This window comes from Actinomycetospora succinea (genome assembly GCF_004363095.1).
In the GTDB taxonomy this organism is placed as follows: Bacteria; Actinomycetota; Actinomycetes; order Mycobacteriales; family Pseudonocardiaceae; genus Actinomycetospora; species Actinomycetospora succinea.
Genome location: NZ_SNYO01000002.1, coordinates 841090 through 898543, shown reverse-complemented (window position 1 = coordinate 898543; position 57454 = coordinate 841090). Strand labels below are relative to the sequence as shown.

At 75.1% G+C, this 57454-nt stretch carries 50 protein-coding genes and 1 pseudogene (2 of these 51 running past the window's edge); 26 read left to right on the top strand and 25 right to left on the bottom strand.

From position 1 onward, the window contains the following. Window positions 1–9, top strand: the end of a protein-coding gene (locus tag EV188_RS10710; protein WP_133826177.1) for a FadR/GntR family transcriptional regulator. Its footprint begins 669 nt before the window's first position; only the last 9 of its 678 coding nucleotides appear in the window; its start codon lies off the left edge, out of view; it ends in the stop codon at window positions 7–9. A gap of 31 nt (window positions 10–40) precedes the next feature. After that, window positions 41–1693, top strand: a complete 1653-nt coding sequence (locus tag EV188_RS10705) for a phytoene desaturase family protein (protein WP_243741593.1) — start codon at window positions 41–43, stop codon at window positions 1691–1693. Here EV188_RS10705 and EV188_RS10700 read toward each other — a convergent pair. Continuing rightward, a complete protein-coding gene (locus EV188_RS10700) occupies window positions 1648–3087 on the bottom strand; it encodes a lipase maturation factor family protein (protein WP_133826176.1) in 1440 nt (479 codons plus the stop codon). The genes EV188_RS10705 and EV188_RS10700 overlap by 46 nt on opposite strands. A 16-nt stretch (window positions 3088–3103) precedes the next feature. After that, on the bottom strand, window positions 3104–5440 hold the full coding sequence (locus EV188_RS10695; protein WP_133826175.1) for a transketolase-like TK C-terminal-containing protein: 2337 nt from the start codon (window positions 5438–5440) through the stop codon (window positions 3104–3106). Window positions 5441–5567: 127 nt separating this feature from the next. Here EV188_RS10695 and EV188_RS10690 point away from each other — a divergent pair, with 127 nt between their 5' ends. Next, on the top strand, window positions 5568–6041 hold the full coding sequence (locus EV188_RS10690) for an Lrp/AsnC family transcriptional regulator (RefSeq protein WP_133826174.1): 474 nt from the start codon (window positions 5568–5570) through the stop codon (window positions 6039–6041). A gap of 46 nt (window positions 6042–6087) precedes the next feature. Here EV188_RS10690 and EV188_RS10685 read toward each other — a convergent pair whose 3' ends face one another. From EV188_RS10685 to EV188_RS10675, 3 genes are read right to left on the bottom strand one after another with little or no spacing between them, the layout of a single operon-like run. Continuing rightward, entirely contained in the window at window positions 6088–7536 is a 1449-nt protein-coding gene (locus EV188_RS10685; RefSeq protein ID WP_133826371.1) for an aldehyde dehydrogenase, read from the bottom strand. Between the two features lie 41 nt (window positions 7537–7577). Further along, window positions 7578–8465 carry a hydroxymethylglutaryl-CoA lyase gene (locus EV188_RS10680; RefSeq protein WP_133826173.1) on the bottom strand — a complete coding sequence of 296 codons (888 nt, stop codon included), beginning with the start codon at window positions 8463–8465 and terminating at the stop codon, window positions 7578–7580. A gap of 17 nt (window positions 8466–8482) precedes the next feature. Beyond that, window positions 8483–9544 carry a hypothetical protein gene (locus tag EV188_RS10675; protein WP_133826172.1) on the bottom strand — a complete coding sequence of 354 codons (1062 nt, stop codon included), beginning with the start codon at window positions 9542–9544 and terminating at the stop codon, window positions 8483–8485. Window positions 9545–9739: 195 nt separating this feature from the next. Between EV188_RS10675 and EV188_RS10670 the strand changes: the two genes are divergently transcribed. The 6 genes from EV188_RS10670 (at window position 9740) to EV188_RS32225 (ending at window position 19454) form a co-directional block, all read left to right on the top strand. Next, window positions 9740–10885 (top strand): lysylphosphatidylglycerol synthase transmembrane domain-containing protein, encoded by a 1146-nt coding sequence (locus tag EV188_RS10670; protein ID WP_166659813.1) that lies wholly within the window; start codon window positions 9740–9742, stop codon window positions 10883–10885. A gap of 231 nt (window positions 10886–11116) precedes the next feature. Then, window positions 11117–12769 (top strand): hypothetical protein, encoded by a 1653-nt coding sequence (locus tag EV188_RS32950; protein WP_279536713.1) that lies wholly within the window; start codon window positions 11117–11119, stop codon window positions 12767–12769. 177 nt (window positions 12770–12946) lie between these two features. Beyond that, on the top strand, window positions 12947–14851 hold the full coding sequence (locus EV188_RS10660; protein WP_133826170.1) for a dynamin family protein: 1905 nt from the start codon (window positions 12947–12949) through the stop codon (window positions 14849–14851). A gap of 218 nt (window positions 14852–15069) precedes the next feature. Then, window positions 15070–16524 (top strand): dynamin family protein, encoded by a 1455-nt coding sequence (locus tag EV188_RS10650; protein ID WP_243741592.1) that lies wholly within the window; start codon window positions 15070–15072, stop codon window positions 16522–16524. Between the two features lie 93 nt (window positions 16525–16617). After that, window positions 16618–17583 carry a hypothetical protein gene (locus EV188_RS10645; RefSeq protein WP_133826169.1) on the top strand — a complete coding sequence of 322 codons (966 nt, stop codon included), beginning with the start codon at window positions 16618–16620 and terminating at the stop codon, window positions 17581–17583. Between the two features lie 59 nt (window positions 17584–17642). After that, window positions 17643–19454, top strand: a complete 1812-nt coding sequence (locus EV188_RS32225) for an Hsp70 family protein (RefSeq protein ID WP_208114101.1) — start codon at window positions 17643–17645, stop codon at window positions 19452–19454. A 13-nt stretch (window positions 19455–19467) separates the two neighbouring features. On the opposite strand, the gene EV188_RS10635 is transcribed toward EV188_RS32225, so the two are convergent. Then, window positions 19468–22155 (bottom strand): helix-turn-helix transcriptional regulator, encoded by a 2688-nt coding sequence (locus EV188_RS10635; RefSeq protein WP_133826168.1) that lies wholly within the window; start codon window positions 22153–22155, stop codon window positions 19468–19470. A 308-nt stretch (window positions 22156–22463) separates the two neighbouring features. Between EV188_RS10635 and EV188_RS10630 the strand changes: the two genes are divergently transcribed. The 4 genes from EV188_RS10630 (at window position 22464) to EV188_RS10615 (ending at window position 27554) form a co-directional block, all read left to right on the top strand. Beyond that, window positions 22464–24647 (top strand): protein kinase domain-containing protein, encoded by a 2184-nt coding sequence (locus tag EV188_RS10630; RefSeq protein WP_133826167.1) that lies wholly within the window; start codon window positions 22464–22466, stop codon window positions 24645–24647. Window positions 24648–24713: 66 nt separating this feature from the next. Next, window positions 24714–25460 carry a (Fe-S)-binding protein gene (locus tag EV188_RS10625; protein WP_133826166.1) on the top strand — a complete coding sequence of 249 codons (747 nt, stop codon included), beginning with the start codon at window positions 24714–24716 and terminating at the stop codon, window positions 25458–25460. Between the two features lie 14 nt (window positions 25461–25474). After that, entirely contained in the window at window positions 25475–26926 is a 1452-nt protein-coding gene (locus EV188_RS10620; RefSeq protein WP_133826369.1) for a LutB/LldF family L-lactate oxidation iron-sulfur protein, read from the top strand. Next, a complete protein-coding gene (locus EV188_RS10615) occupies window positions 26913–27554 on the top strand; it encodes a LutC/YkgG family protein (protein ID WP_133826165.1) in 642 nt (213 codons plus the stop codon). The genes EV188_RS10620 and EV188_RS10615 overlap by 14 nt, the downstream gene beginning before the upstream one ends. Before the next feature lie 37 nt (window positions 27555–27591). On the opposite strand, the gene EV188_RS10610 is transcribed toward EV188_RS10615, so the two are convergent. Beyond that, window positions 27592–29112, bottom strand: coding sequence for a class I adenylate-forming enzyme family protein (locus tag EV188_RS10610; RefSeq protein WP_208114100.1), 1521 nt, complete (start codon window positions 29110–29112; stop codon window positions 27592–27594). Next, entirely contained in the window at window positions 29109–30080 is a 972-nt protein-coding gene (locus tag EV188_RS10605; RefSeq protein WP_133826164.1) for a phosphotriesterase family protein, read from the bottom strand. The genes EV188_RS10610 and EV188_RS10605 overlap by 4 nt, the downstream gene beginning before the upstream one ends. Before the next feature lie 81 nt (window positions 30081–30161). On the opposite strand from EV188_RS10605, the gene EV188_RS10600 reads away from it, so the two are divergent. Continuing rightward, on the top strand, window positions 30162–30674 hold the full coding sequence (locus EV188_RS10600; protein ID WP_166659812.1) for a class I SAM-dependent methyltransferase: 513 nt from the start codon (window positions 30162–30164) through the stop codon (window positions 30672–30674). On the opposite strand, the gene EV188_RS10595 is transcribed toward EV188_RS10600, so the two are convergent. Further along, on the bottom strand, window positions 30665–30880 hold the full coding sequence (locus tag EV188_RS10595) for a hypothetical protein (RefSeq protein ID WP_133826162.1): 216 nt from the start codon (window positions 30878–30880) through the stop codon (window positions 30665–30667). The two genes, EV188_RS10600 and EV188_RS10595, sit on opposite strands and share 10 nt — an antisense overlap. A gap of 144 nt (window positions 30881–31024) precedes the next feature. On the opposite strand from EV188_RS10595, the gene EV188_RS10590 reads away from it, so the two are divergent. Then, complete coding sequence (locus tag EV188_RS10590; protein WP_133826161.1) at window positions 31025–32122, top strand: SPL family radical SAM protein; 1098 nt, start codon at window positions 31025–31027, stop codon at window positions 32120–32122. 71 nt (window positions 32123–32193) lie between these two features. On the opposite strand, the gene EV188_RS10585 is transcribed toward EV188_RS10590, so the two are convergent. Together EV188_RS10585 and EV188_RS10580 are read right to left on the bottom strand one after the other, a co-directional pair. Next, window positions 32194–32997 carry a thioesterase family protein gene (locus EV188_RS10585; protein ID WP_133826160.1) on the bottom strand — a complete coding sequence of 268 codons (804 nt, stop codon included), beginning with the start codon at window positions 32995–32997 and terminating at the stop codon, window positions 32194–32196. Window positions 32998–33014: 17 nt separating this feature from the next. Then, complete coding sequence (locus EV188_RS10580) at window positions 33015–33494, bottom strand: Lrp/AsnC family transcriptional regulator (protein ID WP_133826159.1); 480 nt, start codon at window positions 33492–33494, stop codon at window positions 33015–33017. A 187-nt stretch (window positions 33495–33681) separates the two neighbouring features. On the opposite strand from EV188_RS10580, the gene EV188_RS10575 reads away from it, so the two are divergent. After that, on the top strand, window positions 33682–37236 hold the full coding sequence (locus EV188_RS10575) for an indolepyruvate ferredoxin oxidoreductase family protein (protein ID WP_133826158.1): 3555 nt from the start codon (window positions 33682–33684) through the stop codon (window positions 37234–37236). Between the two features lie 45 nt (window positions 37237–37281). Here EV188_RS10575 and EV188_RS10570 read toward each other — a convergent pair whose 3' ends face one another. The 9 genes from EV188_RS10570 to EV188_RS10530 form a co-directional block, all read right to left on the bottom strand. Next, window positions 37282–37764, bottom strand: coding sequence for an OsmC family protein (locus EV188_RS10570; RefSeq protein WP_133826157.1), 483 nt, complete (start codon window positions 37762–37764; stop codon window positions 37282–37284). Continuing rightward, window positions 37764–38156, bottom strand: a complete 393-nt coding sequence (locus EV188_RS10565; RefSeq protein WP_166659811.1) for a DUF3224 domain-containing protein — start codon at window positions 38154–38156, stop codon at window positions 37764–37766. The genes EV188_RS10570 and EV188_RS10565 overlap by 1 nt, the downstream gene beginning before the upstream one ends. A 36-nt stretch (window positions 38157–38192) precedes the next feature. Next, on the bottom strand, window positions 38193–39026 hold the full coding sequence (locus EV188_RS10560) for an SDR family NAD(P)-dependent oxidoreductase (RefSeq protein ID WP_133826155.1): 834 nt from the start codon (window positions 39024–39026) through the stop codon (window positions 38193–38195). Window positions 39027–39112: 86 nt separating this feature from the next. Further along, entirely contained in the window at window positions 39113–39394 is a 282-nt protein-coding gene (locus tag EV188_RS10555) for an antitoxin (RefSeq protein WP_133826154.1), read from the bottom strand. A gap of 26 nt (window positions 39395–39420) precedes the next feature. Continuing rightward, the gene (locus tag EV188_RS10550) at window positions 39421–40830 is read right to left on the bottom strand and encodes a carboxylesterase/lipase family protein (protein ID WP_133826153.1); all 1410 of its coding nucleotides are present in this window, start codon (window positions 40828–40830) and stop codon (window positions 39421–39423) included. Then, complete coding sequence (locus EV188_RS10545) at window positions 40827–41936, bottom strand: DUF3500 domain-containing protein (protein WP_133826152.1); 1110 nt, start codon at window positions 41934–41936, stop codon at window positions 40827–40829. The genes EV188_RS10550 and EV188_RS10545 overlap by 4 nt, the downstream gene beginning before the upstream one ends. A gap of 40 nt (window positions 41937–41976) precedes the next feature. Continuing rightward, entirely contained in the window at window positions 41977–42309 is a 333-nt protein-coding gene (locus tag EV188_RS10540) for a putative quinol monooxygenase (protein WP_243741591.1), read from the bottom strand. Window positions 42310–42370: 61 nt separating this feature from the next. Next, window positions 42371–42907 carry a hypothetical protein gene (locus EV188_RS10535; RefSeq protein ID WP_133826151.1) on the bottom strand — a complete coding sequence of 179 codons (537 nt, stop codon included), beginning with the start codon at window positions 42905–42907 and terminating at the stop codon, window positions 42371–42373. A gap of 16 nt (window positions 42908–42923) precedes the next feature. Next, window positions 42924–43418 carry an inorganic diphosphatase gene (locus EV188_RS10530; RefSeq protein WP_133826150.1) on the bottom strand — a complete coding sequence of 165 codons (495 nt, stop codon included), beginning with the start codon at window positions 43416–43418 and terminating at the stop codon, window positions 42924–42926. Window positions 43419–43553: 135 nt separating this feature from the next. On the opposite strand from EV188_RS10530, the pseudogene EV188_RS10525 reads away from it, so the two are divergent. Next, a pseudogene (locus EV188_RS10525) lies at window positions 43554–44372 on the top strand (YihY/virulence factor BrkB family protein); the annotation flags it as partial. Between the two features lie 133 nt (window positions 44373–44505). Here the strand turns inward: EV188_RS10525 and EV188_RS32520 are convergent. Next, window positions 44506–45249 carry a hypothetical protein gene (locus EV188_RS32520; RefSeq protein ID WP_243741590.1) on the bottom strand — a complete coding sequence of 248 codons (744 nt, stop codon included), beginning with the start codon at window positions 45247–45249 and terminating at the stop codon, window positions 44506–44508. Window positions 45250–45384: 135 nt separating this feature from the next. On the opposite strand from EV188_RS32520, the gene EV188_RS31500 reads away from it, so the two are divergent. Continuing rightward, window positions 45385–46623 (top strand): protein kinase family protein, encoded by a 1239-nt coding sequence (locus EV188_RS31500; protein WP_166659810.1) that lies wholly within the window; start codon window positions 45385–45387, stop codon window positions 46621–46623. A gap of 90 nt (window positions 46624–46713) precedes the next feature. Here the strand turns inward: EV188_RS31500 and EV188_RS10510 are convergent, their stop codons facing one another. Together EV188_RS10510 and EV188_RS10505 are read right to left on the bottom strand one after the other, a co-directional pair. After that, window positions 46714–47268 carry a YceI family protein gene (locus EV188_RS10510; protein ID WP_133826148.1) on the bottom strand — a complete coding sequence of 185 codons (555 nt, stop codon included), beginning with the start codon at window positions 47266–47268 and terminating at the stop codon, window positions 46714–46716. A 112-nt stretch (window positions 47269–47380) separates the two neighbouring features. After that, window positions 47381–47812 (bottom strand): hypothetical protein, encoded by a 432-nt coding sequence (locus EV188_RS10505; protein ID WP_133826147.1) that lies wholly within the window; start codon window positions 47810–47812, stop codon window positions 47381–47383. A gap of 199 nt (window positions 47813–48011) precedes the next feature. On the opposite strand from EV188_RS10505, the gene ilvD reads away from it, so the two are divergent. From ilvD to EV188_RS10490, 3 genes are all read left to right on the top strand, one after another. After that, a complete protein-coding gene (gene ilvD, locus EV188_RS10500; RefSeq protein WP_133826146.1) occupies window positions 48012–49706 on the top strand; it encodes a dihydroxy-acid dehydratase in 1695 nt (564 codons plus the stop codon). Beyond that, the gene (locus tag EV188_RS10495; RefSeq protein ID WP_133826145.1) at window positions 49699–50163 is read left to right on the top strand and encodes a GNAT family N-acetyltransferase; all 465 of its coding nucleotides are present in this window, start codon (window positions 49699–49701) and stop codon (window positions 50161–50163) included. Before ilvD ends, EV188_RS10495 begins: the two co-directional genes overlap by 8 nt. Before the next feature lie 194 nt (window positions 50164–50357). Further along, window positions 50358–51101 carry a hypothetical protein gene (locus EV188_RS10490; protein WP_133826144.1) on the top strand — a complete coding sequence of 248 codons (744 nt, stop codon included), beginning with the start codon at window positions 50358–50360 and terminating at the stop codon, window positions 51099–51101. A gap of 4 nt (window positions 51102–51105) precedes the next feature. Here the strand turns inward: EV188_RS10490 and EV188_RS10485 are convergent, their stop codons facing one another. Next, complete coding sequence (locus tag EV188_RS10485) at window positions 51106–51705, bottom strand: SMI1/KNR4 family protein (RefSeq protein ID WP_133826143.1); 600 nt, start codon at window positions 51703–51705, stop codon at window positions 51106–51108. Between the two features lie 283 nt (window positions 51706–51988). On the opposite strand from EV188_RS10485, the gene EV188_RS10480 reads away from it, so the two are divergent. The 5 genes from EV188_RS10480 to EV188_RS32945 all read left to right on the top strand — a co-directional run bounded on the left by EV188_RS10480 (window position 51989) and on the right by EV188_RS32945 (window position 56443). Further along, a complete protein-coding gene (locus EV188_RS10480; protein ID WP_243741589.1) occupies window positions 51989–53482 on the top strand; it encodes a DEAD/DEAH box helicase in 1494 nt (497 codons plus the stop codon). Window positions 53483–53616: 134 nt separating this feature from the next. Further along, the gene (locus EV188_RS10475) at window positions 53617–54537 is read left to right on the top strand and encodes a TIGR04222 domain-containing membrane protein (protein WP_133826141.1); all 921 of its coding nucleotides are present in this window, start codon (window positions 53617–53619) and stop codon (window positions 54535–54537) included. Next, a complete protein-coding gene (locus tag EV188_RS10470) occupies window positions 54534–55358 on the top strand; it encodes an MbnB/TglH/ChrH family RiPP precursor modification enzyme (RefSeq protein ID WP_133826140.1) in 825 nt (274 codons plus the stop codon). The genes EV188_RS10475 and EV188_RS10470 overlap by 4 nt, the downstream gene beginning before the upstream one ends. After that, on the top strand, window positions 55355–55708 hold the full coding sequence (locus tag EV188_RS10465) for an SCO6045 C-terminal-like domain-containing protein (RefSeq protein ID WP_133826139.1): 354 nt from the start codon (window positions 55355–55357) through the stop codon (window positions 55706–55708). Before EV188_RS10470 ends, EV188_RS10465 begins: the two co-directional genes overlap by 4 nt. A 231-nt stretch (window positions 55709–55939) precedes the next feature. Next, entirely contained in the window at window positions 55940–56443 is a 504-nt protein-coding gene (locus EV188_RS32945; RefSeq protein ID WP_133826138.1) for an Hsp20/alpha crystallin family protein, read from the top strand. A gap of 246 nt (window positions 56444–56689) precedes the next feature. Here the strand turns inward: EV188_RS32945 and xylB are convergent, their stop codons facing one another. After that, a protein-coding gene (gene xylB, locus EV188_RS10455) for a xylulokinase (protein ID WP_133826137.1) crosses the window boundary here: on the bottom strand, window positions 56690–57454 show its 3' portion. 633 nt of this gene lie beyond the right edge of the window; only the last 765 of its 1398 coding nucleotides appear in the window; its start codon lies off the right edge, out of view; the stop codon is at window positions 56690–56692.

Sequence of the window (57454 nt, the reverse complement as noted above, 5' to 3'; positions counted from 1 at the left end):
CCGCCCTGAGGGGTCGGCGCTGACCGGGCACCCTGTGCGTGTGACCGGAGCCGATCGCCTGACCACCGACGCCGAGACCGTCGACGCCGTCGTCGTCGGCGCCGGGCACAACGGGCTCGTGGCGGCGAACCTGCTCGCCGACCGCGGCTGGTCGGTCCGTGTGCTCGAGGCGTCCGACGCGCCGGGCGGGGCCGTGCGCACCGAGGAGATCACCGCGCCGGGCTTCCGCAGCGACCTCGGCAGCGCGTTCCACCCGATGGGCTTCGTGTCCCCGGTGCTGCAGGGCCTCGGGCTCGACGCGTACGGCCTCGCGTGGCGCCACGCCCCGGCCGCGCTCGCCCACGTGCTGCCCGACGACCGCGGCGTCCTGATCTCCCGCGACATCGACGTCACGGCCGCCTCGCTCGACCGCTTCGCCCCGGGTGACGGCGACGCCTGGCGCCGGCTCGCCGAGGAGTGGCGGCGGCTGCGCGACCCGCTGATGGCCGCGTTCCTCGGGCCGTTCCCGCCGGTGCGCGACGCGACGAAGGTGATCCGGACCCTCGGCGGCCCGGACACGCTGCGGCTCGCGCGGCGGATGCTGCTGCCCGCGACGCGGTTCGGCGAGGAGGAGTTCCGCGGCGAGGGCGCGCGCGTGCTCGTCGCCGGCAACGCCCTGCACACCGACCTCGCCGTCACCCAGACCGCGAGCACGGCGTTCGGCTGGCTGCTCTCGATGCTCGCCCAGGACGTCGGGTTCCCGGTGCCGTCGGGCGGGGCGCGGTCGATCACCGACGCGCTGGTGGCGCGCCTCGCCGACGGCGGCGGGGCCGTCGACTGCCACCGCCCCGTCGCCCGCGTGCTCGTCGAGGGCGGGCGCGCGGTGGGGGTGGTCGACGCGGCCGGCGGGCTGGTGCGGGCGCGGCGGGCGGTGCTCGCCGACGTGCCGGCGCCGGTGCTGTTCTCCGACCTCGTCGGGCACGAGCACCTGCCCGCGCGGCTGGTCGACGACCTCGCGCGCTTCCAGTTCGACGACGCGATCCTCAAGGTCGACTGGGCGCTGTCCTCGCCGATCCCGTGGACCGCGCCGGAGCCCCGCGAGGCCGGCACGGTGCACCTCGGCGGCGACACCGCGGGCCTGATCGACTTCGGGGCCGACCTCGCCGCCGGTCGCGTGCCCCGCGACCCGTTCATGCTGCTCGGGCAGATGACCCTGTCCGACCCCCTGCGCTCGCCGCCGGGCACCGAGTCGGTCTGGGCGTACACGCACCTGCCGCACGCCCGGTCGCTCACCGAGGCCGAGCTCGACGAGCAGGTGCGGCGCATGACCGCGGTGATCGAGCGGCACGCGCCGGGGTTCTCCGAGCGGGTCGTCGCGCGCGTCGTCTCGCGGCCCGGCGACCTCGAGGCCCGCAACCCGTCGCTCGTGCGCGGCGCGCTCATGGCCGGCACGGCCCAGGTGCACCAGATGCTGGTGTTCCGCCCGACGCCCGGGCTCGGGCGCCCCGACACCCCCGTCGACGGGCTCTTCCTCGCCGGCGCCACCGCGCACCCGGCCGGGGCGGTGCACGGCGCGCCGGGGGCGAACGCGGCGCGGGCGGCGCTCGCCCGCGGTGGGCGTCTCGGCCCGGCGTACCGCACGGGGATCCGGGCGGCGCAGCGTCTGGTCTACGGGGCCGCCGACGACCGGGGCAGCGTCCGCGCCGGCAGGTAGTCGCCGATCAGCTCGCGGTGCCACCACGCGCCGGTCGCGCGGCGCTCGTCGCGGGTGGTGAAGCGGTAGCGGTAGAGCCGCGCGCGGACCCAGGCCGGGCGCTCGCCGTCGAACGGGTCGCGGCGCAGCAGGCGCAGGGTCGGCGCGTCGGCCTCGAGCAGGCGGTCGAGCAGCGCCGGCAGCCAGCTGCGCGCCATCCGCGGCGCGATCGGCGCGAACCACATCAGCCAGTCCAGCCTCCGGTGGTACGGCGCGGTCTGGGGCGGGCGGCGGTAGGGGTCGCCGGGCTTGGAGCGGAAGTCGTACTCGCGCCAGACGGCGGTGTCGGCGCCGTCGGGGTCGTCGGTGCCCTCGAGGACGACCTCCTCGCGCTCGCGGGTCACCGACCCGAACGCGCCGTAGCTGTTGCCCAGGTGCACGGGCGTGATCCCGGCGTTCATCAGCTGGCGGCCGCTGGCCATGTTGAGGACCGGCCACACCGACAGCCCGATCATCAGGGCGGTGACGGCGAGGACGAGGACGGCGAACCAGGTCGGGATCGCTCCGGGCGCGGGCAGGGACACGGGCAGCCAGCCCAGGAACCGGTCGCTGACGGCGGCGAAGGCCAGCGCGATCGTCAGGAGGTTCAGCCAGGCGAAGTTGCCGCTGCTCACCAGCCAGCCCTGGGTGACGACGACGACCGCGGCGGCGATCGACGCGACCGGCTGGGGCAGGAACAGCAGGAACGGGACGGCGAGCTGCGTGACGTGGTTGGCGAGGACCTCGACGCGGTGCAGCGGGCGCGGCAGGTGGTGGAACAGGCGGCTCGTCGGCCCGGGCAGCGGCTGGGTCTCGTGGTGGTACTCGAGGCAGGTGAGGTCGCGCCAGCAGGGGTCGCCGCGCATCTTGATCAGGCCGGCGCCGAACTCGACGCGGAAGAGCAGCCAGACCAGCAGCAGGAGGATCGGCGCGGGCGGGGCGACGTCGGCGGGCCCGAGGAACGTCACGAGGAACCCGGCCTCGAGCAGCAGCGACTCCCAGCCGAACCCGTACCAGACCTGGCCCACGGTGACGATCGACAGGTAGAGCACCCAGAGCAGGCCCCACAGCGCGATGCCGGCGCCGAGCGGCAGGACGTCGGTGGCGCCGGCGAGGGCGGCCAGCGCGAGGACGAGCCCGGTGCCGGCGACGACGCGGAAGAGCGTGTCGGAGTAGCGCAGGTGGAACAGGCTGGGATGGCGCCGGAACGTGGTGCGCGCGAGGAAGCGGGGGATCGGCGTCAGGCCGCGCTCGCCGATCAGCGGGCGGAACTGGGCGAGCGCGACCGTGAACGCGATGACGTACACCAGCGCGACGAGGTGCTGGACCACCCAGCGGGCGGTCGCGCCGTCGGGCGCCGCGAGCCAGTCGAGCATCGCGGCGGGGTACCCCTCAGGCGAGGGCGGCAGCCACGATCGCGTCGGTGTCGAGGTGGTGCAGCGCCCACGAGTCGGCGAGGTCGGAGGACCGGCCGAAGTCGGTGACGCCCAGGTGCGCCGCGCGCGACCCGTGGACCGACGCCAGGAACGCGAGCGTGTGCGGGTGGCCGTCGAGCACGGTCACGAGCTTCGCCGCGCGGTCGGCGGGGAAGGCGGCGTCGAGGATCCAGGTCGGCGCCTCGGTGTGGGCCCCGGTCGCCGCGGTGCGGGCCCGGAGCGCACGGAAGAGCCGGTCGGGGCTGGTCACCACGACGACGTCGGCGCCGACGCCCTGCTCGCCGAGCCGCTCGGCGGCCGCGAGGGCCTGGCCGACCAGCGGGCCCATCACCGCGATCGTCACCTGCGGGGTGCCCGGGGCGCGGCGCAGCAGGTAGGCGCCGGCGACGACCTCGCGGCGCCGCTGGGCCCGGGCGGCGGGGTCGGACGGGACGGCGGCGAGGCTCTGGTCGACGGGCACGGTCGACAGGCGCAGGTAGGTCGACGAGCCGCCGGGGCGGCCGAGCCGGCCGAGCCCGTCGAGCAGGCACCAGCCGACCTCGACGCCGAACGCCGGCTCGAACGCGACGCAGCCGGGCTGCTCCAGGCCGATCGAGGGCGTGGTGATCGACTGGTGGGCGCCGCCCTCCGGCGCCAGCGACACCCCCGACGGCGTGCCGACGAGGATCGACTGGCCGCCCGCGTACATGCCGAACGCCCACGGCTCGAGCGCGCGCGAGACGAACGGGTCGTAGAGCACCCCGATGGGCAGCAGCGGCTCGCCCCAGCGCGACCAGGTGGCGCCGAGCTCGCCGAGCAGCCCGACGAGGTTCGTCTCGGCGATCCCGAGCTCGATGTGCTGGCCGCTGGGCAGCTCGTGCCAGTGCAGGATCGTCTCGGCGTCGTCGGCGAACCAGTCGCGGCGCTCGTGCGCCGACCACGACCCGACCTTGTTCAGCCAGCCGCCGAGGTTGGTCGACGACGTCACGTCCGGGCTGACCGTGACGACGCGGCGCGCGGCCTCCGGCGCCGTGCGCGTCAGGTCGAGCAGCGCGCGCCCGAGCGCCTGCTGGGTGTGGCCGGTGCCCGTGGGGGTGCGCTCGAGGTCGTCGGGGACCGCCGGCGGCGCGGTCGGCGTGACGGGGGCGCGGTGCAGGCGCTGGGCGACGCTCCGGCACAGGTCGGCCGCGGGGCCGGCGGGCAGCGGCGCCCAGGGGTCGTCGAGGTCGGTGCCCAGGCCCGTGGCGAGCGCGCGCATCTGGGTCTCGGTGAGCAGGCTGGAGTGGTTCTGCGGGTGGCCCTGGGTCGCGAGGCCGTAGCCCTTCACGGTGTAGGCGAAGATCACCGTGGGGCGGCTGTCGTCGATGGCGTCGTAGGCGTCGGCCAGCGCGCCGAGGTCGTGGCCGCCGAGGTTGCGGATCGCGGCGTGCACCGCGCCGTCGTCGACGTCCTTGAGCAGCGCCGCGACCGCCTCGCCCTCGGGCCCGTCGCCGGGCAGGCGCTCGCGCAGCTGCAGGGGGGTGCAGCGCAGCAGCCGCTGGTACTCGGGGTTGGTCATCTCGTCGATGCGCCGGCGCAGCGCGTCGCCGCCGGGGCGGGCGTAGAGCTCGGCGAGCAGGCGCCCGTACTTGACGGTGATGACCTGCCACCCGGCGGCGCTGAACAGCCCGTGCAGGCGGGTGGCGGAGATGTCGGGGACGACGCGGTCGAGGCTCTGGCGGTTGAAGTCGACGATCCAGCAGACCTCGCCGAGCTCGCGCACCATCGGGTCGAGCACGGCCTCCCAGACCGCGCCCTCGTCGAGCTCCGCGTCGCCGACCAGCGAGAACTGCCGCCCCGAACCCGCGGCACCACCCAGGCCGTCGGCGTAGCGCCGCGCGATCGTGCCCCAGATCGGGGCGGTCGCGCCGATGCCGACCGAGCCGGTCGAGTAGTCGACGGGGTCGGGGTCCTTCGAGCGCGAGGGGTAGGACTGCAGGCCGCCCGCGGCGCGCAAGGTCGTCAGGTACGACGCGTCGAGCTCGCCGAGCAGGTGGTTGATCGCGTGCAGCACCGGCGAGGCGTGCGGCTTGACCGACACCCGGTCCTCGGGGCGCAGCGTGTGGAACCACAGCGCGGTCATGATCGAGACGATCGACGACGACGACGCCTGGTGGCCGCCGACCTTGAGCCCGCTCGGGTTGGGCCGGACGCGGTTGGCGTGGTCGACGATCGCGGTGGCGAGCCAGAGCACCCGGTCCTCGACCGCGCGCAGCGCCTCCCGTTCCGGCTCCTCGCCGGTGAGCGGTGCCGGTGCGGGACGGGTGGATGTCATCGATGGCCTCCGGGTCCAGAACGGTGCCGAAAGCGTTCGTCATGGGGTGGAAGTGCGCAAGCGGGGCGGGCGGACATGAGCACTATGGTCAGCGCGTCGGTGCCGTCGGCCGTGGGGAGTGAGCAGGATGGAACCCGTCGACGCCGTCGACGCACGCCTGCTGCAGGCCCTCGGCGAGGAACCGCGCGCCACGGTCGTCGCGCTCGCCGAACGCCTCGGGCTCGCGCGCAACACCGTGCAGGCGCGTCTGACCCGCCTGGAGAGCCGGGGCGTGCTCGGCGACTTCGCCCGGCGCATCGACCCCGCCGCGCTCGGGCACCCGCTGCGCGCCTACGTCACCACGCGCGTCGACCAGCGTCGCCTCGCCGAGGTGACCGAGGCGCTCGCCCGCATCCCCGAGGTGGTCGAGGTCGTGGGGCTCGCCGGCGACGACGACCTGCTCGTCCAGGTCGTCGCCCAGAACGCCGACGCGCTGTACACGATCGCCGGGAGCCTGCTCGCCGTCCCGGGCGTGGAGCGGACGTCCACCGCGCTCGTCATGCGCCAGCTCGTCCCGTTCCGCCTCGACCCGCTGCTGGAGCGATGCGCTGCGCGCACGTGAGTGATCTGGGTCGTCATGACGACCCAGATCACTCACGTGCGAAGCATCAGCCCAGCGTGAACGGGTCGCGGGTGCCGCCGGTGAGCTCCACCCAGACGGCCTTGGTCTCGAGGTAGGCGTCGATGCCGTGGACGCCGTTCTCGCGGCCGATGCCCGAGTCGCCGAAGCCGCCGAACGGCACGCTCGGCGCGACGACGCGGTAGGCGTTGATCCACACCGACCCCGCCTTGATCTTCGCCGCCACGCGGTGCGCGCGGTGCACGTCCTTCGTCCACACCGCACCCGCGAGGCCGTACGGGGTGTCGTTGGCGAGCTTGACCGCGTCGTCCTCGTCGGTGAACGTCACCGCGGCGAGCACGGGCCCGAAGACCTCCTCGCGGAACACCGTGTCGGTCGGCTTCACCGAGAGCACGGTCGGCTGGACGAAGTAGCCCCCGAGGCCCTCGTCGGCGACCCCGCCGTACGCCACGGTCGCGCCCTCGTCGCGCGCGGTGGACAGGTAGCCGACGACCTTCTCGTACTGCATCTTGTTGGCGACCGGGCCCATCTCGGTGTCCGCGCCGAACGGGTCGCCGAGCTTGATCTGCGAGGCGCGCTCGGCCACCAGCCGCACGAGCTCGTCGTGGACGTCCTCGTGCACCACCAGCCGCGAGCCCGCCATGCACGTCTGCCCGGTCGCGGCGAACACGCCGGCCACGAGCCCGTTCGCCGCCGCCTGCAGGTCGGCGTCCGGGAACACGACCTGCGGCGACTTCCCGCCGAGCTCGAGCGTGGCGGGGTGCAGCTTCTCGGCGGCCGCCGCGGCCACCTTGCGCCCGGTCGCCGTCGAGCCGGTGAACGCGACCTTGTCGACACCCTCGTGCGCGGCGAGGTGAGCGCCGGCGGCACCGGTGGAGGACGTCACGACGTTGACCACGCCGTCGGGGATGCCGGCTTCCTTGATCAGCTCGGCGAACCCGAGCGTCGAGCCGGGCGCGTGCTCCGAGGGCTTGATGACCACGGTGCAGCCGGCGGCCAGGGCCGGCGCGACCTTCCAGCTCATCAGCAGCAGCGGCGAGTTCCAGGGCGTGATCGCCGCGACGACCCCGACCGGCTCGCGGCGCGTGTAGACGAGGTAGTTCGGGTTCGGCGAGGGGATCTGCGCGCCCTCGATCTTGTCCGCGAGCCCCGCGTAGTAGTGGTACCAGCCGCCCAGGCCCTGGAGCTGCCCGAGCATCTCGCGGTAGAGCTTGCCGGAGTCGTTGACCTCGAGGCGCGCGAGCCGCTCGGCGTTCTCGCCGATCAGCTCCGCCAGCCTGCGCAGCCGCGCCGCGCGGGCGAAGCCCGTCATCCGGCCCCACTCGCCGTCCAGCGCGGCGCGGGCGGCGCCCACGGCGGCGTCGACGTCCTCCGTGCCGCCGTCGGGGATGTCGGCCCACGGCTGACCGGTGTAGGGGTTCTCGGAGGTGAACGTCCTCCCCGAGATCGCACCGGTCGGCTTCCCGCCGATCAGCATGGACAGCTGCTCGAGCTCGCTCACGAATGCTCCTTGGGGTGTCAGCCGGGGAACGTGCCGGCGCGCGGCAGCAGGGCGGGGACGGTGTAGCCGAGCTGGTCGGACAGGAAGCCCGCGATCGGCAGCAGCGCGTCGAGGTCGAGACCGGTCGGGTGGCCCATCCGGTCGAGGAGGTAGACGAGGTCCTCGGTGGCGATGTTGCCGGTGGCCGCCGGGGCGAACGGGCAGCCGCCGATGCCGCCGTTGGACGAGTCGAGCCAGTCGACGCCCCACTCGAGCGCGGCGACGGCGTTGGCGAAGCCGGTGTTGCGGGTGTTGTGGAAGTGCGCGCGCATGAGCGCGTCCGGGGCGACCGCCCGCACCCCGTCGAGCAGGGTGCGGACGTGGGTGGGGACGCCGACGCCGATGGTGTCGGCGATGGCGATCTCCTTCGCCCCGGCCGCGGCGCCGCGGCGGGCCACCTCGACCACACGGTCCGGGTCGACCTCGCCGTCGAACGGGCACCCGAACGACGTCGCGATCGTCAGCGACGCGAACAGGTCGCGCCCGGCCGCCTCGGCGAGCACCTCCTCGGCGACCTCGGTGAGCGCGTCTGTCGTCGAGTTCTGGTTGGCCTTGGCGAACCCGTCGGAGGCCGGCACGACGACGTTGACCTCGTCGACGCCGGCCTGCACCGCCCGGTCCCAGCCGCGCCGGTTGAGCACCAGCCCGATGTACGAGACGCCCTCGGCCCGGTGCAGGCCCTCCATCACCGCCTCGGCGTCGGCCATCGCCGGCACCAGCTTCGGGTGCACGAACGACACCGCCTCGATGCGCCGCGCGCCGGCCGCCGTGGCCCGCTCGATCAGCTCGATCTTCGCGCCCGTCTCCAGCAGCGCCCGTTCGTTCTGGAGCCCGTCGCGCGGGCTCACCTCCACGATGCCGACCACGGGCCCGATCCTGCCCCTCACCCGCGGACGGCGGCCACCACCGCGGCGTGCTCGCGCAGCGTCGCGGCGGGATCCTCGCCACGCTGACGACCCATCCCGCAGTACTGCGCGACGCCGAAGTCGCCGAGGTGCCGCGAGGCCGTGGTCTGGCGCCGGCGCAGCCCGTCCTCGCCGTCGATCGGCAGCACGATCCCGAGGAAGATCCGCGAGTCCGGGGTGTCGAGGTCGGCGAGCGGGGCGAAGAAGCGGTCGTCCTCGCTGCGCAGGTAGCGCGGGCCCGCGAGGTGCACCCAGTCGACCGGGCGCCCGGCGTGCGCGACGGCGTGGTTGGCCATCCGCACGATCAGGCCCATGTCGCGGGCCTCGAACATCGGCCACTCGGGGAACGTGCCGTAGCAGAGGTGCAGGCCCAGGAGGACCTCCTCGGGCACCTGCGGGGCCAGGCGCGACCAGGGACCGGCGAAGCGCTCCCACGCGTCCCCCTCGGTCCACCCGACGACGCCCTCGATGTCGATCACCTCGTAGGCGAGGTCCCACTGCAGCGCGAGGTCGGCGGGCGGGATCACCGCGAGCAGCTCGCGGATCGCGCGCGCCCAGAGGTCCTCGAGCGCCGGCCCGACGAGGGCCCAGTCCCGGGCGTAGGCGTCCTTGAACGCCCCGGTGAACACGCTCGACGGGAACGGCAGGCCCACCTGGAAGCGCAGGTGGGACGGGATCACGCCCTCGGCGCGCAGGGCGGCGAAGCGCTCGTAGGACGCGAGGGTCTCGGCGACGCGCGGCCAGGCGTCGAAGCGCAGCTGCTCGACGCCGTCGCGGACGGTCAGCCGCGCGGTGTCGTAGGCGTGCCGGGCGCGGCCCGTCGGCGAGCCGGTCGGGGCGAGCACGGTGATGTCGGGGTGCGGCTCGAGCAGCGTCGTGCGGTCGTACCCGACCCAGGCGCCGCGCGGACCGGACTCCCCGTCGGGCAGGGCGGCGACGCGGTCGCCGAACAGCTCCGCGCCCCGGCGGAACCCCTCGTCGGTCGAGTCGACCGGCAGGCTCCCGACCAGCAACAGGTCGCTGTCCACGCGGCGGCTCATGGCGGCTCCTCCTCGACTCCGACGGGGGCGCGGTGGGTGCGCCGAGGTCATCGGGCAGCATGTCACCGCTGCACCCGCGGGACCGCTCGTCGCCGGCCGATCACCGGTCGGGTGATCTCCGGGGGACATCACGCGTGTGGCCGGACGTGATCGGTCACCCATCGGTGAACGTCCGTGCAGGAGGACACTGGAGGGGTGAGTGCGACCGTGACCACCGCGTCGGCGGGACTGTCGGGCGCCTCCCCGCGCACCCGGAGGCTGCTGCGGATCGCCACCGGGATCGTGGTGGCGGCGGCCATCACGACCGGCATCGTCATCGTGTGGCCCACCGTGAAGGACGCGGGAGCGGCCCTGGTCGGTGCCGACCCGATGTGGGTCGCGGTCGCCGTCGCCTGCGAGGCCGGCGCGCTGATCGCCTTCTCGATCCTGCACCACCGCCTGCTCGTCGCGGCCGCGGTCCGGGTGTCGCTGGGCGCGGTCACGATGGCCACGCTCGCCGCCAACGCGCTGCACCTCACCGTGCCCGGCGGCGCCGCGCTGTCGACGGCCTACACCTACAAGCGGCGCCGGGCCTGGGGCGCCACGGGACCCGCCACCACCTGGACGATGGTCGCCGGCGGCGTCGCGGCCAGCCTGGCCCTCGCCGCGATCGCCCTGGGGTCCGCGCTCGTGGTCGGCGGCCGCCCGACCTCGCTGCCCTGGCTGATCCTGCAGATCGTCGGCGTCGCCGCGCTGGGTGCCGGCGTCATCGTCGTCGCCAAGCGGCCCGGCCTGCTCGTCACGGCGGGGTCGTGGGGGCTGCGCGCGGTCAATCGCGTGCGCCGCAAGCCCCGCGAGAGCGGTGTCCCCGAGCTCGCCGAGCAGATCGCCGCGCTCCAGCTCATCGAGCTCAAGGGACGCGGCCGCCTCGTCGTCGGCACCTCCGCGCTCGCCAACTGGATCCTCGACATCGCCTGCCTCGCGGCCTGCTGTGCCGCCGTCGGCGCGCGGGGCATGACGCTCGCGCTGGTGCTCGTCGCCTACGCCGCCGCCACCGCCGCCTCGAGCGCGGCGTTCCTGCCGGGCGGCCTCGGGCTCGTCGACGGCGCGCTGCTGGCCGCGCTGGTCGCGGGCGGCGTCCCGTCGCGGCCCGCCCTCGCGGCGGTGCTGCTCTACCGCCTCGTCAGCTTCGTCGGCGTCGCGATCGCGGGCTGGATCGCCTGGTTCGTCATCCACGCGAAGGAGACGCCGTCGGCGATCGCCGACGACGAGCCCGAGGCCGACGTCGCGTCGGACGACGTCGCGCCGACGCGCGGCGAGCAGGACGCCTCCGCCGGCCGCCTGCGCCGCGGCCCGGGCTGACTTCCCGGGCCCGTCGTGAGTAGCGATCGCGGCCGTTCCCGCCCGCTACTCACGTCCCCGGACCGGGTCGCCGGGCGTTCGTCGCCCGGGACCGAGTAATCCCCGAGCAACCGCGGTGGTCATCGAGTAGTGCGCTGCTCATGACGGGGGGTCCCGGCGCCCGCAGTCTTGTGCCCAGACCGAGACAGCGGGCCGGCACACCGGTCCTCCCCGGAACGGAACGAGACCGTCATGACCATCCCCGTGAGCCCCGCGAACCTCCCGACCCAGCCGGCCGGCGACCCCGCGAGCGACGTCGACCCCACCGTGCCCCCGGCCGGCGGCGACACGCCCGCCCCGATCCCTCCGGACGACGGGACGACCCCTCCGGACGACGGCACCACCCCTCCGGACGACGGGACGACCCCTCCGGACGACGGGACGACCCCGCCGGACGACGGCACGACCCCTCCGGACGACAGCACGGACCCGGACGACACCGACCCCGGGTGGCCCACCTACCCGTACCCGTCGGGCGAGGGCGACATCAAGCCCGAGTGCCCGCCCTACGACAGCTGCGCCACGTACGTCGAGCAGGGCTGCCTGCCCCGTGACTACAACTGCCCGATGCACGCGACGTACTGCCCGCCCGACTGCGGGTACCTGTACGACAACCTCGAGCCCTCGGGTCACTACTGCGACCCGTACGAGTACGACCCGGTGTGGAACCCGCACTGCTACCACGAGGTCCACAACCAGTGGGGCTTCCACCCGATCCACAACCCGTACTGCTGGCACCCGCACTACAACCCGGAGTGCTACCACCCGGTGCACTGCCCCGAGGGCTACAACCCGGACTACTGCCCGGACGCGCCGCGGCCGGAGGGGTGCCCGGACCCGGACGACTGGTACCAGACCCACCCGCACCCGACCCCGCCGCCGCACGTCCCGCCGATGCCGCCGATCGACGACGAGGGCATGCCCACGCCCACGCCGGGCGCGCCCGAGCCCGAGCCGTGGCCGGGCACCGGTGGCGAGACGACCCCGCCGGACACGGGTGAGACGACCCCGCCGGACACGGGCGAGACGACCCCGCCGGACACGGGCGAGACGACCCCGCCGGACACGGGCGAGACGACCCCGCCGGACACGGGCGAGACGACCCCGCCCGACACGGGCGAGACGACCCCGCCGGACACGGGCGAGACGACCCCGCCCGACACGGGCGAGACGACCCCGCCCGACACGGGCGAGACGACCCCGCCCGACACCGGGGAGACGACCCCGCCCGACACGGGCGAGACGACCCCGCCCGACACCGGGGAGACGACGCCGACCGACCCCACGGGTGGCATCGACGAGCCGCAGCCCGACCCGACGGGCGGGATCGACGAGCCCCAGCCCGACCCCACGGGCGGCATCGACGAGCCCGACCCGACGGGTGGCATCGACGAGCCCCAGCCCGACCCCACGGGCGGGATCGACGAGCCCGACCCGACGGGCGGCATCGACGAGCCGGTGCAGACCAGCCCGTTCCCCGACGACGACCCCTTTGGCGGAGCGGGCGGCGTCGACCAGGCGCCCGAGTCCGAGTCGAACGAGGACGGCGGCCTGGTCTTCCACGGCAGCGGCAACGGTGGCGACACCGGCACGTCGACCCCGGAGCCGATCGACGACTCGCCGTCGTCGGGTGGCTTCGAGGAGCAGCAGCAGGAGGAGCCCGTCCTCGAGTCGGTGGGCTCCGGCGGCAGCAGCCACTCGGGCGGCTCCGACGACGGTGGGTTCGAGCACGGCGGCGGCGGCTTCGAGTCGAGCGGCGGCGGTCACGACGGCGGCTCGAGCGGCGGCGGTCACGACGGCGGCGGCTCGGACGGCGGCGGCGGGTCGGACTCGGCCGACGGCTGACCCACGCCGGGGCGCCCGGCACGAACGGTCCGGCACGGTCCTCGCGACCGTGCCGGACCGTCGTGCGCCCGGGGCCCGGTGCGCCGGCAGGAACCATCGACAGACATGAGTAGTCGCTACTCATGACGATCACGCCCGGGCGGCGGAGGCTGGTGCCCGACGGGGAGAGGAGAGGGCATGGCGGTCCAGCAGCAGCAACAGCAGAAGCAGAGCGCCGCTGCGCGCCACGCCACCGAGACGATCGACATGGCGATCAAGGGCGCGCAGGCCTACGAGCGCGACGACCTGGTCGCGCGGCTCAAAGGCGCCAAGCAGATCCTGAGCGACGCCTCGATCACGGTGCACGTCGTCGGCGAGTTCAAGCAGGGCAAGAGCTCCCTGATCAACGCCATGCTGAGCGCGCCCATCTGCCCGGTGGACGACGACGTGGCGACCGCGGTCCTCACCGAGGTGCGCTACGCCAAGAGCCTGTCCGCGAGCGCGGTCTTCGAACCCGCCTCGGGCGCCTCGGGCGCCGGCTGGAACGAGACGATCGCGCCGTCGGACGTCCCCCAGTACGCCTCCGAGTTCGGCAACCCCGGCAACAGCCGCAACCTGCGCCGCGTCACCGTCGGGCTCGACCGCCCGATCCTCTCCAACGGCCTCGTCCTGGTGGACACGCCCGGCGTGGGCGGCATCGGGTCCGGGTCGAACGCGTCGACGATCAGCTCGCTGCCCCGGTCCCACGCCGTGCTCTTCGTCAGCGACTGCTCCCAGGAGCTGACCGACAGCGAGATGTCGTTCCTGCGGACCGTGAAGGAGCTGTGCCCGACCGTCCTGTTCGTGCTGACCAAGACCGACCTGTACCCGCACTCGGACCGCATGCTCGAGCGCGACCGGCAGCACCTGCAGCGGGCGGGGATCGAGATCGAGTCGCTCGCGGTGTCGTCGGAGATCCGCTCGCTGGCGGCCAGCACGATGAGCAAGGACCTCAACAACGAGTCCGGCTTCCCCGCGCTGATCTCGAACATCAACGAGATCGTCGCCGGCGGCGAGAAGCTCGCCCTCGACGCGGCGATCACGCACGTGCGCTCCGCCGTCGAGCAGATGGAGGTCGTGGCGCGCGCCCGGCTGGCCGCCCTGGCCGACCCGAAGCGGTCCGCGGCGCTCGTCGGTGAGCTCACGCGCGCCAAGGAGCAGGCCGACGCGCTGCGCGAGCGCTCGTCCAAGTGGCAGTCGGTGCTCCAGGACGGGTTCGCCGACATCTCGTCCGACATCGACTTCGACCTCCGCCAGCGCACGCGGATCGTGGTCCACGAGGCCGAGCAGTCGATCGACAACGGCGACCCCGGGAAGAACTGGGAGGAGTTCGAGGCGTGGCTCCGGCAGCGGCTGGCCGGGGAGGCGCTGGAGAACTACGCCATGTTCGTGAACCGGGCTAAGGAGGTCGCCATCGCGGTCGGCCAGCACTTCGACATCGCCGAGTCGCAGGTGGTGCGCGCCCGCGAGGTGGCGGCGCCCGTCGAGCTGCTCGACGGCCTCAAGGCCGACGCCACCTTCGCCGAGAAGAAGGCGAAGGGCGCCGGGATGGCCGCGTTCCAGAAGTCCTACAGCGGCTTCCTCATGTTCAACATGCTGATGAGCCTGACCGGGCTGCCGGTGCCGTTGGGCCTGGGCGTCATCCCGGGCCTGCTGCTCGGCCGGATGGGGTGGAAGGAGGAGCAGAAGCGGGCCCTCGAGAAGCGCCGCTCCGAGGCGAAGACCGCGGTGCGCCGGTTCGTGGACGAGTTCAACATGCACTTCGGCAAGGACTCGCGCGACGCGATCCGCCACGTGCAGCGCGAGCTCCGCAACGCCTGGTCGCAGCGGGTGTCCGAGCTCCAGCGCTCGTCGACCGAGGCGCTCGCCGCGGCCCAGGAGGCCGCCAAGAGCAGCGAGTCCGACGTCGGTGCCCGGTCGCGCGCCGAGACCGACCTCCAGTCCCTGGCCAGCCTCATGGCGCGCGTGGAGGACCTCTCCGCGCACCTCGAGCGCACCCGCGCGGGCGGGCTGTCGGGCGGCCCCGCGCCGGCCGCCGCCGCACCCGTGAAGGCCGTGACGTGAACCGCGGCGACCGGCCCCGCCCGGGCCCGTACGGACCCCCGCCCCAGGGACCCGGACGTCCGCCGGGGCCCGGCGGCCTGCGCGGGCCCGGGCCGCCCGGAGGCCCCGGACCCCGGCCGCCCGGTCCCGGCGGCCCGGCGCGCGGGTTCCCGCCGTCGGCTCCCTTCCCGCCGGCCGCCCCACCGGGCCCGCCACCGCCGGCGTCGTTGCTGACCCGCGTGCGGGGCCTCGTCCAGCAGGCCATGGAGATCTACGCGGGCGGCCCGGCGCAGCCCGCTCTGCAGGCGGCCGCCGCCCGGCTCGAGGAGCCGCTGCGGGTGGCCATCGCCGGCCGGATCAAGTCGGGGAAGTCGACGCTGCTCAACGCGCTGGTCGGGCAGGAGCTCGCGGCCACCGACGCGGGCGAGTGCACGCGGGTGGTGACCTGGTACCGCGACGGCCACACCTACCGGGTGACGGCCCACCCGCGCCAGGGTCCGCCGCGCCAGCTGCCGCCCGGACCGTCGGGGCGGCTGCTCGACAGCGACCTGGGCGGGATGCGCGCGCAGGACGTGGAGCGCCTCGTCGTCGACTGGCCCTCGCCCTCGCTGAAGACGATGACCCTGATCGACACCCCGGGCATGGACTCGCTGACCACCGAGCTCTCCCGGCGCACCGAGTCCGCGCTGAACGAGCAGGGCGGCGGTCCCAGCACGGCGGACGCGGTCGTCTACCTGATGCGCCACATCCACACGTCCGACGTCCGGTTCCTCGAGACCTTCCGGGACGACCCGACCGAGCGCCGGCCGATCAACACCCTCGGCGTGCTGGCCCGCGCGGACGAGGTCGGGCACGGACGCCCCGAGGCCCTCGAGAGCGCCGCCCGCGTCGCCGAGCGCTACCGCGTCGACCCCCGCGTGCAGGCGCTGTGCCAGACCGTCGTGCCGGTGGCGGGCCTGCTCGCGTCGACCGCCGCGACCCTGCGCGAGGACGAGTTCCGGGCCATCGAGCTGCTGGCCGAGGCGCCCGAGGACGACGTCGAGCAGATGCTGCTCACCGCCGACCGCTTCGCGAACCGCGAGATGCCCGACCTCGACCTGTCACCGGCCCGCCGCGCCGCGCTCCTCGACCGCTTCGGGCTCTTCGGCATCCGGCTCTCGGTGCGCCTGCGCTACACCGGCGTCGCGGGCACGGCGGGCGCGCTGTCCCGCGAGCTGCTCACCCGCAGCGGCCTGCAGCCGCTGCGCGAGGCGCTGCTCAGCCGCTTCGCCGGGCGCGCCGAGGTGCTCAAGGCCCGGTCCGCGCTGCTCGCCGTCGAGGCCACCATCAAGCGCTACCCGGTGCCCGCCGCGCAGCACCTGCTGCACGACCTCGAGATCGTCACCTCCGGGGCGCACGAGTTCGCCGAGGTCCGCCTCCTCGACGGCATCCGCGTCGGGTCCCTCATGCTCACCGACGCCGAGCGGGAGTCCGCCGAGCGCCTGCTGGGCGGCAGCGGGGTCGAGATCTGGCAGCGCCTCGGGATCGAGCCCCACACCTCGCCGAACGAGATGCAGCGGGTGGCGCGCGCGGCGCTCGCCCAGTGGCAGCGCCGCGCCGAGCACCCGGCGTCCGCGCGCGACGTCCGCCAGGCCGCGCGGGTCCTGGTGCGCACCTGCGAGGGCCTGCTCGTGGGCGCCCTGGGGTCCTGGTGACCCACCGCCATGAGCAGGACGCCACCGGGCCGCACCGGAAACCGAGTAGTGGTTGCTCATGACCCCGCGCCCGGCCCGACCGAGACTCGTGACATGACCCCGCGGGCACCCAGCGCCGTGCCGCCCGGGATGCCGGCGCATCTCTGGGAGGCGGCGAAGCGCGACGTCCGGGGCGTGATCCCGGACTGGCTGCGCAGCGCGCAGGAGAACGGGGCCGACGCCCCGGCGCACATCCGCGAGGTCGCCCGACGTGCGGCGAAGGCCGGCGCCGGCCTGGGGATGGCCATCGCCGTCGGCACCTCGGTCGAGGCCGCGGCCTCGGAGACCGGCGGTGCCCCGGTGGTCGACGGCGCCACGGTGGCGACCGTCGCCCACACCACCCCGGACGTCCCGCCCGCCGGCGACGCGCCGTCCCTCGCCGAGTCGTTCCGCGTGCTCGACCCGCACGGCGTCGGCGACGGGTGGCTGACCGTCGAGATGTACCAGGACGTCGTGGTCAACGAGGGCGCCGACGCCCTCTACAACGTCGACGCCTTCCAGTACCTCGTCATCTCCGACGACGACGGCCGTAACTACGTCTTCAAGGAGCACCACCACGCCGCGGTGCCCGAGCCCCCGGCGAGCGAGACCGACCTGCTCATCCACGAGCGGGGCCAGGTACACGTCGTCGAGAATTCGGACGGCAGCTTCTCCGTCGACACCGTGAGCTACGACCGCAGCGTCAACGGGCTCAGCGAGCCGGCTCCCGAGAGCGGGCTCGGCGACGAGGCCCCGCCCGATACCCCACCCGACGACACCTCCGACGATCACGGGTGGAGGCCCCCTGTCGGGCCGGCGCCGGTCCCGGCACCGTCGGTCGACGTGCCGACGACCGCGCAGGCTCCGGAGCCGATCCACGACGTGCTCGACGCCCCCGACCCGCACGCCGACGGCGACGTCCCCGGCGAGCACGGGGACACCACGGGTGCGCCGGATGCGCACGTCGGCGGCCACGACACCCACGACACCCACGACGACGCCGGTAACGACCCGCCCGACGCGAGCGAACTCGCCGTATAGACCGCGGTTCCCGGCCGACACCCCGAGACGACGATGCGTGAGAGAGAAAGGAGATTCCGGTGGGCTACGGACTCGGCGTGGATCTAGGAACCACCTTCACCGCCGCCGCGGTCGACCGGGACGGCCGTGTCGAGATGGCCAGCCTCGGGGACCGCGCCGCGGCCGTGCCCTCGGTGATCCTCATCCGCGAGGACGGCGCCGTGCTCACCGGCGACGCCGCGGAGCGCCGGGCCGCCTCGGAGCCCGACCGCGTCGCCCGCGAGGTGAAGCGGCGCTTCGGCGACCCGATGCCGCTGATCCTCGGCGGGTCGCCGTACGCGGCCGGCGACCTCATGGCCCGCCAGCTGGGCGACGTCGTCCGGGCGGTGAGCGAGCGCGAGGGCGGGATGCCCGACGTCGTGACCCTGACCCACCCCGCGAACTGGGGCCCGTACAAGCGCGAGCTGTTCGACCAGATCCCGCGCCAGGCCGGTCTCCGCAACGTCCGGATGATCACCGAGCCGGAGGCGGCCGCGGCCCACTACGCCACCAACGAGCGCCTGGAGGACGGCGCGACCGTCGCCGTCTACGACCTCGGCGGCGGCACCTTCGACGCGACGCTGCTGCGGACGTCGGGCAACGGCTTCGAGCTGCTCGGGACGCCGGAGGGCATCGAGGGCCTCGGTGGCATCGACTTCGACGAGGCCGTGTTCACCCACGTCGACCGCGTGCTCGGCGGGCCCGTGTCCGAGCTCGACCCGTCGGACCCGCGCGCGACGAGCGCGGTGATCCGCCTGCGCCAGGACTGCGTGCTCGCCAAGGAGGCGCTCTCCGCCGACACCGAGACGACGATCCCGGTGATGCTGCCCTCGCTGCAGACCGAGGTGCGCCTGACCCGCGGCGAGTTCGAGGACATGGTCCGCCCGTCCATCGCGGCGACGATCGCGTCGCTGCGCCGCGCGCTCGACTCGGCGCGCGTGCAGCCCGAGCAGCTGACCACCGTCCTGCTCGTCGGGGGCTCGTCGCGCATCCCGCTCGTGAGCCAGATGGTGTCCGCGGAGCTGGGGCGACCGACCGCGGTCGATGCCCACCCGAAGCACGCGATCGTCCTCGGGGCGGCCGGCATGGCGCACACCGAGTACGTCCACGGCGGCGGCCCCCACGGCGGGTCGACCGGCCCGCAGGTGCGGCGGACCGCCGCGGCCGCCACCACCATGGTCGGCCCCATGACCGGCCCGTCGTCGGGCACGTTCCAGCGGCCCACCCACCTGCCGCCGCCGCGGCGGAACGGCCCGCCCTCCGGGGCGATCCCGGCGGCCGCCGGGGCGGGCACCACGGCGATGCTGCAGAACGGGCCGCGCCCGGGTGCGCCCCGCGGGTCGATGCCGGTGGGGACCCCGGCGGCCGGGATGCCGGCACCCGCGCTGCAGTCCTCCGAGCCCGAGAAGAAGCCCCGCCGGCGCGTGCCCATGGCCATCGGGGCGGCGCTACTGCTGGCGGTGCTCGCCGGCGGCGGGACCTACGCCTACCGGGTCGCGTCGGCCGACGCCACGCCCACGCCGGCCGGCGCCACGGAGATCGCGCCGGCCCCGGCGTCGGTGGCGCCGCCGCCCGTGGTCGTCGCGCCCGCCGCGCCGGTCGCCGAGGATCCCGCCGGGTCGTCGGGCGGCTCCCAGCAGGGCAGCCAGGCCCGCCGCGCACCCAGCAACTCCGGCGGCTCCGGGGGCTCCGGCGGTGGCAACGGTGGCGGCGGGTGGAACAACGGCCGCACGTCGGAGCACACCAGCGCGCCCCACACGACGCCGCCCCCCGACTGCTGCGCGTCGGGCAGCGGCACCGACGGCGGGAGCGGTTCGGGCGGGACCGACGGCGGCTCGGCGAGCGGCTCCTGACGCCCGCGGGTGCTCAGCGGGCGACGTGCAGGCCCGCCACCTGCGAGAGCTCCCCGCGCCCGGACACGCCGAGCTTCGCGTAGACCGCGCGGAGCACGTTGTCCACGGTGCGGACCGAGACGACCAGCTGCTCGGCGATCGCCTTGCTCGTCAGGCCGGTGGCGGCCAGCGAGGCGATCTCCAGCTCGCGGCGCGTCAGCTCGGTCGACGCCTCGAGGAGCCCGAGCGCCGGGGTCCGCGCCTCCTCGCACTCCCCGGCCCAGGCCCGCGCCCGCGCCGCGGACGCCCGCGCGGCCGCGGTGCTGCCGTCCGACCGGTGCACCGCGGAGGCCTGGGCCGCGACCTCGGCGGCCAGCAGCAGGGACCCGAGCTGCTCGAAGCGGGCGGCGACCTCGTCCAGGGCGGCGCCGTCGCGCGTGCTGAGACCCCGGGCGTGGTCGACGACGAGGGCCGGCCACGCACCGTCGAGGTCGGCGGCCAGGACCTCGAGCTCGTCGGCCACCACACCGATGGCGCGCACGCGGACCACCGTGTGCAGGGTCTGCAGCAGGTGCCCCGGGTCCTCGGTGGCGGCGACCGCGGCGACCGCCGTCTCCGTCGCGGCCGACACCCGGCCCTCGACGCCGAGGAGCCACACGTGGGCGGCGGTCTGCCACCCCGCGAACAGGCCCCCGCCGGGGACGTCGTCGGCGGCGGCCAGCACCGTGCGCGCCTCGGCGAGCTCCCCGGACGTGGCCAGCACCGTCGACAGCTCGGCGGCCAGCGGGACGGCGAAGCAGAAGCGCGACGCGGACACGGCCGCCGCCGCCTCCCGCAGCCAGCGCGCGGCGGACTGGACCCGTCCCCGGCGTGCCGCCACGATCCCCTGCCACGTGGCGTAGATGGCCATCGGCGTGCGCAGGCCCTGGGCCAGCGCCTCCGCGTAGCAGTCGCGGGCGAGCTTCTCGGCCCGGTCCAGCTCGCCGGCCTGCAGGTCCGCGGACCACGACGCCGTGAGGAACTGGAAGCGCAGCCAGCCGCCGCTCGGGTCGCCGTCGCGCTCGATCATCGGCAGGCCCCGCGCGACGAGGTCGCGGGCGCGCCCCAGGGCGCCGGCCCGGGCGCTCGCGAACGCGGCGACCGACAGGGCGGCGACGTGGATCCCGGGATCCCCGCTGTCGTCGGCGATCAGCGGCTCGAGGCGCTCGAGGGCCGCGCGGGGCCGGCCGTCGAGCAGTGACACCACGGCCCGCAGCCAGGCCTCGCCGGCCGGGGCGGAGCCGCCGGGGATCGTGCGCTCGAGCGCGTGCAGGACGTCGCGGGTGCCGACGACGTCGTGCAGGCCCCAGTAGGCGTTCGGCACGCGGATGAGCGCCGAGGCCACGAGCTGGGCGGGCGGGGCCGAGGCCATCTCCGGCCGCGTGGCGACCTCGGCCAGCACCGCCTCGGCCTCGTCGAAGCGGTCCGCCGCGACCAGGGCGCGGGCCAGCTGGTGGCGCACGTCGACGGTCCCGCCGGAGTCCGCGGCGGCGCGCAGCAGCTGGTCGGCGAGCCCGGCGTCGGCGGCGGCCGCGTCCCGGGCGGCGGCGAGCAGCTCGTGGGCGTCGGCCTCCTCGCCCTGGCCGATGCGGAACCCGAGCAGCCGGCTGCGGTCCTCGCCGCGCCGGGTGCCGTGGGCCTCCATCGCGCGGGTGAGGCGGTGGTACGCCTGGCGCTCCTGCAGCGGGGTGGCCTGCTGGCGCAGGATCTCGGCGTAGAGGGGGTGCCGGAGGCGGACGTTGACCCGGCGCCCCTCGCGGACCGACTCGACGAGCTCCCGGCGCTCCAGCGTCGCGAGCACCGAGGGCGAGACGAGCTCGGCCGCCACCTCGCTGCCCAGCGGCTGGCCGAACGCGAGCAGACCCAGCAGGTCGCGCTCGGGCGCCGCCAGCGAGCCCATCCGCGCCTCGACCATCTCCACCAGGCGCGCGGAGGGCGTGAACTCGCCCTCCCACCGCCACACCGCCCCGGTCTGGCGCAGCGTGCCGTCCTCCCGCGCGCCGTCGACGATCTCGCGCAGGAAGAGCGCGTTGCCCAGCGAGTACCGCCACAGCCGCAGGAGGGCCGCCCCGTCCACGTGCCCGCCGAGGGCCCGGGCGACCAGCTGGTCGCTCTGGACGCGGTCGAACTCCTGGATGTCGAGGCGGTCGATCAGCCCCTCCTTCCAGAGGGCGAAGATCGGGTCCGGGAGGGTGAGCCCGGCCGGGGCGGTGATGACGAGGAAGGCGTCGCCGGAGACGGCGAGCTGGTGGAGCAGCACCGCCGAGGTCGTGTCGAGGACGTGCGCGTCGTCCACGGCGAGGATGAGCTGGCCCGCGCCGGGCTCCGGGCGCAGGGCGAGCCGCGCGGCGTGCAGCAGATGACCGGTCAGGCCCGTCTCGCCGTCCGGCGGGGCGTCCATGCGGGGCAGGAGATGGCTCATCGCGCCGAGCGGGATGTCCTGGGTGGAGCGGCTCGCCATCACCCAGACGGGCGACCAACGGGCACTTTCCGTGGTGACCACCGCGGCCAGGGTCGCGCGCGCCAGGCGGGTGCGACCGACGCCGGGTGGACCAACGAGCATGACGCCGGCGCACTGCCGGGTCTGGGCGAGATGGACGATCGAGGACAGCGTCTCGGAGCGTCCGACCAGCGGCCAGAGCTCCGGCATGATGCCGTACCCCTCCTCGAACCGGGCGCCCATCCGGGCCCGTGTGTTCTCCGTATGGTTCACGGACGGTACGCGGACCACAAGGATCACGGTCGGCCGGGGCGCCCGTGAGTGGATAGTGGCGCGGGCCCGTGACCAGCGAGGATCGTGACGGACGGGGTTCGCCTCGATGCGCTGAGTGTCCAGTGGGGCGTGCGACCCGCTCGCGCCGTCACGGCCGGACGGCGGCGCGGCGGACCGGGGCTCCGCTCGGCGCGGGACGGATCCGTGGCCCCGGGGACGGCGTTAACCTTCGGCGCGGATCGCCCGGGGGGCGCCGGACCGGACAGGGGTGTGATCAGGTGGCCGCCGAGGGCGAGGTGTTCGGCCCGTACGAGCTGCGGCGTCTGCTCGGCCGCGGTGCGATGGGGGAGGTCTGGGAAGCCTTCGACACGCGGCGTGAGCGGTCCGTCGCGCTGAAGCTGCTCGGCGCCGCGGTGGCGGCGGACCCGGAGTCCCGGGCGCGGTTCCAGCAGGAGGCGCGGCTGACCGCGCGGCTGTCCTCGCTGCACGTCATCCCGATCCACGACTTCGGGGAGATCGACGGCCGTCTCTTCGTCGACATGCGTCTGGTCGACGGCGGCGACCTCGCGGCCGCCGTCCGCGCCCACCCGGGCGGGCTGCCGCCGGCTCGCGCCGCGGATGTCGTCAGCCAGATCGCCGAGGCCCTCGACTCGGCCCACGCCGCCGGTCTCGTGCACCGCGACGTCAAGCCGTCGAACGTGCTGCTGACCGGGCAGCGCGGCGGCGACTTCTGCTTCCTGGTCGACTTCGGCATCGCCCGCCTCGCGAACCCCGGCGCGTCGCAGCTGACGAGCACCGGGACGGTGCTGGGCACCACGGCGTACATGGCCCCGGAGCTGTTCTCCGGGGACCAGGCGACCTTCCGCAGCGACGTCTACGCGCTGGCGTGCCTGCTCTACGAGCTGCTCACCGGCGGGCGGCCCTATCCCGGCCCGGACCCGGTCGCGCACATGGGCCAGCACGTGCACCAGCCCGTGCCCGCCCCCTCGTGGTCACGGCCGGACCTGGCGGTGTTCGACCGCGTCGTCGCCACCGGCATGGCCAAGGACCCGTCGCAGCGGTTCCCCACGCCCGGGGCGCTGGCCGACGCGACGGTCGCGGCGCTCGGCGGGCCCCGCACGGGGCCCGCCCCGGTGGGTGCCGCGACCTCGGTGCTGGGCGCGGGAGCGGGCGGCCCGGGTGTCGCGCCGCCCCGGTCCGGGCCGCCGAGCACGGCGTGGACCGCCGCGGACGGGACCGGACCGGTGGCACCCGGGTCGGGTCCTCCGGGGTCGGGTCCGCCGGGGTCGGGTCCGCCGGGGTCGGGTCCGCCGGGGTCGACGCGCGTCGGGGCGCCGACCCCCGGCCGCCCGGCCCCGCCCCCACTGGAGGCCCCGTCGGGCGGGCGCCGTCCGTGGCGGTGGGTCGCCGTCGGGCTCGCCGCGCTGGTCGTCGTCGCCGGCGGCGCGATCGGGGCCGACGCGGTGTTCGACCTCTGGTCGCCGGGCGCGGTGCCGACGGCCCGGGCCGTCGCCCCGCCGGCGCAGAGCCCGCGGTGGGTCGAGGTCAGCCCCGACGGGCGGCGGGTGTTCGTCAGCGGCCTCACCGGCAGCCCGCCGACGCCCTCGGTCGCCGTCGTCGACGCCGCGACCGACCAGGTCACCGGCTCGGTCCCGGTCGGCACGTTCCCCGGCGACGTGGTGTCCAGCGGCGACGGGACGCGGGTCTACGTCAGCGAACGGGGCACCGACGCCGCACCGGGGACCGCGCTCGCGGTCATCGACACGACGGTGAACAGGGTGACGTCGCAGATCGAGATCGGGCCCGCACCGTCGGGTGTCGCGCTGAGCCCCGACGGGCGCATCGCCTACGTCGCGAACGAGGGCACCAACGCCGCGCCCGGCAGCACCGTCTCGGTGGTCGACCTGACCGGGGCGCGCGTCACGGCGACCGTGCCGGTCGGGCAGGGGCCCAGCGGTCTCGCGCTGTCCCCCGACGGCCGCAAGCTCTACGTCGCGAACGAGGGCGTGCTCACCGGGGTGGGCAACACCGTCTCCGTCGTCGACACCGCCACCAACGCCGTGACCGGCACGATTCCGGTCGGCGACACCCCGCGCAGCGTGGCCTTCCGCCCCGACGGCCGGTACGCCTACGTCGCGAGCCAGGGGACGGCGCAGGCCCCGCAGGGGTCGGTCAGCGTCATCGACACGGCCACCGACACCGTCACGGCCACGATCACCGAGGGGCTCGGCGGGCCCATCGGCGTCGCGGTGACCGGCGACGGCCGCAACGTGCTCGTCACCAACTACGGCAGCGAGGCGGCGCCGGGGACGACGGTGTCGGTGATCAACAGCCGCGACGACGTCATCGGCACCGTGCCGGTCGGCCAGCAGCCGTTCGGCGTCGCCGGCTCCCGCGACGGCTCGCGGGCCTACGTGACCAGCCGCTCGGAGTTCTGGGTCCTGGACTTCCCGGCCCGCTGACCGAGCGGCGCCCCGACGGCGCGGGGGACACTCGGGGGCCACCACCACCACGATCCGAGGAGTCCCTTGAGGATCGCCCTCGTCGCCACCTGCCTGGGCGACGCGATGTTCCCGCAGGCGCCGCGGGCCACGGTCCTGCTGCTCGAGCGCCTCGGGCACGAGGTCGTGTTCCCCGCCGACCAGACGTGCTGCGGCCAGATGCACGTCAACACCGGCTACCTCGACCTCGCGCTGCCGCTGGTGCGCCACCACGTCGACGTGTTCTCCGGGGCCGCGGACGTCGTCGTCGCACCGTCCGGGTCGTGCGTGGGCTGCGTGCGCCACCAGCACGCGATGGTCGCCCGCCGCGGGGGCGACGAGAAGCTCGCGCAGGCCGCGGAGGACCTCGCCGGGCGCACCTACGAGCTCTCCGAGCTGCTCGTCGACGTCCTCGGCGTCACCGACGTCGGCGCGTACTACCCGCACCGCGTCACGTACCACCCGACGTGCCACTCGCTGCGCATGCTGCGCGTCGGCGACAAGCCGCTGCGCCTGCTGCGCGAGGTCCGCGGCCTGACGCTGACCGAGCTGCCCGACGCCGAGGTGTGCTGCGGCTTCGGCGGGACGTTCGCGGTGAAGAACGCCGAGACCTCGACGGCGATGCTCGCGGACAAGATGGCGAACGTGCTCTCGACGCACGCCGAGGTGTGCACGGCGGGGGACACGTCGTGCCTCATGCACATCGGCGGCGGCCTCTCGCGCCTGCGCTCGGGCGTCCGCACGGTGCACCTGGCGGAGATCCTGGCGTCCACCACCGAGGGAGCACCGGCGTGACCACCGACCTCGGCATGCCGACCGTCGCGTCGGACCCGCACGGCCACCTGCGCGGCACCGAACCGTTCCCCGTCGCCGCGCACCGGGCGCTGGCCGACACCCAGCTGCGCCAGAACCTCGGGCACGCCACCCGCACGATCCGGGCCAAGCGCGCCGCCGTCGTCGGCGAGGTCGACGACTGGGAGGAGCTGCGCCGCGCCGGCGAGTGCGTCAAGGCCGACGTGATGGCCCGGCTGCCGGAGCTGCTCGAGCAGCTCGAGGCGTCGGTGACCGCGCGCGGCGGCGTCGTGCACTGGGCGCGCGACGCCGAGGAGGCCAACCGGATCGTCGTCGGCCTGGTGCGGGAGACCGGATCCGACGAGGTCGTCAAGGTCAAGTCGATGGCGACGCAGGAGACCGGGCTCAACGAGGCGCTCGGGGCGGCGGGGATCGCGGCGCTCGAGACCGACCTCGCCGAGCTGATCGTCCAGCTCTCCGACGACAAGCCGTCGCACTTCCTCGTCCCCGCGATCCACCGCAACCGCTCGGAGATCCGCGACATCTTCCTGCGCGAGATGCCGGACGTGGACCCGGACCTCACCGACGAGCCGCGTCGCCTCGCGATGGCCGCCCGCGCGCACCTGCGGCGCAAGTTCCTCTCGGCGCGGGTCGGCATCTCGGGGGTCAACTTCGCGGTCGCCGACACCGGGACGATCTCCGTGGTCGAGTCCGAGGGCAACGGGCGGATGTGCCTGACGCTGCCGGACACGCTGATCACGGTGATGGGCGTCGAGAAGGTCGTGCCGACGTGGTCGGACCTCGAGGTGTTCCTGCAGCTGCTGCCGCGCAGCTCCACCGGCGAGCGGATGAACCCGTACACGTCGTCGTGGAGCGGGGTCACGCCCGGCGACGGGCCGCAGACGTTCCACCTCGTGCTGCTCGACAACGGCCGCTCGAACGTCCTGGCCTCGCCCGACGGGCGGCAGGCGCTCCACTGCATCCGCTGCTCGGCGTGCCTCAACGTCTGCCCGGTCTACGAGCGCACGGGCGGGCACGCGTACGGGTCGATCTACCCCGGCCCGATCGGCGCGGTGCTGTCGCCGCAGCTCACGGGCATCGACGGGCCCGACGACGTCAACGCGTCGCTGCCCTACGCGTCGTCGCTGTGCGGGGCGTGCTTCGACGCGTGCCCGGTGCGCATCGACATCCCGCACCTGCTGGTCCAGCAGCGCGCGGCGGCGGTCGAGGCGCACGGGCGGCCGACGGCGCAGGACCTCGCGATGCGCGCGGCGGCGGCCGCGATGGCGTCGCCGGGGCGGTTCTCGCTGACCGAGCGCGTGGTGAAGCTCGGCCGGCTGCTGAGCCGCTCGGGGCGCATCCGGTCGGTGCCGGGCCCGGGGGCGGCGGCGTGGTTCGGCGCGCGCGACATGCCGGAGCCGCCGGCCGAGACGTTCCGGGAGTGGTGGGGGCGCCGTGAGCGCTCGTGAGGAGGTGCTGGCCCGGCTGCGCGCCGCCCGAGACGTCGGCGGGTCGACGGTGCCGGACGTGCCGCGCGACTACCACCGGACCGGGGTCCACGCGCCCGGGTCGGCGGCGGCCGTGGAGCGCCTGACCGAGACGCTGACCGACTACCGGGCGACGGTGCACCGGGTCGGCGACCTCGACGGTGTCCCGGCGGCCATCGCCGCGGTGCTCGCGGGGTCCTCGTCGGTGGTCGCCCCGCCGGGGTTGCCGGGCGAGTGGCTCGGCGAGGTGACGGCGACGGTCCGGCGCGACGACCCGCCGCTGTCGGTCGCCGACCTCGACCGCCTCGACGCCGTCGTCACCGGCGCCGCCGTGGCGATCGCGGACACCGGCACGTTCGTGCTCGACGCGCTCGCGCCGGACCAGGGCCGGCGGGCGATCAGCCTCGTGCCGGACCACCACGTGTGCGTGATCCGGGCCGCCGACGTCGTGTCCTCGGTGCCCGAGGCCCTCGCGCGCCTGGCCCCGGACGGCCCGCTGACCTTCGTCTCCGGCCCCTCGGCGACCAGCGACATCGAGCTCGACCGCGTCGAGGGCGTCCACGGCCCCCGCCGCCTCGACGTCGTCCTCATCGTCCCCCCACGTGCGTGATCTTCTGAGCCATGGCTCAGAAGATCACGCACGTGGGTCAGCGGCCGCGGACCGGCGCGCCCCAGTCGGTGCCGTCGCGCAGGGTCCGCTTGAGCAGTTTGCCGCCCGGGTTGCGGGGCAGCGGGTCGGCGGACACGACGACGTACTGCGGGACCTTGAAGTCGGCGATCTGGGTGTCGAGGTAGCTGAGCACCGCGCCGACGTCGATCCCCGACCCCACCAGCACCGCGCCGACCTTCTCGCCCATGACGTCGTCCGGGACGCCGACGACCGCCGCGTCGGCGACCCCCGGCGCGCCGGCCAGCGCGTTCTCGACCTCGACCGAGTAGACGTTCTCCCCGCCCCGGTTGATCACGTCCTTGGCGCGGTCGACGATGCGCACGATGCCGTCGTCGACGCGCGCGAGGTCGCCGCTGTGCAGCCAGCCGTCGACGAACGTCCGCGCCGTCGCCTCGGGCGCCGCCCAGTAGCCGTCGACGACGTTCGGGCCGCGGATCAGGAGCTCGCCGACCCCCGCGTCGTCGACGTCGGTGAGCGCGAGGTCGACGACCGGCGCCGCGAACCCCACCGAGTCGGCGTTCTCCGCCGCCCACTCGTGCGGCAGGAACGTGGCGATCGACGAGGTCTCGGTGAGCCCGAACCCGTTGCCCAGCCGGGCCTGGGGCAGGCGTTCCATCAGGCGCCGGACCAGCGCGGGCGCGATCGGCGCGCCGCCGTACGAGACCCGCTGCACGTGCGACAGGTCGACGCCGAGGTCGTCGCGCGCCAGCGTCAGCCCGTAGATCGCCGGGACGCTGACGATCGTGTCGATGCGCTCGTCGACGATCGTCCGCACGAACGTCGCCCCGTCGAACACCGGGAGCACCACCGTGGTGCCGCCCAGCCCGAGCTGGACGAGCAGCTGGGAGTTGCAGCCGGTGACGTGGAACAGCGGCACCGACACGAGGTTGCGCAGCCTCGGGCCGGAGGCGCGGTCGATCCCGACGACGCGGATCGCGGTCTCGACGTTGGACAGGAAGTTGCCGTGGGTGGTCCGCGCGCCCTTGGGCCGCCCGGTGGTGCCGCTCGTGTAGAAGATCGCGGCGAGGTCGCCGGGGACGAGGTCGTCGAGGGCCTCGGGGTAGCCGTCCGGGAGCGCCTCGCCGGGCCGCAGCACGGCCGCTGCCGCGCTGTCCTCGAGGACGTAGGACACCTCCGGCGGCGCGAACCGCGTGTTCACGGGCACCGCGACGGCCCCGGCCAGCAGGGTGCCGAGGAACCCGACCACCCAGTCCAGGCCGGCGGGCAGCAGCGAGGCCACCCGGTCGCCGCGCCCGACCCCCTGCGAGACGAGGCCGCCGGCGACCCGCGCCGCCCGGTCCCACAGCTGCGCGTAGGTGACCCGCTCGCCACCGATCTCGACGACGGCCTCGACGTCCGGGTGGCGCTCCACCGACGCCCGCACCATCGCGACCACCGACGGCGCGAGGTGGTCGTAGCGCGCGACGCCGTCGGCGCCGCGGGTGATGCCGGAGGTGTCGAACGGGGCGGACCCGCGCTCGAGCGGGGTGGGGCTCACGAGAAGTACCGCCGCGGGTTCTCCACCAGCATCGTCGTGAGCTGGTCCTCGGTGACGCCCTGCTCGCGCAGCATGGGCAGCACGTCGCGGTGGATGTGCTCGAAGTGCCAGTTCGGCAGCATCTGCTCCTTCGTCGCCTGGCTCGCGCCGGAGAAGAAGTCGATGTAGCAGGAGGCGTCGTGGGCGAGCACGATCTTCTCGGCGTAGCCCTCGGCGCACAGCGCGGCGATGGTGGCCACCCGCTGGTCGGTCGGGTTGAAGACGTCGATGCCGAAGCGGTCGGCGCCGATCGTGGCGCCACGGTCGGCGATCTCGCGCAGGTAGTCGAGGTCGTTGCTGTCGCCGGCGTGCCCGACGACGACCTTGGTGAGGTCGACGCCCGCCTGCTCGTAGAGGTCGAGCGCGAGCCGCCCGGTCTGGGCCGCGGCGTTGGTGTGGACGGTGATCGGCACACCGGTCTCGACGTGGGTGGCGGCGATGGCGTGCTGGATGCGGGTCTGGTCGGGGGTGAGACCGCGCTCCTCGACGACGCCCTTGAGGAACGCGGCCTTGACGCCCGTGCCACCGATGCCCTCGCGGATGTCCTTGAGGAACATCTCGGTCATCGGCTCGTCGCCGCCGAGCACGGTGCCGGGTCCGCGGTAGTGCAGGAAGTGCGGGATCTCGTCGAACGTGTAGAGCCCGGTGGCGACGACGATGTTGAGGTCGACCTCGGCGTTGATCCGGGCCACGCGCGGGATGTAGCGCCCGAGCCCGACGACGGTGGGGTCGACGATCGTCGTGACGCCGAGCTCGCGCAGCCGGCGCAGCTTGTCGATCGCGTCGGCGACCCGGACCTCCTCGTCCCAGTACTCGTCGCCGTAGTTCTGCATGACGTCCGGGCTCAGCACGAAGACGTGCTCGTGCATCAGCGTCGTGCCCAGGTCGCCGACGTCCACCGGTCCCCGCACCGTCTCCACCGTGGGCATGCCCCGCACCTCCGCCTCCGGGTTGGTCTGTGACCCGGACCACTCTATGGGGTGACGGTGCGGTCGATGTTGGATCGAGCCATGACGGTCCCGCCCCGGCTCCTCGCCGCCGTCGATCTCGTCGATCCGGAGCCGGACGCGCGCGTGCTCGAGGTGGGGTGCGGGCGCGGGGTGGCGGCAGCGCTGCTCGTCGACCGCCTGCCGCGCGGGCACTACACCGGCATCGACCGCTCCGCGACGGCCACCGCGGCGACCGCGGCCCGGCTGGCCGGGCGGGGTCTCGTGTGCGCCACCTCGCTGGCCGCGTTCGAGCCCGACCCGGGGGCGTTCGACCTCGCGCTCGCGGTGAACGTCAACGCGTTCTGGACCGGCCCGGCGCGCGCCGAGCTCGCGGTGCTCGCGACCGCGCTACGGCCGGGCGGGCTGCTGCACCTCGTCTACGGCTCCGACGGCGGCGCGGCACCGCGCACGGACGTCGTCGACCGGCTCGCCGACCACCTGGCCGCGGGCGGGTTCGACCCGGAGATCGACGTGGCGACGCGGCGCGGGGTGCAGCTGCTGCACGTGCGCGCCGTGCGGGGCGATCAGGCCTGACGGTAGGCCAGCAGGCGCACGCCGAGGGCGGACTCGGTGCGCTGGATCTCGGCGAGCTGCTCGTCGCTCAGCTCCGCGTAGGGGCTGGTCGACTCGTAGGCCACGACGGGCGTGCCGAGGCGCTGCTCGAGGCGGTGGAGCTCGTCGAGCGCGGTGTCGTCGAGCGCGGCGGGGCGCAGGTCGGGGCCGGTGGACGGAGCGGACACGGGAGCCTCCCGGAGTGGGTCGGGCTGTCGGGGTGGTGTGACCGGCGACACCGCCGGACGTCGGCGAGTATCCCGCTCTCCATCGCCCGAATCACCCCGTCCGGGCGGAAGTCGCCGAACGTGCGCGGTGTTGATCCGGGTGCGATGACGACACCCCTCGCGGCCGCGCCGCGCACCCGTCTCTGGACCCCTGCGCACGTCCTCGTCACCCGCTCCGCCCAGGAGCACCCCCACACCGCCGAGATCCTGCGCCGCTGCGAGGCGGCCGGCGTCGACGACGTCGAGCTGCTGCGCGGGGACCGCATCACCGGCCTGCGCGGCGGGAGCGAGCGCGAGACCTACGCCCGCGCGAAGGCGACCCTCGCGGTCGTCACGAGCCCGGCGTCGGCCCGCAGGCTCGACCCGATCCCGCCGAGCGCCGACTGGCGCGTCGACCTCGCCCGCGGCTGCCCGGCGCACTGCCAGTACTGCTACCTCGCGGGCTCGCTCACCGGCCCGCCCGTGACGCGCGTGTTCGGTGACCTCGAGGAGATCCTCGCCGGCCTGGACGCCTACGTCGGGCACGGGACGATCACGTCGACCAACGCCGCGCGCGCCGACGAGGGCACGACGTTCGAGGCGTCCTGCTACACCGACCCGCTGGGCATCGAGCACGTCACCGGCAGCCTGTCCGCCGCGATCCGCCACGTCGGCACCCACGACTTCGGCGGCCGGGTGCAGCTCCGCGCGACGACGAAGTTCGCCGACGTCGCCGGCCTGCTCGACCTGCCCCACGCCGGGCGCACGCGACTGCGGTTCTCGCTCGGTCCCGAGTCGGTGGTCGGCCGGTTCGAGGGCGGCACCGACCCCGTCGGCGCCCGGATCGCGGCGCTGGCGACGATGGCGCGCGCCGGCTGGCCGGTGGGGATGACGATCGCGCCGATCATGCCCGTCGGCGACTGGCGGACGGCGTACAGCGACCTCGTCGCCCGGGTCGCCGCGGCGCTCGACGGTGTCGAGGACCTCGACCTCACCGCCGAGTGCATCACCCACCGCTTCACGCCGGGCAGCAAGGAGACCCTCGACACCTGGTACCCGCGCACCCGCCTCGAGATGGACCCGGAGCAGCGGAAGACCAAGCGCGGCAAGTTCGGCGCGGTGAAGCACGTCTACCCCGACGACGTCATGGCCGACCTGCGGGCGCACGTGACGGACGAGCTCGCCGAGCACCTCCCCGCGGCCCGCGTCCTGTACTGGACGTAGGTGGCCTGCGGCCAGGTGAGCAGTATGGACGGCTATAGCCGTCCATACTGCTCACCTGCGCGGAGCGCACCTCACAGCAGCAGCGCCAGCTGCCGCGACTGGGCGACGAGGACGCCGCGCGAGTCCCAGACCTCGACGTCCTCGTCGTGCAGGCCGTGGGCGAGGTGGTTGGTCACCGTCCGGCAGACCAGCGGGCCGGGCGCCGGGTGCTCGCGCAGGTGCACGGTGAGCTGGGCGGTGCTCGAGCCGCGGCCCAGCTCGAGCACCACCGGCGCCGCGCCGTCGACGACGAACGCCAGGTCGAGCAGCGTCGCGTCCGACCCGTCGGCGAAGGCGAAGCGGAACTCGGCGACGGGATCCCCCGACGGCTCCCCGCGCACCCAGCCGGGCAGCTCCCGCACGCCGTAGCGGATCCGCTGCCCGACCGTCGCCCCGTCCGGAGGCGCCTCCGTCCCGCCGAACGTCCGGCACTCCTCGGGCGGCGGCAGGTCGGGTGGCGCGGTCCGGTCGACGGGGTCGGCGGGCGAGGCGGCGAGGTCCGCGAACGTCGCCTCGAGCCGCAGCACCTCGCGCTCGTCCCCGTCCGGACCCGCCTGCACGAGCCGCGCGGTGCCGGTGGCCAGGCGACGCCCGGCGCGCACCACCTCGGTGAGCACCCGGGCCGGTCCGGGCCACGCCGGGCGTAGGTAGGACGCCGAGGCGACGACCGGGTCGGGCAGCGGGATCTCCGCCGCGAGCGCGCGCAGCGCCACGCTGAGCTGGTAGCCGCCGTTGAGCCGGCCGTCGAGCAGACCCCAGCGGTCGGACAGGACGATCTCGTGGACCCCGTCGCCGACCCGCTGCGCGGCGCTGTCGAGCGCCAGCTCACCGATCACGTCGGCGAGTAGACCACCTACGTCCCCCGGCGGCCGCGCGGCAGCGCGCGCACGAGCGGCAGGACACGGTGGGCCACGCGCTCGGTCAGCGCGATCTCCGTGCGGGTGCGCTCCACGCCCGGGGTGCCGATGATGCCCTGGACCACGTGCTCCAGATGGGCGTTGGTCCGCGCGACCACCCGGGCCCAGAGGTCGCCGTCGCCGGTGATGCTGTGGGCCTCCACGACCTCCGGGATCGTCGCGAGGTGCTCGGCCACGGCGTCGAGCCGGCCCTGCGTGATGTGCAGGGTGACGAAGGCGTGCACGTCGTAGCCCAGCGCCTCGGGGTCGACCTGCGGCTCGAAGCCGACGATCACCCCGCGCTCCTGGAGCCGCAGGAACCGGGCCTGCGCGGTGCCGCGCGCGATCCCCAGCGCCCGGGCGTGCTCGCGCAGCCCGACCCGGGGGCGCTCGAGCAGGGCGAGCAGGAGGGCGCGGTCGAGATCGTCGAGGTCCATGGCTCGTCCATTGGCCGAAGCGGATCAGTCGAAGGGCACGAGGACTGGACCAATGGACCAGTCAACGAACACGACGATAGACCACTGGCGAGTAACTCCCTACCTTCGGCGTCACCGCCACGACGTGTGGCCCGGCCCACGAGGACCCACCCGCGCCCCGCGCGCCGGACCACCCAGGAGGTCCGTCATGACCGTCGACGTCCGCCCGCCCGCCTTCGACGTCCCGCCGTCCGGTGACTCCGGCGGCCAGGAGCCGCGCCGCCCGGTGTCGCTGCGCGACCGCTACGCGATGACGCGTGGCCGCATCCACCTGACCGGTGTGCAGGCGCTGGTCCGCCTCCCCCTCGACCAGCACCGCGCCGACCTCGCCGCCGGCCTGCGCACCGGCGGCTACGTCTCGGGTTACGAGGGCTCCCCGCTCGCCGGCTACGACCTCGAGCTCGCCCGCCACCGCGACCTGCTCACCGAGCACGACGTCGTCTTCGCGGCCGGGCTCAACGAGGAGCTCGCGCTCACCGCGGTCGAGGGCACCCAGCTCGCGGCGGCCACCGGCGGTCTGACGCGAGACGGGGTCGTCGGCTACTGGTACGGCAAGGCGCCCGGCCTCGACCGCGCGACCGACGCCCTGCGCCACGCGAACCTCACCGGCACCCACCCCCGCGGCGGAGCGGTGGCGTTCGTCGGCGACGACCCGGCGGCGAAGTCCTCGAGCGTGCCCTGCGCCTCCGAGGCCTCGCTCGCCGACATGGCGGTCCCGGTGCTCTACCCGGCGGACCCGCAGGACGTCCTCGACCTCGGCCGCCACGCCGTCGCGCTCTCGCGGGTGAGCGGGCTGTGGACCGCGCTGAAGATGGTCACCGCCGTTGCCGACGGCTCGGGCACCGTCGACGTCGACCCCGACCGCCTGCACCCGGTCGTGCCGGACACGACGATCGACGGCCGGCCGTACGTGCACACCCCGTCGGCCACCCTGCTCCAGCCCGCGCTCGGCCCCATCGAGCGCGACCTCTACCGCGCCCGCCTCGTGCTCGCGCAGCGCTACGCCGCCGCGAACCGGCTCAACCGGATCGTCGGCGACGGCCCCGCGCGGCTCGGCGTCGTCGCCGCCGGCAAGAGCTGGCTCGACCTGCGCCAGGCCCTCGCCACGCTCGGCCTCGACGAGCGCGCCCTCGAGCGCCACGGCGTGCGCCTGCTGCGCGTCGGTATGCCCTGGCCGCTGGAGCCCGGGATCGTCGAGGAGTTCGCCGAGGGCCTCGACGAGATCGTCGTCGTCGAGGAGAAGCGGGCCTTCCTCGAGACCCAGATCAAGGAGCTGCTCTACGGGTGCGCGGACGCCCCGCGGGTGTTCGGCAAGCGCGGACCCACCGGCGCGCCGATGTTCCCCGAGGCCGGCGACCTCGACCCCGACGTCGTCGCCCGCCGTCTCGGGGAGCGCCTCCTCGCTCACGACGACGTGCCGAGCGTGCGCGCCTGGCGCGACGAGAAGGCGCGCCGCAGCCGCATCGACCTGTCGCTGACGCCGATCGACGGCGCCAAGCGCACCCCGTTCTACTGCTCGGGCTGCCCGCACAACACCTCGACCACCGCGATCCCCGACGGCTCGCTCGTCGGCGCCGGCATCGGCTGCCACACGATGGTGCTGCTCATGCCCGAGGAGCAGGTCGGCGAGGTCACCGGCCTGTCGCAGATGGGCGGCGAGGGCGCGCACTGGCTCGGCATGGCGCCGTTCGTCGAGGCGGACCACTTCGTCCAGAACATGGGCGACGGCACCTTCCACCACTCCGGCTCGCTCGCGGTGCGCGCGGCCGTCGCCGCGGGCGCGCACCTGACGTTCCGGCTGCTGCACAACGGCGCCGCCGCGATGACCGGCGGGCAGGACGCCGTCGGCGCCCTGCCGATGCCGGCGCTCACGCGCTCGCTGGCCGCCGAGGGCGTCACGCGGATCATCGTCACCACCGAGGACCGCTCGCGGTACAGGGGCGTGCGGTTGGCCAAGGGCGTGCAGGTCTGGGACCGCTCGCGCTACGAGGAGGCCCAGCGCGTCCTCGCCGACACCCCCGGCGTCACCGTGCTCATCCACGACCAGGAGTGCGCCGCCCAGAAGCGCCGCAAGCGCAAGCGCGGCCTGCTGCCCGACCCGAGCACCCGCGTGATGATCAACGAGCGGGTCTGCGAGGGCTGCGGCGACTGCGGGCAGACCTCGAACTGCCTGTCGGTGACCCCGGTCGACACCGAGTTCGGCCGCAAGACCCGCATCCACCAGGCGTCCTGCAACAAGGACTACTCCTGCCTCGACGGCGACTGCCCGGCCTTCCTCACGGTCGAGCCCGGCGCCTCGTCGGACAACGGTGGCGCCGCCCCGCGCGGGATCGAGCCGCTGGACGGCGGCGCGCTGCCGGCGCCGCCGCTGGTCGTCGACGACCGGGAGTTCACGGTCCGGCTCGCCGGCATCGGCGGCACCGGGGTGACCACGGTGTCGCAGGTGCTCGCTACCGCCGCGCTCGTCGCCGGGCGGCACACGCGCGGCCTCGACCAGACCGGGCTGGCCCAGAAGGGCGGCGCGGTCATCTCCGACATCAAGATCAGCCGGGACGCGACCGAGGCCGCCGGCCGGGCCGCCGAGGGCGAGTGCGACCTCTACCTCGGTGCCGACCTGCTCGTCGCCGCCGAGCCGTCGAACCTCGCGACGTGCGCGTCGTGGCGCACGGTCGCGGCGATCTCGTCGGCGAAGGTCCCGACGGGCGCCATGGTCGTGGACCCGACGGTCTCGTTCCCCGACAGCGACGCCGTGCTGGCGCGCATCACCGAGCGCGTCCGCCGCGACGTCGGCGTCGTCCTCGACGCCCGCGCGCTGGCCGACGCCCTGTTCGGCGACGACCAGTTCGCGCTGACGATCCTGCTCGGCGCCGCGTTCCAGGCCGGCGCGCTGCCGCTGCCGGCGACGGCGGTCGAGGAGGCGTTCACCCTCAACGGCGCCGCGGTCGAGAAGAACCTGCAGGCCTTCCGCCGCGGCCGCCAGTCCGTCGCCGACCCCGAGGCGTTCGCGACGGTCGTCGCGCTCGTGACCGGGACCGGCCCCGACACCGGCGTCCCCGGGCTGTCGGCGCGCGGCGCGGCCGAGGCCGCCGAGATCGTCGCGTCGATCGGCGCGCCGGCCGGGAGCGAGCTGGAGCGCCTGGTCGGCGTCCGGGTGCCGGAGCTGGTTGCCTACCAGGACGCGTCCTACGCGCGGGAGTACGCGGCGGTCGTCGCGGACACGGTGGACGCCGACCCGCGGCTCGCCGAGGCGATCGCGACCGGGCTGTACAAGCTGATGGCCTACAAGGACGAGTACGAGGTCGCGCGCCTGTCGCTCGACCCGGCGCTCGAGGCCTCGGTCCGCGCGCAGTTCGGTGACGGCGCGCGGTACGCGTGGAAGCTGCACCCGCCGGTCCTGCGGGCCGTGGGGATGCAGCGCAAGATCACGCTGGGCCGCTGGTTCCGGCCGGGCTACCGCACGCTGCGCGCCATGCGCCGCCTGCGCGGCACCCGCCTCGACCCGTTCGGCGTCGCCGAGGTGCGCCGCGTCGAGCGGGAGCTGGTGGCCGAGTACCGGGCGCTGGTCCCGTCGCTGCTCGACCTCGACGACCTCGACCGCGCCGTCGAGGTCGCGGGCCTGCCCGACATGGTCCGGGGCTACGAGGACATCAAGCTCGGCAACGTCGCCCGCTACCGCGCCCGCCTGGCGGAGCTGCTGGGCTGATCGGCCCATGTGAGCGGAATTCCCGGCTATAGCCGGGAATTCCGCTCACGTAGAGAAGGTGATGGTCGGCTCCACCGCGACCGGGGTGGCGAGGCTGTTGGCGACGTAGCACTCCTGGTGGGCGAGGTGCACGAGCCGCTCCACGCGGGGGACGCCCGGGCCGGGCGCCACGGTGATCCGCGGGCGGAGCACGATCGCCGCGATCCGGTGCGGGCCGTCGTCGTGCGACATCGTCGCCTCGGCGTCGTCGCGGTAGTCGGTGACGTCGATGCGGGCGCGGGCGGCGATCGCGAGGAACGACAGCAGCTGGCACGACGCCGCCGCGGCGAGGACGAGCTGTTCGGGGTCGAGGCGGCTCGCGTCCCCGCCGAGCGTGGGGTCGTTGGAGAGCTCCAGGGCCGCGCTCGCCGGCGGCGCCTCGATGCGGTGCGCTCGCTCGAACCCGTCGTAGCCGACGCCGGTGGAGCCCGACCAGGTGGCCGTCGCGCGGTAGCGGTGGGTGCCGTCGGGGTCGGTGCTGAACGCCATCAGGGCAGCTCGTAGTCGAGGGTCAGCAGCTCGTGGGCGATGATCCCCGAGCCCGAGAGCCCGGCCAGGTCGCCCGTGCCGGACCCGGCCACGACGAACGCCCACTGGCGCATCTCCTGGCCGTCGCCGCCCGACGCGCCGTGCTGCAGGACGAAGCTCCCGGCGCGGCCTTCGAGCTCGCCGACCACCCGCTCCTGCGCGAGGTAGGCCGCGCCGCCCTCGCCCTGGGTGGTCAGCAGCTCGGCGATCGAGGTGCCGACGAGCGGCCCGGAGTACACCTTGCGGACCAGGGCGCGGCCGGTCGCCGGGCCCCGGCCCTCCGGCTCGGCGAGCGCGTCGCCCTCGGCGGGCTCCCAGGCGTCGATGGTGAACGGGCTCTCGAGGTGCGTCACCCGATCATCCTGACGGGTGATGGCTGACATCTCCCGTCAGGGTCGGGTCAGCTCGTCCGCGATCGCGCGCAGCCGTGCCCGGGCGAGCGCGTCGAGCGCCTGGGGCTCCGGCTCGGCCTCGCGCAGCCCGTTGAAGTACTTCCCGGTGACGCCCGAGAGCTCCGGGTCGACCGCGAGCCGCGCGGTCGCCTCCACGCCCTCGGCGATCGTGCTGATCGGCGACGGCACGATCTTGGTGGGCATGTAGGTCGCCGGGTGCAGGGCGGTCGCCGTGACCACGGCCGGGTCGAGCTCGTCGGCGAGGTCGAACGCGTCGAGGATCTGCGCGAGCTTGCTCTGGCAGTACGCCCGCCAGCCCGAGTAGTCCTTGCGCAGCATCAGGTCGTCGAAGTCGAGGGCCGCCTGGCCCGCCGACGACACCATGACGATCCGCGCCGGCCCGTGGGCGCTCGCGGCGCCGGCGGCCTTCAGCGGGCCGAGCAGGCGGTGGGCGAGCAGGTGGCCCGCGAGGAAGTTCACGGCGAACCGCAGCTCGTGGCCGTCGGCGCTCTCCTGGCGCGCGCCGCCACCCGGCACGTCGGCGCCGATGCCCGCGTTGTTGACGAGCACGTCGAGGCGGGGGTGGTCGGCGGCCACGCGGTCGGCGAGGTCGCGGACCTGCGCGAGCTCGGCGAGGTCCGCCCGGTACCAGGAGAGAGCCTCGTTGCCGGTCGCCTCCCGGATCTCCTCGACGGCCGCCTTGCCGCGCGCGTCGTCACGCCCGTGCAGGAGGACGGTGAGCCCGCGGCGCGCGAGGTCCTCGGCGAGGCCGCGCCCGAGCCCGTCGGTGGCGCCGGTGACGAGGACGGTGGCCGGGTTCGGGCCGCTCAACGGGTGGCTCCGTGGTGCCGTGCCGACAGCGGGTCGTTCAGTCCCATGTCCTGTCTGTGCCCGCTGTCGGCGCGGGACTCACGTGGTCAGGGTCGGTCGGTGCGCTGGCTCGGGTAGCGCGTCGCCGACTGCGGCCCGTAGTACTGCGGCTCCGGGAACGGCACGGTCCGGCCGGGGACGCTGGTCTGCTTGCGGACCTGGCGCACCGCGGAGTCGACCTGCTTCTGGTACTTCCCGCCGGTCCGGCTGTTGACGAACTGCGCCGCCTGGTCGGCGTACCGGTTGACCTTCTCGGGGTTCTGCTTCGCGTACCGCCGCGCGGCGGCGACGGCGGCGCCGAGCGCCGCAACCCTGCGCATCAGGGGCATCGGTTCCTCCTCGGGGGAACGGTCCTTCACCATCGAGTGTGCCCGTTGCGGGCGAGTGCCGTGTCCAGCACCGTCGTCGGCCCGCGTCCAGGGGTGTGCGAGGGCCACGGCAGCGCGTCGGTGGACGGGTCCCCGGTGCGCACGAACCGCAGCCACGCGGCGCGCACGACGGCGCCGAGCGGTTCGACGTCGTCGTCCCAGTCGGCGCCGCGCAGCATCGGTGCGTCCTCCCACGCCGCGCGGGCGCCGAACAGGAAGGGCAGCTCGATGCAGTGGCACGCGCCGAGCCCGGACGCGGGCGCCCGCCAGTCGAAGCGGTAGCTGAACGTGGGGGTGCCCGCGCGTGCCGCCTCGTCCGCGAGCTGCAGCGCCGGCGCCCCGAACACGCGCCGCGTCGCCACCGCCGAGCCGACACCGGCCACCCGGCCGAGCAGCGGGAGCTCGCGGAGCCGCCGCAGGGCGGGGCTGATGACCATGAACGTCTCGGCCTCGTCCGCCGTCGACCCGACGAGCAGGTCGTGCCCGGCCGCCGCCGACTGCGCCCAGGTCGCGCCGGGAGACAGGGGCGCGACGCCGTCGACCGGGGCGAACGCCGGCGACGAGTCGAGACCGCCCGGCCCGGCCGCCCGCACCATCGCGTGGCGCTGGGCCGCCAACAGGACGTCCGGGGCGGCCGTCGCCGGGTCGGCGCCGTCGAGGCCCTCGGCGACGTAGCCGGCGACGCGCGCCGCCCGCTGCGGCGAGGAGAGCCCGAGACCGAGCTGGCCGCTCTGCAGGATCGCCCGCCGGAACAGCGGGCGGGCCTCGGGCACGGTCAGCAGGCAGGCGATCGCGTGCGCGCCCGCGGACTGCCCGGCGACGGTGACCTGCGCGGGGTCGCCGCCGAAGGCCCCGATGTGCTCGTGCACCCAGCGCAGGGCGGCCAGCACGTCGAGCAGGCCGAGGTTGCCGTCCGAGACGCCGGGCGCGGCGAGCCAGCCCAGCACCCCGAGCCGGTAGCCGACGCTGACCGTGACGACGTCGCCCTCGGCGACCAGCCGGGACGTGTCGTACCAGGACGTCGACGCTGACCCGATGACGTAGGCGCCGCCGTGCAGCCACACGAGCACCGGGCGCGGGACGCCGTCGGTGAGCGCGGCCGCGGGCGCCCGCACGTCCACGCACAGGCAGTCCTCGTCCTGGACCGCCCCACTTCCAGAGCCCGGGTCGTCGGAGGACGGGCCGGTGACCGCGGCGACGCGCGCCGGCAGCTGTGGGCAGATCGGGCCGGGTTCGACCGCGTCGCGCACCCCGTCCCACGCCGGCGGCGGGCCGGGTGGCGCGAACCGGGCGGCGGTGGCGTAGCGGACGCCGCGGAACGCCACGACGTCCCCGTCGCCCACGACGCCCCTCAGCGATCCCTGGGGGAGGTCGACGGTCGGCTCGACGGTCCTCACCCGAGGTGGTGCTCGACGAGGTGCTCGCCGAGCAGGTCGAGGCCGAAGTCGTGGCCCGGGTCGCGCCAGACCGAGTGCGCGTGGTTGACGCCGCGCTGGGTGTGGTCCCACTCCGCGAGCAGGCGGGGTCCCTGCAGGCGGTAGTAGTGCGGGTCGCCCCGCTGCAGGCCGCCGGCCCAGGCGAAGTGCACGGCGTCGAGCGCGTCCCCGTCGAACCGCGCCCGCTCGCGCTCGACGAGCCCCGGCGGCATCCGGCCGACGTAGGTGTCGAGCAGCGCGCGCAGGATCGACTTCTGCCCGGCGCCGAGATCGGCGCCCGCGATGCCGCGCGGCTGCGCGGTCAGCTCGGTCGCGGCGCGGTCGGCCTCGGTGACGCCGAGCTGGGCCTCGAGCCCGTCGTGCATCGACCACAGGCGGTCCTCGAGACCCTGCTCGAAGTGCCCGCGCCACAGGTCGGGCAGCGGGATCAGCCGGTCGCCGGGGCGGGGCTGCACGCGGTTGGCCCCGATGATGTCGGCGGGCGCGGTCCCGGTGAGGACCGCGCGGGTGCGCTGGTCGGCGTCGAGGGCGTGCAGCAGCTCGCGGGCGGTGTCCTCGACGCCGCCGAGCGGGCGCAGCTCCCGCCCGCCGAGCAGCGGGGAGACCATCGGGTCGGCGCCGAGGAAGCAGGGGCTGCCCGCCACCGCCTCGCCGTCCATCACCAGGTGGTTGACCGACACGTGGTGCCCGCCGAAGCGCCACGACCAGGGGCCGTCGCCGCTCGGGTCGCCGAAGACCCGCAGGTAGTACATGCCCGGGTCGCGGCCGCGGTCGCGGGCGAAGCCGGTGGTGAAACCCTCGGTGCGGTCGAGGACGTTCTCCAGGCCCATGATCGTCGACGCGGAGACGTAGCCGGCCTCGGACAGCCCGGTGGAGAGCAGCCGCATCGCCGCGCGCTGCTGGTGGGGCCGCTGCTGGTGCGTGGTGAGCCCGCCGTGGTCGGTCGGCGTGTAGAACCAGAGCACCCGCTCGGCGTCGGCGGCCTTCGAGCCCGGCCAGTCCCAGACGCCGACGGCGCGCTGCCCGTCGTCGAGGGTGTCGATCCACGCGACGGCCGCCTCGGCCATGGCCGAGGCGACCGTGCGGGGTGTCGCGGGGGACGTCACGTCACTTGATGCGCTGCAGCTGGGTGATGACCAGTCCGTCGGACCCACCGACGAGGTACTCGTCGAGCTTGCCGGCGAACTCCACGAGGTGGCTGTTGCCCAGGTGCGCCTCGAGGTGTCCGGGGCTCTGCCAGTTCTCGTAGAAGACGAACGTGGCCGGGTCGTCGACGGCGACGTGCAGGTCGTAGTTGACGACGCCGTCCTCGGCGAGCGTCGGCTCCACGAGCTGCTCGAGCTCGGCGCGCAGCTCCTGCTCCTTGCCCGGCAGCGCCGTCATCCTGGCGACGACCGTGAGCAGGGTGCGGTCGTTCTCGGTGGGGGTGGGGGTCGGCACGCGAGGCCTCCAGAGTGGTCGACAGCGGCGTCGACAGCCTCCTACCCGCGTGTCGTGCGGGTCACGCGTCCCGGCGCGGCGGGTCGTCCTCGTCGGTCCTCGACCCGGTGCCGTCCTCCTCGTCGGAGATCGACGGCGAGGAGCGCTGGCGCTCGGCGGCGCTGTCGGCGTCCTCGGGCTCGGCGTCGATGACGACGGACTCGTCGTCGTCGTCGTCGCCGGACCCGGACCCGGACCTGCTCCCGGGGTCGCCCACGGGCGCCTCCGCCTCGCCGCCCGACCCCCGGAGATCGGCGGCCCGGGGCGGCGCGGACGACGGCCGGGGCGGCGGCCCGGGCGGGTCCGCCGACGGCGGCGCCGCGGGCGGGGCGGGCGTGTTGGTCAGCGTCCGCGACGCCCGGATCGCCGAGCGCGCCCGGACCTGCTGCACCCCGACCAGCACGCCGCCGAGCGCTAGCGCCAGCACACCGAAGATCACGATGGCGAACACCGTGGCGATCGCCCCGACGACGATCGCCAGGGCGCCCACGATCGCCCAGACCATGCCGATCGTGCGCATGGTCGCGATCGTGGGCGGCGGGTCCGGGGGCTCGGTCACGGCATCGCTTCCTGGGTCACGTCCGATAGCCCGCCTTCTCGGCGCGGTCCAGGGAGGCCTGGACCTCCTTCTCGGCGGCGGCCCGCCCGACCCACTCGTGGCCCTCGACCTTCTTGTCGGGCTCGAGCGCCTTGTAGACCTCGAAGAAGTGCTGGATCTCCATGCGGTGGTACTCGTCGAGGTGGTGGATGTCGCGCAGGTGCTCCAGGCGCGGGTCGTCGCTCGGCACGCAGAGCACCTTGTCGTCGCCGCCGGCCTCGTCGGTCATCCGGAACATCCCGATCGCGCGGCTGCGCACCAGGCAGCCGGGGAACGTCGGCTGCTGGACGAGGACGAGCGCGTCGAGCGGGTCGTCGTCCTGGCCGAGGGTGTTCTCGATGTACCCGTAGTCGGCGGGGTAGCGCGTCGCGGTGAACAGCGTGCGGTCCAGCCGCAGGCGGCCCGACTCATGATCCATCTCGTACTTGTTGCGGCTGCCCTGCGGCACCTCGACCAGCACGTCGAAATCCACGCTGCTCCTCCGGTCCTCGGCGTGTGGGGCCGTCAGTGTCGCGCTCCGCGGGAACACGGGCCACACGGCCCCGGCCCGCGATGACGGACACCCCGACGGGGTACCCGGTTTCCGCGGGGATCAGGAGGTGACGCGGTGGGCATCTCGCGGAGGTTCGACGCCTTCCAGCGCCGTCACCGGTGGCTCGCGCTGCCGATCGCGGTCGTCTACAAGTTCGTCGACGACCAGGGCGCCTACCTGGCCGCGCTGCTGACCTACTACGGGTTCCTGTCGCTGTTCCCGCTGCTGCTGCTCGGCGTGACGGTGCTCGGCTACGTGCTGCACGGCGACCCCGTCGCCCAGCAGGCGGTGCTCTCGTCCGCGCTGCGCAACGTGCCGGTGATCGGCGACCAGCTCCGCGGCAACGTGCACGAGTTCAGCGGCAGCACCGCCGGGCTGGTCGTGGGCGTCGTCGTCGCGATCTACGGCGCCCTCGGCGTCACCCAGGCCGCCCAGCACGCGCTCGACGAGGTCTGGGCGGTGCCGCGCGCCGAGCGCCCGAGCATCTGGGCCGCCTACGCCCGGGGCGCGCTCGTGGTGCTGCTCGTCGGCCTCGGGATGATGCTCACCGCCGCCCTCTCGGCCCTGGCCACCGCGGCCGGCGAGACCACCGGCCTCGGCGCCCTCGGTCGCGGCACGGCCACCGCCGCCGGCGTCGTGGTCAACATCGGCCTGTTCCTCATGGCCTACCACCTGCTGCCGGCCAAGCGGAGCCCCGTGCAGGAGCGCTGGATCGGGGCCGTGGTGGCCGGCGTGACCTGGCAGGTGCTGCTCACGATCGGGACCTGGCTGGTCGGCACGCGGCTGCAGGGTGCCAGCGCCGCCTACGGTTTCTTCGGCATCGTGCTGGGCCTGCTCGCCTGGATCTACCTCGCGGCGTCGGTGTTCGTGCTCTGCGCCGAGCTCGACGCCGTGCTCGCGCGCCGGCTGCTCCCGCGCAGCCTGTTCAGCATGTATCCCGACGACCGCGACACCACGGTCGCCGACCGCCGCGCCTACGCGTCGTACGCCGAGTCCGAGCGGCAGAAGGACCACCAGACCGTCGACGTCACGTTCGACGACCCGCCGCTGGTGCCGGAGCCCCGGCGCTCGGACCAGTCGTCCCCGCGGTGGGCGCCGCCGTCCGATCGAGGGCCCGCCGCCGAGCGACACCCACCACGGCCAGGGTGATCACCTCCAGCAGCGGCGCCGGGAAGCCGAGCGCGACGGTGAGCGCGACGTCGCCGACCGGGGCGAGCACCCCGGCCGCGACGAGCGGCGCGCCGGCCTGCGGGAGCCTCGACCGGCCCCGCTCCCGGTCGCGGCGGGCCACCGGCGTTCGCGGCCAGGGCTTGGCCACCGAGACCCAGGCCTGGAAGGCGACCGCCGACGCCATCGCCGCCGCGCCCGCCACCTGGGAGGCCGGCGCCGGGGTGCCGCCCGCGGCGAGCTCGTCGAGCACCGGGGAGAGGATCGCGATCCCGACGACGAGCTGCACGAGCGTGATCGCCGCCTTGGCCACGAGCCACCAGTGGTGCACCAGCCCCCAGGACGTCGTCCACGCGAGCACGAGCCCGGTGGTCGTCGAGGCGTTGGCGGCGACGGCCAGCAGGAACACGTCGAGGTGGCGCGCGGCGCCGACCGCGGCGCCGGCGAGGGCCGGGTCGGTGCGCGAGAGGCCGAGCAGGATCGCCAGCGCGGCCGCCCCGCTCATCCACGCCGTGGAGCTGACGACGTGCAGCCACACCAGGAGCCGGCGCCAGTGCTTGGTGGTCACGCCGACCAGCGTCGCGATCACGCGGTCGCGGGACATCGGGGACGACCCGGGGACGCCCTCGGCGCGTCGTACGTCGATGGGCGTACGGATCTGATCGCGTGGGACCCGTGTGGAGGCACGGGTCGGGTGGTAGGCCCGATCCGTCCTGGCCGGTCGAACGAAGGAGTCCGCGTGGCCACTGATCGCTACCGGCTCCTCGAGCGCCTCGGGGGGACCGCGAGCCGGGTGTACCGGGCGCGCGACGTCCTGCTGCAGCGCGACGTCGTCGTCAAGTCGTTCCCCGGTGACGACGGCCCGGAGCGGTGGGAGCGCGACGCCCTCCTGCGCGACCGCCTCGGGCCCGGCCGGGCGATGGAGGTGCTCGACGGCGGCCCCGACGGCGCCGAGGGCCCGTTCGTCGTCATGCCGCTCGCCCGCGACGGCAGCCTCGCCGACGCCCGGCGTCCCCACGACCCGGCCTACGCCTCGGTGATCGTCGCCCGTCTCGCCGCCGGGCTGGGCTGCCTGCACCGCCGCGGTGTCGCCCACGGCGCGGTGGCGGCCGACGCCGTGCTGCTCGACCCCGCCCTCGGCCCGCGCTGGACCGGCGACGGCGCCCCGGACCGTGCCGACGCCTCCCCGGAGGACGACGTCACCGCGCTGGCGCAGCTCGCCGTCCTCGCCGCGACGGGCCCGCTCCCGGTGGTCCCCGCGCCGTCCCCCGTCGTCGTCGACGCCGTGCGCGCCCTGGTGCTCGACGCCGGGGACACCGGCGCGCGCGAGCGCCTGCGCGCCGGCCTCGCGGCCCACTCGCTCCGGGGCCGCATCCGCGCGAAGCGCCTCGACTCCCGTCGCGTCTCCACCGGCCGGGGCCGTCCCCGGCGCTCCCGGCTCACCGTCCTGGCGGCGTGCCTCGGTGCGGTGCTCCTCGGCGGCGCGTTCGGCGCCGGCGCGGGCGTGGGCGGCGGCGCGTCGGCGGCCGTGGTGGCCGGGACGATCGGCCAGCCCGTCGTGTTCGACCCGGCGCCCGCCCGCGCCCCGCTCGTCGTGCTGCCCGCGGACCCCGCGCCCGCCGAGGTGGCCCCGGCGCCGGCCGAGAGCCGCGCCGGCGGGGGCGGCTCGTCGGCCTCGGGGCCGCGGGCGACGTCCGCGGTGCGGTCGGAGAGCCGTTCCGGGGCCCGCAGCGAGCCGCGGTCCGAGCGCTCCGCGCCCGACACGGAGTCCGACGCGAGCGCCACGGACGACGAGGCGGATGCCGACGACTCGGCCGACCCCGACTCCGCCGCTGACTCCGCCACCGACTCCGACTCCGACGACACGGGGTCCGAGAGCTCCGGACAGCCGGACGACGACAGCAGCGACCACGACGGCGCGGAGAAGAAGGACGTGAAGCGCGGGCTGGTCGGCGGCCTGCTCGACGTGGTGCTGTAGCGCCCGGACCCCGCACGCACGACGGCCCGCGTCCCCGGTGGGGGCGCGGGCCGTTGTCGGTCCGTCAGCCGGTGCTGCGGCGCTCGGGCGTCAGGCCTGCTTGATGGCCGAGACGTCGAACTCGAGGCCGACCTTCTCGGAGACGAGCACGCCGCCGGTCTCGAGGGCGGCGTTGAAGGTGATGCCCCAGTCCTTGCGGTTGATCGAGGTGGAGCCCTCGAAGCCGGCGCGGACGTTGCCGAACGGGTCCTTGGCGAGGCCGGTGAACTCGAACGGGACGGTCACGGACTTGGTGACGTCGCGGATCGTCAGGTCGCCGGTGATGTTGAAGGTGTCGCCGTCCTGCTCGACCGAGGTCGAACGGAAGGTGATCTCCGGGTAGACGTTCACGGCGAGGAAGTCGTCGCCCTGGACGTGGCCGTCGCGCTGCTCCTGACCGGTGTTCAGGCTGTTGGCGGCGATGATGATCTCGGTCGACGACAGCGCGGCGTCCGCGCCGATCGAGGCGGTGCCGCGGAACTCGCCGAACGAGCCGCGGACCTTCGTGACCATGGCGTGGCGAGCGGTGAAACCGATGCGCGTGTGCGCGGGGTCGATCTGGTAGTCGCCCGCGAGCTCGAGGGTCGGCGCTGCGGTCTCGGTCATGTCGTCCTCCGTGGGACTTGAAGCATCAACTTTCAAGGTAGAGCGTAGCACCGTCAGTTGAGGCGTCAACTATTGGGCAGGGGTGTGACAGGGGTCTCGCCGTGGGCGGGCGTCAGGCGACGGCGCCGAGGTCCCCGTCGCCGACGACGACCGGGCCGTCCCAGCGCGCGGTGAGCGCGCCGGCGAAGGCCTCCGCGCCGGCGCCGCGGACCTGCACGATCAGCCGGTCGCCGGCCAGACCCGTGGCGCTGCGCGCGAAGCGGGCGATCGCGTCGGGCTCCCACGCCGCGGGCACGACGCCGACGGCCACGCGCACGGAGGTGGTCGCGAGCAGGACGGCGAGCGCCTGCGCGGTCGCGGGCCAGTGGTGGCGCGCGGGGGCGTCCTCCGCGCCGGACGGGATCACGACGACCGCGACCCCGTCGGCCTCGGCGGCGCGGGCTCGGTCGAGCATCGCGTCGAGGTCGCGGGATCCGCCCGCCGGGGTGACGAGGCCGTGGTCGATCCGGTCGAGGTGGACGACGCGGGGCGGGGCGAGGGTCACGGTGCTGGGCTCCAGAGCGGGGGTCGCGGACGGACGCACGAGAAGGCATCCACCCGGAGGGGATGCTCAGGTGGCCCGGCGACAGCGCTCGTCGAAGGCGTCGTACCGACGGCTCGGCCAGAACGGCTCGAGCGTCTCCCCGGTCATGCGCGCGAGTCTGCCCCCGGCCCCGGGGAGGGACAAGCGTTACCTTCGCCTCATGGAGCAGGCCGATCTCAAGCCCCGCAGCCGCGACGTCACCGACGGGATGGAGCGGGCCGCGGCCCGCGGCATGCTGCGCGCGGTCGGGATGCGCGACGACGACTTCGCCAAGCCGCAGATCGGCATCGCGTCGTCGTGGAACGAGATCACCCCGTGCAACCTGTCGCTCGACCGCCTGGCCACCGCGGCCAAGGAGGGCGTGCACCGCGCCGGCGGGTTCCCGATGGAGTTCGGGACGATCTCGGTGTCCGACGGGATCTCGATGGGTCACGTCGGCATGCACTACTCGCTGGTGAGCCGCGAGGTCATCGCCGACTCGGTGGAGACGGTCGTGTCCGCCGAGCGGCTCGACGCCACGGTCACGCTCGCCGGCTGCGACAAGTCGCTGCCCGGGATGCTCATGGCCGCGGCGCGCCTGGACCTCGCGTCGGTGTTCCTCTACGCCGGCTCGATCATGCCGGGCACGGTGGACGGCAAGGAGGTGTCGATCATCGACGCCTTCGAGGCCGTCGGCGCCTGCGCCCGCGGGCTGATCAGTCGCGAGAAGGTCGACGAGATCGAGCGCGCGATCTGCCCGGGCGAGGGCGCCTGCGGCGGCATGTACACCGCCAACACCATGGCCTGTGCCGCCGAGGCGATGGGCATGGCGCTGCCCGGGTCGTCGTCGCCGCCCTCGGCCGACCGCCGCCGCGACGGCTTCGCCCGGGCCTCCGGCGAGGCCGTGGTCGGCATGCTGTCGCGCGGGCACACCGCCCGCGACATCATGACCCGCGAGGCGTTCGAGAACGCGATCGCGATCATCATGGCGTTCGGCGGATCGACCAACGCCGTCCTGCACCTGCTCGCGATCGCGCGCGAGGCCGGCGTCGAGCTCGAGCTCGACGACTTCAACCGCATCGGCGACAAGGTCCCCCACCTCGCCGACGTCAAGCCGTTCGGGCGCTGGATGATGAACACCGTCGACCGCGTCGGCGGCGTCCCGGTGGTCATGAAGGCGCTGCTCGACGCCGGGCTGGTCCACGGCGACTGCCTGACGGTCACCGGCCGGACGGTCGCGGAGAACCTCGAGGACCTGCGCCCCGAGGGCCTCGACGGCGAGATCCTGCGCCCGCTGTCCAACCCCATCCACCCCACCGGCGGGCTGACGATCCTGCGCGGCTCGCTCGCCCCTGACGGCGCCGTGGTGAAGTCCGCGGGCTTCGACACCGCCTCGTTCGAGGGCACCGCGCGGGTGTTCGACGGCGAGCAGGGCGCGATGGACGCCGTCGAGTCGTCCGGTCCGGACGGGCTGCAGCCCGGCGACGTCGTCGTCATCCGCAACGAGGGCCCGCGCGGCGGCCCGGGGATGCGCGAGATGCTCGCGGTCACCGGCGCGATCAAGGGCGCCGGGCTCGGCAAGGACGTCCTGCTGCTCACCGACGGCCGCTTCTCCGGCGGCACGACCGGGCTCTGCGTGGGCCACGTCGCGCCCGAGGCCGACCACGGCGGACCGATCGCGTTCGTCCGCGACGGCGACCGCATCCGGCTCGACCTCGCCGCCCGCACCCTCGACCTGCTGGTCTCCGACGAGGAGCTCGCGGCCCGGCGCGAGGGCTGGACGACGCCGCCGCCCAAGCACCGCACCGGCGTGCTCGGCAAGTACGCGCGCCTCGTGGGGTCGGCGGCGCAGGGTGCCGTCGTCGGCTTTGACTGACCTCTTCCGGGCGCCCTTCTCCCAGCTCTCCGTCGGCGACCTCTACGACCTGCTCGCCCTGCGCGTGCGCGTGTTCGTCGTCGAGCAGGAGTGCGCCTTCCAGGAGCTCGACGGCCTCGACGCGCAGGCCGAGCACGTGTGGACGCGCGGGCCGGCGGGGGAGATCGCGGCGTACCTGCGGGTGCTCGGCGAGGGGCCCGACACCCGGCTGGGCCGCATCGTCACCGCGCCCGAGCACCGCAGCACCGGCGCCGGGGCGGCGCTGATGCGCGCGGTGCTCGAGGGCATCGACGGCCCGGTCGTGCTCGGGGCCCAGGTGCGGGCGCAGGGGTTCTACGAGCGGCTCGGCTTCGTCGTCGACGGCCCCGGCTACGACGAGGACGGGATCCCGCACGTGCCCATGCGGCGTTCCCGAGCGCTGCCGGATTCCGAGCGAAGGGCACCTTCGGTCGGGTAGACGGGCGAGGGGCGCCCTTCGCCGGAACGCGGCGCACTCGTCACGCCGGCCCCTCCGAAGATCAGGAGCGCGTCATCGACCCCGGGCGTCGGTCCGATGTGCACCACGTCGCCCCTGATCATCGGGGTGGGTCGGCGCCGGACCCCCAGGTGGTTCACAGCCGCTTCTCAGGAGACGGGCGCAGAGTCGATGACGTGGAACTCCTGCTCATCGTCCTCGTGATCGGCGGCCTGCTCGCCCTCGTGCTCACGCGCGGGCGGGGACGGGCCACGTCCGCCCAGAGCCAGCTGGGCGACGCCGAGGCCGAGGCCCGCCGCTGGTACGAGCGCCTCGGCGGCCAGGTGCTCAGCCTCACGGGCTCCGACGACCCCTCGAAGCAGGCGCTCGCGGACGCCGCCGAGCGCTACACCGCCGCCGGCTCGCAGCTCGAGCAGGCGAGCACCGCGCCGCAGTACCGCCTGGTCTCCGACACCGCGCTCGAGGGCCTCTACTACGTGCGCGCCGCCCGCACGGCCATGGGCATGGACCCCGGCCCGGAGCTCCCCGGCTCGGCCGAGCGGTCGCGCGCCGGGTCGCTGGACGCCGAGCAGTCCGTCGACGTCGAGGGCCGCAGCGTCACCGGCTCGCCGCAGCCCTCGGCGCAGAACAACCACTACTACCCGGGCGGCATGGTCGGCGGCCGTCCCGTGCCCGCCGGCTGGTACTCCGAGCCGTGGTGGAAGCCGATGCTCCTCGGCGGCGTCGGCGCGTTCGGCGGGATGATGGTCGCGAGCGCCCTGTTCTCCGGCTTCGGTGCCGCGGCGGTCGGCGGCGACGCGATGGCCGCCGACATGGGCGGCGGGTTCGACGGTGGCATGGACCCGGGCATGGACCCGGGGATGGACCCCGGCTTCGACGGCGGGGGCTTCGACGGCGGGGGCCTGTTCGGCGACTGGTGACCGGTCAGCGCAGGTGCGGCGCGTCCCACCAGGCGAAGCCCTCGCCCGTCGCCCCCGGCTCGGGGTCGTCGAGCTCGGCGTCGAGCAGCGCCTGCAGGTAGGCCGCGACGGTCGGCGCGAGCACCCGGCGCTCGTCCTCGTCGGGGCCCGCGACCAGCACCTGGCCGATCGTGCCGCCGGGCGGCGGGTCGAGGTCGACCATGAGGTGGTTGCCGCCGCCGTCCTCGGCCAGCGGCCACCACGGCGCCCGCGTGTAGACGCGGTGCACGGGGTCGTCGCCGCGCACGGTGATCATGTCGTCGAAGTCCTCGGGCCGGTACTCGCGGCGGATGTCCGCCCAGCCCTGCCACGCCCGGCTCGCGCCCGCGAGCGACAGGAACTCGTGCCCGGGGAACAGGTTGGTCGCGGGCCCCGTCACCTCGCGCGACGGGATCTGCCCGTCGGCCAGGCGGTAGAGCGCCGCGAGCTCGTCGGGGAGGCCGCCGACGACCTCGCCGGCCGCGGCGATCACGTCCTCGCCCGCCGGCGGGCGCAGCACCGCCCGCGCGTGCCAGCCGCGCGCGTCGAGCCGGTCGACCCAGCGCCACCACAGATCGTCGATCATCGTCTTAGTTTCCGGTGCCCGTGCGGCCGGAGACGACCGACACCCCCCGGGGTCGTACGGGGCCCGTCGATCTCTGGGAGACTGGTGCTGCACAGGGCGCCGCACCGGCGCCCGTGGGTCGTCAGCACTCCGCGCACGACGCGGTCCCCCTCCACGACGGACGGGCCGACGCTCGCGGCCCCCTCGTTCCCCCTCTGGAGAGGTCTCCGACATCCCGACGACGTCTGCTCCCCGTTCCGCTGCGCCCTTCTCCGACCTCGGCTTCCCCGCCGCCGTCGTCGAGGTGCTGGCCGCCCGCGGGATCACCGACCCCACCCCGATCCAGGCCGCCGCGATCCCGGACGCGCTGTCCGGCCGCGACGTGCTCGGCCGGGGCCGTACCGGCAGCGGCAAGACGCTGGCCTTCGGGCTGCCGCTGCTCTCCCGCATCGCCGGCGGGCGCACGGTCACGAAGCGCCCGCGCGCGCTCGTGCTCCTGCCCACCCGTGAGCTCGCGAGCCAGGTCCGCGACGCGCTCGCGCCGCTCGCCGAGGCCCTGGGCCTGCGCCAGACCGTCGTCTACGGCGGCGTCGGCCAGGGCCGCCAGGCCGAGGCACTGCGCCAGGGCGTCGACCTGCTCATCGCCTGCCCCGGGCGCCTCGAGGACCTGCTCGGCCAGGGCCTGCTCGACCTCGACCGCGTCGAGGTCACCGTGCTCGACGAGGCCGACCACATGAGCGACCTCGGCTTCCTGCCCGCCGTGCGCCGCCTGCTGCGCCGCACCCCGCGGGACGGGCAGCGGCTGCTGTTCTCGGCGACGCTCGATGGCGAGGTCGACCGCGTGGTGAAGGAGTTCCTCCACGATCCGGTGACCCACAGCGTCGACACCGCGCAGGAGCCGGTGCCGGACATGACCCACCACGTGTTCACGGTCGCGCCCGCCGACCGCACCGCCGTGGTGCACGAGCTCGCCGCCGGGCAGGGGCGCAGCATGCTGTTCACCCGCACCAAGCACGCGGCGCGCAAGCTGTCCCGCCAGCTCACGGCGGCGGGCATCCCGGCGACCGAGCTGCACGGCAACCTCTCGCAGCCGGCCCGAGACCGGAACCTCGCGGGCTTCGCGTCCGGGGACGTGCGGGTCCTCGTCGCCACCGACATCGCGGCGCGCGGCATCCACGTCGACGACGTCGGCCTCGTCGTGCACGTCGACCCGCCCGCCGAGCACAAGGCGTACACGCACCGCTCCGGGCGCACCGCGCGCGCCGGGTCCGCCGGCGACGTCGTCACGCTCGTGGCACCGGCCGAGCGCTCCGAGGTCGCCTCGATGACGCGCAAGGCCGGCATCAAGCCGAGGACCGCCGACGTCGCGTCCGGCGCGCGCGAGATCCGCGCGCTCGTCGGCGAGCCGGCGCCCCGCGTCGACCCCGAGGACGGGCCGGAGTCGGCGTCGCGCAAGCCGGCGCCGCAGCCCGCGGGCGGGTCGTCGGGTGGCTCCGGCCGGGGCCGGCGGTCCGGCTCGGGTGGCGCGTCGGGGTCCGGCCGCGGGTCCGGTGGGCGGGGTTCCGGCCAGCCTGCGTCCGGCGGGCGTGGTTCCGGCGGGCGTGGTGGCGGTGCCGGGCGCGGCTCCGGTGGTGAGCAGGGGTCCGGTCGTCCCCGCCGCCGCGGCGGCGGCTCGCGCTCGGGCGGCGAGCAGGCGTCGTCGGGCGCCGGCGGCCACGGCACCTCGTCGCACTCCGCGGCGGCGCACTCGGCCCGGTCGACGGCCGGGCGTGGTGGGGGACGCGGCCGCGGTCGCTGACCGGTTTCTCACAGTGCGTAGCCGATCGCTGGGCTGAACGAGTGGTCGCGCTTGCTCTCTGCGGTCGCCGCAGACAACAGTTCCGGCGAACGCACGGCCGTGCGTGATCGTGCTCGTCCGTCGCGGAGGTCGTCGTGGGGAACACCTGGGGCATCTCCGGCCCGGCCTTCCTCGGCATCTACGTCCTGCTCATCGTCGCCTCCGCGGTGGTGGCGCCGGTCCTGGTCCGCCGGCTCGACCGTCGCCACGCTCGCGCCGAGGGTGACGCGCCGGCGACCGACGCCACCGTCGAGGACCTCGCGCTCGTCGCGGGCGGGCCGGCGCGCCTCGTGCAGGCCGCGATCGCCCGGCTCGTCGAGGGCGGGGTGCTGCGGGTGGGCCGCGACCGCCACCTGACGGCGACCGGACGCCCGCCGATCGGCGAGCTCGACGAGGACGTCGTCGACGCGGTGGCCGCCTCGCCGTCGGGCGTCACGCCGATGGGCCTGACGATGCGGATGCGCGGGGCCGCGTCGGTGCGCGACCTGCAGGTGGCGGCGCAGCGGCGCGGCCTCCTCCACGACCCCGCCGCCGTGCAGCGGTGCAAGAACATCGCGTTCCTGGTGGTCGGCGCCGGCGTCGTGCTCGGGCTCGTGCGCCTCGCCGCCGGTGTCGCGCGCGGTGCCTCGGTGTTCTTCCTCGTGGTGCTGCTCGTGCTCGCGGCGTGCGCGGCGCTCCTGGTCGTGGTCGTGTCGACGCACCGGCCGACCCGCAAGGGCACGGCGACCGTGAAGGCCGCGCGGGACACCATGTGGGAGTCGGTGTTCGCCACGCACGGGCGCTCGCTGAGCCCGGCTGCCGCCGCGACGCTCGGCATCGCGGGGATGGTCGCGGTCGGCGGGATGTCGATGTACCCCGACCAGGAGATCGCGGGTCTGCTCGCCGCGCCGACGGGCGGCGGGGGCGGCGGCTACGACGGCGGCGGGTTCGACGGCGGCTCGTCGTGCGGGGGCGGCTCGTCCTGCGGTGGCGGCGGGGGCGGCTGCGGCGGTGGCGGCGGCGGGTGCGGGGGATGACCGTCGTCCCCCGCGGCCCGGAGGGTGTCGGCATCGGCTGGCGCCGCGAGATCGACCTGACCGTCGAGCGGATGGCGGGCGTCGACTTCGTCGAGGCCGTCGCCGAGGACCTGCACGCCGGCGAGCTGCCGACGTCGCTGGCGACGCTCCGGGCCCGCGGGGTGCCGGTGCTGCCGCACGCGGTGTCGCTCTCGCTCGGCGGCGCCGAACCGCTGCGCCACGACCGCGTCGAGCACCTCGCGGCCGTCGCCGACGCCCTCGGCGCGCCGCTCGCGAGCGACCACGTCGCGTTCGTCCGCGCGGGCGGGCTCGAGTCGGGGCACCTGCTGCCGGTGCCGCGGACCCGCGAGGCGCTCGGGGTGCTCGTCGACAACGTCCGCGCGACGCAGGCGGGCCTCGGCGTGCCGCTGGCGCTGGAGAACATCGCGCCGCTGCTCGCGTGGCCGGACGCCGAGATGTCCGAGGGCGCGTTCCTCGCCGAGCTGTGCGAGCGGACCGGTGCCTGGCTGCTGCTCGACGTCGCCAACCTGCACGCGAGCGCCGTGAACCTCGGGCAGGACCCGGAGCAGGTGCTCGACGAGCTGCCCCTCGAGCGCGTCGTGTACGTGCACGCGGCGGGCGGGGTCGAGCGCGACGGCGTCTACCACGACACCCACGCCCACCCGCTGACCGCGCCGGTGCTCGAGCTGCTCGAGGAGCTGTGCGCGCGGCGCCGCCCGCCGGCCGTGCTGCTCGAGCGCGACGACCGCTACCCGCCCGACGACGAGCTGGCCGCCGAGCTCGCGGCGCTGCGGGCGGTCCACGCGCGGGTCCGCGCGTGAGCCGCGAGGACCTGGCGCGGCGGCAGGCGGAGCTGCTCGCGGCGCTGGTGGCCGGCGGACCCGCGCCGTCGGGGGTGGACCCGGCGCGCGTGGCACTCGAGGCCGACGCCCTGCGCGCGAAGCGCCGCCGCGTGCTGGCGCGCCTGCTGCCCGCCGAGGTGCACGACGCTCCGGGGCAGGACCTCGGTCGGCGCCTCGACGCGTGGATCGCCGCGCACCCCCGCCGCGAGGGCACGTCGATGCGCGCCGACACCGACGCCTTCGTCGCCGCCCTCCGCGCCGACGGCGCCTTGCCCCGGGGTCTGCGAGCGATGCGGCATCGCTGGCGATCCCATTCAGCACACCGATAGGGCCAGGCTCGCCACATCCTCGCTGACGCGACACGCCGCGGTGGCGAGGCACGGGGTGTTCCAGCGTGGCGGCCACGCTCACGTTCAACGTCAGGAAGTCCGCCAGCTCGATGGCTGACTCGCCGTGGCAGGAGATCTTGCTGCGCATGGAATTGAGCGCGCTCGACTCATGTTGAGTGAGTCGAAGGCCCGCAAGGACGGGCCGCCTTCGTTCATCGAGGAGGAACCACCATGAGCACTCTCGTTCCCTGGGGCCCGCGCTTCGCCGATCCGTTCGCCGTCGCCGACGCCCTGTTCCGCCGCCCGGCCCCGAGCCGCCCTCAGGCCTTCTACGCGCCGACCACCGACGTGGTGCGCGACGGCGACGACGCGGTCGTGCGCCTCGAGCTCCCGGGCGTGGACGTCGCGAAGGACGTGACCGTCGACGTCGACGGCCACCGCCTGACCGTGCGGGGCGAGCGCCGTGACGAGCAGTCCGGCGAGGGCTGGCGTGAGAGCCGCCGCGGCTCGTTCCGCCGGAGCTTCACGCTGCCGCAGCACGTCGACGCCGACGCGGTGAGCGCTTCCTACGACGCCGGGGTCCTGACCCTGCGCGTCGTCGGCGCCCACGCCGAGCCCGTCGAGCCCGGTGCCCAGCGCATCGCCATCGACGGCATCGCCCCGCCGGAGGAGAGCGCCGCGTCCTCGGACGCGACCCCCGAGGCCGGCGAGGCCTCCGAGGACCGCGCCGCCTGACGCGGAACACCCTGACCGACGCCCGCGGGACCACCCGGTCCCGCGGGCGTCGTCGTGTCCGGGCTCGTCGTGCCCGGCGTCGGCGTGTCGCGCGAGCGAGCCTGTGGCGATCCTGGCGTCACATGCCAGCGATGCCGCATCGCTCGTACCCGGATCGCGCGCACCCAGGGCGCTCGCAGCCCATGATCGTGGCGGATTTCCTGACGTTGAGTGTCAGCGTGGCTGCCACGCTGGAACACGCCGGACCTAGCGAGCGCGGCCGTCGCGGACGTCGGCGTAGCGCGAGCGGACCTGGTCGGAGATCGAGGAGTCGGTGACGTCGCGGGTCGTCTCGCGCGCCACGGTCCAGCCCGGTTCCTCGCCGTGCAGCGCCCAGGCGGCCTGGCGTGCGGCGCCGAGGGCCACGTACTCCTGCGGCGAGAGCACCTCGACGGGCAGGCCCAGCACGTCGGGGGCGAGGTCGGCGACGGCACGCGAGCGCGACCCGCCGCCGATGAGCAGGGCGCGGCGGGCCGGGACGCCCTGGTCGACGAGGGCCTCGACCGCGTCCGCGAGCCCGCACAGCATGCCCTCGACGGTCGCGCGCGCCAGGTTCTCGCGGGTCGCGTTGGCCGTGGTCAGCCCGACGTAGCGGCCCTGCGCGTCCGGGCGGTTGGGCGTGCGCTCGCCGTCGAGGTACGGCAGGAGGGTCAGCCCGTCCGCTCCCGGGGACGCGTCGAGGGCGAGCGCGTCGAAGCCGTCCGGGTCCACGCCGAGCAGGGACGCGCCCGCGCCGAGCACCCGCGCCGCGTTGAGCGTGGCGAGCAGCGGCAGGTAGCCCCCGCGCGCGTCGGCGAACCCGGCGACGAGCCCCGTCGCGTCGGTGGAGGGCCGGTCGTGCCCGGTGAACACCGCGCCCGAGGTGCCGATCGAGATCACGACCTCGCCCGGCGCCGGCCCGATCGCCAGCGCCGCGCCGGCGTTGTCGCCCGTCCCCGCGGAGATCGCGAGCCCGTCCGGCGTGCGCCCGAC

Excerpts from the sequence above, each read along its gene's own strand:
- EV188_RS10700 (WP_133826176.1), bottom strand. The coding sequence starts at position 3,087 with ATGCTCGACTGGCTCGCGGCGCCCGACGGCGCGACCGCCCGCTGGGTG.
- EV188_RS10695 (WP_133826175.1), bottom strand. The coding sequence starts at position 5,440 with ATGACATCCACCCGTCCCGCACCGGCACCGCTCACCGGCGAGGAGCCG.
- EV188_RS10690 (WP_133826174.1), top strand. The coding sequence starts at position 5,568 with ATGGAACCCGTCGACGCCGTCGACGCACGCCTGCTGCAGGCCCTCGGC.
- EV188_RS10685 (WP_133826371.1), bottom strand. The coding sequence starts at position 7,536 with ATGCTGATCGGCGGGAAGCCGACCGGTGCGATCTCGGGGAGGACGTTC.
- EV188_RS10675 (WP_133826172.1), bottom strand. The coding sequence starts at position 9,544 with ATGAGCCGCCGCGTGGACAGCGACCTGTTGCTGGTCGGGAGCCTGCCG.
- EV188_RS32950 (WP_279536713.1), top strand. The coding sequence starts at position 11,117 with ATGACCATCCCCGTGAGCCCCGCGAACCTCCCGACCCAGCCGGCCGGC.
- EV188_RS10660 (WP_133826170.1), top strand. The coding sequence starts at position 12,947 with ATGGCGGTCCAGCAGCAGCAACAGCAGAAGCAGAGCGCCGCTGCGCGC.
- EV188_RS10645 (WP_133826169.1), top strand. The coding sequence starts at position 16,618 with ATGACCCCGCGGGCACCCAGCGCCGTGCCGCCCGGGATGCCGGCGCAT.
- EV188_RS10635 (WP_133826168.1), bottom strand. The coding sequence starts at position 22,155 with ATGGGCGCCCGGTTCGAGGAGGGGTACGGCATCATGCCGGAGCTCTGG.
- EV188_RS10620 (WP_133826369.1), top strand. The coding sequence starts at position 25,475 with ATGCCGACCGTCGCGTCGGACCCGCACGGCCACCTGCGCGGCACCGAA.
- EV188_RS10605 (WP_133826164.1), bottom strand. The coding sequence starts at position 30,080 with ATGCCCACGGTGGAGACGGTGCGGGGACCGGTGGACGTCGGCGACCTG.
- EV188_RS10600 (WP_166659812.1), top strand. The coding sequence starts at position 30,162 with ATGACGGTCCCGCCCCGGCTCCTCGCCGCCGTCGATCTCGTCGATCCG.
- EV188_RS10590 (WP_133826161.1), top strand. The coding sequence starts at position 31,025 with ATGACGACACCCCTCGCGGCCGCGCCGCGCACCCGTCTCTGGACCCCT.
- EV188_RS10580 (WP_133826159.1), bottom strand. The coding sequence starts at position 33,494 with ATGGACCTCGACGATCTCGACCGCGCCCTCCTGCTCGCCCTGCTCGAG.
- EV188_RS10575 (WP_133826158.1), top strand. The coding sequence starts at position 33,682 with ATGACCGTCGACGTCCGCCCGCCCGCCTTCGACGTCCCGCCGTCCGGT.
- EV188_RS10570 (WP_133826157.1), bottom strand. The coding sequence starts at position 37,764 with ATGGCGTTCAGCACCGACCCCGACGGCACCCACCGCTACCGCGCGACG.
- EV188_RS10555 (WP_133826154.1), bottom strand. The coding sequence starts at position 39,394 with ATGCCCCTGATGCGCAGGGTTGCGGCGCTCGGCGCCGCCGTCGCCGCC.
- EV188_RS10545 (WP_133826152.1), bottom strand. The coding sequence starts at position 41,936 with ATGGCCGAGGCGGCCGTCGCGTGGATCGACACCCTCGACGACGGGCAG.
- EV188_RS32520 (WP_243741590.1), bottom strand. The coding sequence starts at position 45,249 with ATGTCCCGCGACCGCGTGATCGCGACGCTGGTCGGCGTGACCACCAAG.
- EV188_RS10510 (WP_133826148.1), bottom strand. The coding sequence starts at position 47,268 with ATGACCGAGACCGCAGCGCCGACCCTCGAGCTCGCGGGCGACTACCAG.
- ilvD (WP_133826146.1), top strand. The coding sequence starts at position 48,012 with ATGGAGCAGGCCGATCTCAAGCCCCGCAGCCGCGACGTCACCGACGGG.
- EV188_RS10485 (WP_133826143.1), bottom strand. The coding sequence starts at position 51,705 with ATGATCGACGATCTGTGGTGGCGCTGGGTCGACCGGCTCGACGCGCGC.
- EV188_RS10470 (WP_133826140.1), top strand. The coding sequence starts at position 54,534 with ATGACCGTCGTCCCCCGCGGCCCGGAGGGTGTCGGCATCGGCTGGCGC.
- EV188_RS32945 (WP_133826138.1), top strand. The coding sequence starts at position 55,940 with ATGAGCACTCTCGTTCCCTGGGGCCCGCGCTTCGCCGATCCGTTCGCC.